Raw genomic sequence first — 49,968 nt, 5'->3', positions numbered from 1 at the left:
GGGTTTGCCTCCAGCTTCCTTCAGATTCCGCCTCGCGACGGACACCCTTGCCTTTGGCTAACAGTTCCTACTGCCAAGCCTGTAGCGGACTTTCACCGCCTAGTTATCGCCCATGCCGGGCGCACTATAACAAAACCGCCTAACATGGACTTGAATCCATGTTAGGCGGTTTTTTCATTCCAGGCGTCTGTCCCGGGACTCAATCCGCAGCAGCCGGCGCACGGAGCGCCCGCATGCTGTTAAGCACCGCAAGCACCGTCACGCCGACATCGGAGAAGACCGCTTCCCACATCGTCGCAATGCCGAACGCTCCAAGCAGCAGAAAGACCGCCTTGATACCGAGCGCGAACAGGATATTCTGCCATACGATAGCCCGGGTTCGGCGGGCGATGCCGATGGCCGACGCAATCTTGGACGGCTCGTCGGTCATAATGACGATGTCCGCCGCCTCGATGGCGGCATCCGATCCCAGCCCGCCCATGGCGATCCCGACATCCGCCCTCGCCAGAACCGGCGTGTCGTTGATGCCGTCGCCGACAAAGGCGATTTTCTCCCGGCCCGTCTTCCCCGATTCCAGCCGCTCGATTTGTTCCACCTTATCCTGGGGCAGAAGCTCGGCGTGAATTTCGCCGACACCCAGCCGCTTACCTACATCCTGGGCCACCGAAGAAGCGTCGCCGGTCAGCATCACCGTCTTGTTGACGCCGACTTTGCGGAGAGCGGCAATCGCCCGGGCCGCATCTTCCTTCACTTCGTCGGCAATGACAAGGCTGCCGGCATATTGACCGTCCACGGCCAGATGCACGATCGTGCCGGCTCCGTCCGGCTGCCTGAAGGCGATGCCTTCCCGCTCCATAAGCCGGGCGTTCCCCGCGAGCACGGTCCGGCCTTCGATGGCGGCCCGGATGCCGTGTCCCGAAATTTCATTGTAGTCGGCAACGGCGTTCCCGGCTATGCTCCGGCCGTAGGCCGCAACAATGGACTCGGCGATCGGGTGGCTGGAATGGCTCTCTGCATAAGCGGCCAGGCGCAGCAGTTCGTCCTCCGTCATCCCTTCTGCCGGATAAATAGCCGTTACCTTGAACTGCCCCTTGGTCAGCGTGCCTGTTTTGTCGAACACGACGGTCTTGACATCATTCAGCGCCTCCAGGTAATTGCTCCCTTTGATCAGGATTCCGCTCCGCGAAGCCGCCCCGATGCCCCCGAAGAAGCCGAGCGGAATCGATACGACCAGCGCGCACGGACAAGAAATGACAAGGAAAACTAACGCCCGGTAAATCCAGTCGGAGAAGGTCGCTCCGCTGATCAGCAGGGGAGGAACCACAGCCAGCAGCGCGGCCGTAATGACGACAACGGGCGTATAGCCGCGGGCAAACCGGGTAATGAAGTTTTCGGTCTTGGCCTTGTTGTTCGAAGCGTTCTGCACCAGCTCCAAAATTTTGGAGACCGCGGATTCCGCAAACGTCTGGGTTACCTTTACGGCGATGACGCCGTTCTTGTTAATGAATCCGCTCAGCACCGCGCTTCCCGGCTCCGCCGAACGCGGAACCGATTCGCCGGTCAGCGCCGAGGTGTCCATCATCGCGCTTCCCTCGATGACCGTGCCGTCGAGCGGAACCTTCTCGCCCGGCTGCACGACGATAATATCCCCGATATTTACCCGATCGGGAGAAATGATATTCATCTCGTCCCCGGTCCGCAGGCGCGCCGTTTCCGGCCGGATATCCATCAACGCCGTGATGGAGCGCCGGGAACGGTTAACCGCCAGACCCTGGAACAGCTCGCCGACCTGATAGAACAGCATGACGGCGACGCCTTCCGGGTACTGGCCGATTGCGAACGCGCCGATGGTCGCCAGCGCCATCAGAAAGTTCTCGTCGAATACTTGCCCCCGCGCGATATTTCTTACGGCCTGCAGGACGACGTTTCCGCCTGCCGCCAGGTATGCCAGCAGGAAGAGCGTCAGCTCCCAGTAACCGCCGGAAGGAATCAGATACCCGGCTGCAGCCAGCGCCGCGCCGACTGCGAGGCGCAGCACCGTCCGCCGCGTCTCTCCCTCGCCATGGCTGTTCGAATGTCCGTGCGCGCGGCCTTCTTCCCCCTCGTGAGTATGCCCGTGTGCATGCGCGGCGCCATGATCATCGGCATGCCCGGATTCGCGGGCCCCTTCGTCAAGCACATGCGGGCGGGAAACCGCCGCTACGCCCGGGGTTTTCTTTTCCAGCAGCCGCACATGCGGTTCAAGAGAAGTCACAGTCTTCTCCACCTGCGAAATACCGGTCTCCGGAAAGCTTCCGTCCGTTTCCATCGTCAGCGTCTTTGTCGCAAAATTGACCGAGCAGGAAGCGACCCCTTCCATCTTGCTCACCCGGTTCTCAATTTTCATCGCACAGTTGGCGCAGTCCAGACCTTCCAATATCCATTGGCGTTTTACTGTCGATTCCATGGTACTCAACCTCTCCAACCCCTTCCGTAATGCTTACGATTAATATATGAGCAACTGTTCATATGTTTGTTACCGCCATTATATTCCTTATTCATTCGCGGTGTCAATCGGTAATGATCGCCTTGACGGCGCTGAAACTTTCGATATAATATAAGTATCAACTAGATATATCTAAACGATATAAAGAGGTGCAATATGCTGGAATATGTTCTTTTGGGAATGCTGATGGAAGGCCAAATGAGCGGCTATGATTTGAAGAAGATTATCGACAGCTCGGTCGGCCATTTCTACGCGGCAAGCTACGGCAGTCTTTATCCCGCTTTGAAGAGGATGGCGGATAAGGGGTACGTATCCGTGTTTGAAACCGCGGACAGCAAGAACAAGAAGCTGTACTCCCTGCTGCCCGAAGGGAAAGAAGCCTTTCTGAAATGGCTGGAAGAACCGCAAGCCGGGGGCCGCGAGCAGCTCATCCGGGTTTTCTTTTTCGATTATTTGGATGAGGATATCCGTCAGCGGCGTCTGCAGGAGTATTTGTATGCGGCCGAACATGAGATCCGCGCCCTGGAAGCGGTGCAGTCGATAGTGGCGGGAGAACTGGCCGGGCTCGAGCATCCGGAGGACTATTATTACCGTGTGTCTGTGCTCGGATATGGACTCAGCCATGCGCGAATGCAGAAGCAGTGGATCGAGGATATTATTGAGAGGAAGGATTTGGGACATGTCAAACCTAGAAATTAAGAGATCATTTTCGCAAAAACACCCCGTGCTCGCCGTAGTGATTATTGAAGCGCTTCTGTTCCTTGCCGTGTTTGCTGCCGGAGCTTACGCAACGATCAGGCAGCTGAGCGGAACCGCGCCGGTGCTGATTTCCTTTATTCCGATTGCGGCGGTGCTCGCCCTTTATTTTTCATTGAAAAAGAAATGGGGATTCTACGGGTTTCGCCGTCTGCGGAGTATTCCTAAACAGGATCTGGTATATTATGCGCCGCTGCTGGCGGTGCTCGCCGTAATCGCCCTGAAAGGCTTCCGTCCGGTAACCGCCTCCGAAGTGCTGTTCTATCTCTTGTTCACCCTGCTCGTCGGGTTCGTTGAGGAGAGCATTTACCGCGGCCTGATTCTGAATATTCTGCTGCCCAAGGGTATCAAAACGGCTGTCCTGACCTCATCCATCCTGTTCGCCGTCACGCATATTCTGCAAGTCCTTTCCGGGCAAAGCGGGTTTCAGACCGTGCTGCAAATCGTGTACGCTCTGCTGATCGGCGGCGCTCTGGCGCTGCTGATGGTGCGGAACCGCAATATTTTGCCGCTAATTCTGTTTCACTTTTTACATAATTTCATCCAGTATGTCGGCAACGACAACAGCGACTTCTATCTCGGCTATGACCTTACCATTCTGGCGCTGCTTGCGCTGTACTGCATATGGCTGACGCTGAGCTTGAAAAAAACGTCCGTTCCCACACCGGCAGAACAAAGCTTCAACTAAATGGGCAGTGAGGCAAAAAAACGGCAGAAGACCGAAAAGGTCTCCTGCCGTTTGTCATCTATACGATAGATACGATCTATTCGTGCCTGATATGCTCGTGTGTCTGCAAAAAAATCTGTTCGACATGCGCGTCATTCAGCGAATAATATACGGTCTTGCCTTCTTTCCGCCGCTTCACGATCCGCAAATTCCGCAAATAGCGAAGCTGGTGGGACACCGCCGACTGGCCCATGTCCAAAATAGCCGATAAATCATGCACACAGAGCTCCTGGCAGGACAATGCGTAAATCAGCCTGACCCTTGTCGGATCGCCAAGCGCCTTGAACAGTTCAGCCATCTTGTCTGTCGTCGCCCTTTCCGGCAGGGTCAACCGGATATTCTCAGGCGAAATTTCCGAGCCGTTACAGGTGTTGTCGCATTCTTCAATAGCCGCCGGTTTCATCTGCTTCGCCTCCTTGCAGCAAGGTCCTTGTCGTATCAACCGGGCTGCCGCATTCTTAGACCATTATAAGAAAAAAAGAGGGCATAGTCCATTAGATGGAACCTGGCCGTCCGTGGCCGCGGCATATTTGAAGCCGGGAGGAACGGCAGTGACGGCAAAAGATCCGGCTTTGCCGTCCGGCGGGTGATTCTTTTCCGGCTCCACTCTCCCGGTTCACACCGCTTTGCGCCGAAAAGACAGCAGACCCGCCGCAAGAAACAGGGCAAAGCTGCCCAGCACAACGATCAGCAGGCTTTCAAGCGGCAGATTGAACGCACCGTAGTCCGCCTGCCCATGCGGAATCATGGCCAGCATCGGCTGTACCCATGGATAATAGGGGCCGTAGGTGGCCGAGTTCGCGATCAGAACATTGGGCAGCGTGAAGCTGACGTTCAGGGCAAGCGGCGCGGCGAAGCTGCTCCACGCTTGGGAAACGGCCAGCTGGAGCGCGGCCAGCGGCAGGCAGGCTGTCCAGCTGGCCGCGCAGGTTCCCAGGAACAGCCCCCATGGAACGGGAGTCCCGATTCCGCGGATTAATCCCGTTCCGATGACCGCGGCTATGAAGAGGGCCTGGGTCGCCGCCAGCAGAACAGCGGCCATCGTGAACTTGGCGAGGTATACGGCGGTCCGGGAGACCGGAAGCGCCAACAGCGCCTTCCAGCCGCCGTCCAGATGCTCGTGGCGGCACAGCATCGCGGTGTACAGCCCGGACAGAACCGGCAGGAACAGCAATGCGTGAAGCGTCGACATGACCGAAAGCAGTATGGTCCAGTCCGGCTTCCCTCCAGCCGGGGAGGAGGCGTACAGTCCGATCAGCACCGCGGCGGCAGGGCTGGCCAGCACAAGCAGCCAAATATAAGAGCCGGACAGCTTCAGCCTTTCGGCTGACAATATTCTCAGGAACATCTTCATGCCGTCAGTTCACATCCTTTCGGGCGAAATGCGCAGCTCCCGGCAGCAATACCAGCAGGGCCAGTGCGAGTCCCGCACCCGCAAAATAAAGTCGGTGCGGACCGGTCCAAGCCAGATACGGCCAGTTAATCGGCAACCATTCCGATAAGGTGGCCGTAAAAGGCGACACAATAGCACAAATCACGCCGATTGAAACCGGCATCGCCTGATTCCGGAAGGCCAGCGACAGCCAGAGCTGAAGGGCAATAAAGGGCATAACGGCGGCGCAGGACAGAAAGCCGATACGCAAAATGCCATAGACCGGAATCGCGGAAGCCCCGAAGCCGAAGAGCAGCCCAAGCGCTGTAACGAAGCCGGAGAGCAGCAGACAGGATACGGCCAGCAGCAGCAGGCACAGCATCAGCTTGGAGGCAAATACCGCTATACGGGAAACCGGCAGCGCCAGAAGCTGCTTCCACGCGCTGGTCTGATGCTCGATATTGGCCATCAGGGAACAGACCAGCGTCCCTCCGAGAAAAAGCGCCATCGGGACGAACAGCGCGGTATTGTCCAGCAGCCCGCCCCATAAGTCTCCCGCATATCTCCGCTTCATATAATCGAAGCGGAGTCCGAAATTGAGAGCCTGCATCGCCGTTAGACCGAGCGGACCCACGAGGATCAGAAGCCAGAGGCCTTTGCCCCGGATTTTCAGCCAATCGGCGGCGAGTATCCGGCCCATCATCGTCCCTCCCCTTCCACAACCTGCAGGAAGAGTTCTTCAAGAGACTGCCGCTGCTCCTCCACCCGGTAGATGGCGTGTCCACGCTCTACGAGAGCCTTGACCAGCAGGGCAACCCGCGCGTCGTCCATCCCGGAGAAGCGGAGCTCGTCTGTGCGCAGCATGCCGTCGTATCCTCTTCGGAAGGCTTCCTCCAAGGCGGCCTCCGGCTCGGACACGACGAGCCGCATCTCTCCCGCCGAGCGCTCCCGGAGCCGGGCGATCGTGTCTTGATAGATCATCCGGCCCTGCCGGATGATGCCGACCGTCCCCGCCATCTGCTCGATTTCGCTCAGCAGATGGCTGGACACGAGCACGGTGATGCCGTGCTCCCGCGGCAGCGACATGATCAGGCTGCGAATCTCCTGAATGCCGGACGGGTCCAGCCCGTTGGTCGGCTCGTCCAGAATGAGCAGCTCGGGGCTGCCGAGCAGCGCGGCGGCGATGCCCAGCCGCTGCTTCATGCCGAGCGAGAAGCCCTTGACCGGACGCTTCTCCTCTCCGGTCAGCGAGACGATATCCAGCACCTCGGCGATACGCCGCTTCGGCGCGCCGAGAATGCGGCGAATCGCCTCCAGATTGTCCACGGCCGACAGATGTCCGTAGTAGGAAGGCGATTCGACAAGCGAGCCGACTCTCCGCAGAATGTCCAGCCTCTCCTTTCGGAGATCCTTGCCGAAGATCTCCACCTGCCCCCCAGACGGCGCAATCAGGCCAAGCAGCATGCGGATCGTCGTCGTCTTGCCCGCGCCGTTCGGCCCGAGAAATCCGTAAATATCCCCCTTGCCGATGCTCAAATTCAGATGGTCGACCGCGGCCCGGCCGCGGTACCTCTTCACCAAATCCGCCGTTTGTATAATGGTTTCCATTTTCTCTCTTCACCTCGGTTAACAGCTTACCGCTCCAAGGTTAAAGAAGACTGCCCGCGAAGTTTAAGTTTTGTTTAAAATCGGATCACCGGTCAGCCGCGATCCTTCGGATATATGCAGACCGAGGTGCCTTCCGGGTCGCTGTCCGCCGTCCAGGCAAGCCCCATCCGGGAGAGCAGCATGTCGACAATGGCCAGTCCGATCCCCGCCCCTTTGGCCGGAGAAGCTTCGCCTAAGCCTTTTCCCCGGTCGCGGATGACGACAGTGCGGACGCCGCCACGGTCCTCGGCGGCAACCCCCACATAACCGCCGCCCTTCGCATGGCGCACGACATTCTGGTACAGATTGTCCAGCACGCGCCGGAACCAGATTTCATCGACCTCCCAAACGAGAGGTTCGCCCTCAAGCTCGATGTCAACCTCCATGCCCTCCTTGGTCCATACCGGATACCAGGCGGCGGCGCTTTCCCGCAGCAGCCGCAGAACATCCTGTCTCCCCGGCGAAAGCTTCACCCTGCCACTTGCCAGCAGGTTGTAATTCAGCAGGTTGTCGATCAGCACGCCAAGGTCGGCAATGCGCTCATCCATCAGATTGAGCGATTCCTTGCCCTGCGGGGACAGCGGCTCCTTGCCCACCTGAAACAGGTGGCTCCGCACGACCGTAAGCGGTGTCCGCAGGTCGTGGGACAGATCGGCGATCAGCCGCTTGCGCAGCTCTTCCTCTTCCCGCTCCCGGCGCCGGCTGTCCTTAAGCTCGGCAACCATCGTGTTGAACGCCTCTTCCAGCATGCCGATCTCATCGGGCTTGCCTTTCGGAATCGCTGCCGGAAGGCCGTCCCGCCCGTCCAGAGTCATGGCGGTCTGAAGCCGGAGCAGACGCCCGCGGATTCCGGCGAAGAACAGCCAGGATATGGCGGCAAACGCGAGCAGAACGAGCAGCATCAGTCCGTACAGCGCAAGCGGGACGCTGCCTGTATTCCTCGGCAGAACGGACTTCGGAACGCGCATCGCCATGAACCCTTCGCCCGCATCCGCCCGGTCGCCAATAAAGGCGACGACGGTCAACGGATCGCTGCCCACGCTGTCCTTCATGAAGGCGATGGCCTGTAAAGCTGTCCACCGTGCCGGCACGGCCGCACCAATATCCGTTCCATCCGTTCGGCCCGTTGCACCATTATCCGTTCCACCCGTTGCGCCATTATCCGCGCCGGCTTCGGAGCCGGATTTCTTCTCCGGAGGAAGCGCAAGCCGGGTCATCCCCTCTCCATTCACCCAGAACATGGAAGCATACTGGTAGCGGTCTCCCAGCGCCTTCAGACGAGCTCCGATTTCCCGGTCGGATTTGCCCGCAAGCAGGCGCGCTTCTTTGTGCCACATTTTTTCCAATTCGGCAATGTTGGAATACGGCTTGAAAGCTTTCTTCGTCTCGTCTGCCGTATTTCCCGATGTCCAATGGTAATGGTCCGACAAGGTATAGATGATCAGACTGAGTGGGAAAATCACGGGCAAAAACAGCACGGCAATCACGATAATCAGCAAATACCGCGACAGAAGCGACCGGCGGAAACCCGGATTGCGCCCTCGCGTCCCGTTCCTTCTTATCATGCCTTGATCCTGTATCCGATGCCCCGGACCGTCTCGATAATTTCCGGCGCGGCGGGATCCTTCTCCAGCTTCTCGCGCAAATAACGGATATGGACCATCAGCGTCTTGTCCCCTTCCATATAGGGCTCGCCCCAAACCGCTTCATAGATCTGCTCCTTGGTCATAATCTGGCCGAGGTGACGCAGCAGGTAAAAGAAAATCTGAAATTGCTTGCCGGTAAGCGGTATCTCTTCTCCACTCTCCGTCAGGGCAATCCGGTTCTCCTCTTCATAGACGGTAAGATGCTTCAGTGAGAGCGGCGCCGCCGAAACGCTGCCCGACCGCCGCAGCAGAACTCCAATCCGGGCGGCCAGCTCGTCAGGATGAAACGGCTTGGTCAAATAATCGTCGGCGAACTCCAGACCCTGGAGCTTGTCGTCGATCGACGTTCTCGCCGAGAGCATCAGAATGGGAACGCCCGGGAAACACTTCTTTAACCGCTGTCCGACGGTAAAGCCGTCCAGTCCAGGCAGCATGACGTCCAGAATAGCCAGATGGCAGCCGTCTGCTTCTTCCACGGCCCGCTCTCCCGTCTGCAGCCAGCGGACCGCATAACCGCGGTCCCGCAGGTCCCTGGCGACAGGGCCGGCGATTTGGGGATCGTCCTCGATATACAGCAAAGTGCCGCTCATAACTACAGTTCCTCCTTAAAAAGCTATACCTCAAAAAAGCTATACTGCAAAAAAAACCGGCGGCGGCTCAAGCTCGGGCTTGCCAAAAAAATAACCTTGAGCCAATTCGATGCCGTTATCCAGGCAAAATTGAAATTCCTCTCGCCGCTCTATGCCTTCGGCCAGCACCTTGCCTCCGAAACGGCCCGCTTTTTCCACAACTTCCTTAATGCCGGTTTGTTTATGGGGGTCCTGATCGCACATGCTGATAAGCCCGCGGTCAATTTTCACATAATCCGGCTGAAGGCGCAACATGAATTCAACCGTCGAATAACCCGAACCGACATCATCAAGCGCAACATTCACGCCATGCTCTCGGTATTTCGAAAAAATAGCTGCGAGATGGTCGATATCGCGGATTTTCTCCGTCTCCACCACCTCAAATACGAAGTCTTCCGGACGAAGACCCTGCTGTTGAATCGTTTGAAACGTATTCGTAAGACAATAATTGGGATTATATATGGAGGAGGGGAGAAAGTTGACGAACCGTTTGATTCCTTCAGGCAAATGCCGGGCGCTGGATCCGATGGCAGATATGCGGGCCGCCCGGTCCAGAAAGGAGTGGAGCCCGCTCCGCCTCGCCACTTCAAAAAGGGTATGCGGCTGAAACTCCGGTCCATGCGGCAGCGGGCGCAGCAGAACTCAAATCCGATAATTTGTTCGGTAGAGTCGACGATCGGCTGCATGTAGCTGCAGAACTCTTTATTGGTGATAATGTCGACGAGTGTATGATTGGAAACGCGGGCCTTTAGCTGGGCAAGGGGTACCCAACGCTCAAAAAGACCCGAGATCGCCGCCCTCGTTACGCACACCGCAATCTGCTCCGTTTCTTCCGACTCTTCCAGCAGCTTCATGATGGCCATCAGCTGCTCACGGGAATCATACGGAATTTCATAGCGTGTCTTACGGGTGTCAAGGGTATATCCGGCCGCTTGAATGGCGGAGGCAAGAGCGGGTGATGCGCGCCGAATTTTTACGGTTCCTTCATCTTCAATGGGAGCTAAGAGTAGGCAATCACTGCACTGCATGGATATCCTCCTTATGACCTATATTAATACCAACACTTGTGGTCATTATAACATCTTTCGCTCAGAAGAAGGGAACCTATGGAAAAAAGCGCCCCTTTCGGGACGCTTTCCAATCATGACTGTATATAAAAACAAGGTTTAACTTACTTGCCCGCGGACGCCGTCTGCTTTTCCCAAACCTCGGGTTTCCGGTCTTTTCCGGTATATTCGATACGCGTCGGCGAAAGCTCCAGAATGACGTAATCCGGATCATCCGGTCCCTTGAACCAGCGCTCCAAATCTTTGCTCCATATTTTTTCACGCAGGCTGCTGTCTTTGGTAACGGACGCCTTCGCTTCGATCTCAAGGATATCCTTGCTGCCTCCCGCCTCATAACCCAGCAGCAGAAACACATTCGGGTTGTTTTGCAGCTCTTCCACTTTATGCGTCTTGCGGTCTGTGGCCAAATAGAGGTTAAGCTCCTCATGAAAGACGGCCATATAACGAACCTTCGGCTTGCTGCCGGCTTCGATTGTGGCGAAAGAACCGAATTTGTTGTCATCCAGCGCCTTGATTATACGTTGTTCCAATTCTTTGTTGTCCATGAAATTCCCAATCTCCTTTCTATTCAAGCCAAGAGATACATAAGCTCAGCGGGTCGATACAATATAATGTACCCGGACTCGGCGGAATGAATCCCAAATGGAAGAGATTGACTCCGGAGGCCGCGCCTCCTTTTTCAAGGCAATGCAGACGGTGTAAATACTATTGTCGACTATTGCAAAGTCAGGAGGACTACCATGAACCCACTCTTGGATGACCCCATTCTACATACGGCACTCCTGCAGTTTATTTTTCCCTTCTCCATTAAGCAGGGGCAAGGACCGGAGCTGGAGGAGCGGCTTAAGCGGGACGGATTCACCCCGTTTTTTCTGAATCATAAAGAACTGGAGGACGATTATTACGGAGAAGGCTACTGTGTCTCGCATGAGAATATGGAGCGTTCCTATATGCCTTTCGCCGCCCATGTGCTGTTTCCGCGCGAAGAGGACAAAGATTCGTTTCGCCGCTATTCCCGGGTGAACGGCCTGAATTGCAGGATGGAAATGCCGCAGGGCTCCATTTCCTTTCAGGTGCTCTCGACGGATATGTTCATTTGTCCGTTTCAGCTCGGTTTTATTACTATCCGGACGATGATCGACGAAGAGAGGGTTCCGCTTAGTTTCGCCCTGGAATTTGCCGACCGGTTCCGCTCGCTGGAAAATGTAAAGGAAGCGGACGAGGCGTCGCGCATTTGCTGCGGGGACCGAATGTTCAAGCAGATGGAAGATTTCGTGTTTAAAAATCTGCTGAACGGCCTGGAGGGTTACCTCGATCAATCGGATTTGAACGGGGCTTACTTCGAAACGCTGCCTTTTTTCGTGGATGAGCGCATGATGGTTCAGGCCTTCTACGGGATGGAGGAAGGGGAGGACATCGACTCCAGAACATGCTACCGCGCTTCCCAGCTCGACGGAATGAAAGCGGACGGCCGTCCCTATACGAGCGCGAGCAGCGAAGACTATATCGAGGAATACTGCCGAAGGCACCGGTACGGGCGCTGGGGTCCTAATACTTACTACATGACGAACGAGCAGACCTTCTGCTGCCTGAGCCGCAGCGATTCCGAAACCGCCGTGAAGCTCGCGAATCAGATGTACGGCGAATACTATTACGGCCTGCTGCTCAGCCTTTTTCACAAGATCGTACTGCTGAAGCTGTCCAATGTACACTCGCGGCTGCGGATCGAGCATGATTACGAAGAAATCGAGGATTTGATCTACTATATCAACAAGTTCTCCGCCAAATTTTATTTCCTCGAACTGATCTCGCAGACGCAGGGCCGTGAAATCTTCTTTCAGTTGCGTAAAGTGTACGGCAACGACGAATTATTCGAGGAAGTGAAGCAGACGCTGGCGGACCTGTTCCAGTATCAGGAGACCTTCCAGGCCAAGCGCCGCGATAACCTGCTGATGATTCTGACGGTATTCACGGTCGTAAGCGGTATTTACGGGATGAACCAGGTGATCGAGGATCTGAAGGGAAACATCGACTGGGGCAAAATACTGCAGTATTCCGTGTTCGAATACATCGCTCTGTTTCTGACCTTCTGCGGCATCATCGTCAGCGCCGTTCTGACGCTGCGTGAGCTGTGGAGCGGGATAAAAGGCCGCCGCCGCAAGAAGCTCGAGTAGCCGGCGGGCTGGACAACCCCGGAACCTTGCGTCTATAATTACACCGTAAGCAGCAAGAATACCCGAAACTTCATAGAACCAGGGGTGCTGGAATTACGGCCGGCTGAGAGTGTATCCCGCAAGATACTGACCCTTATACCTGATCTGGATAATGCCAGCGTAGGAAAGGCTTAAGGTGTGGTCTTCCAGGACCGCCGCCGTCATGCATTCCTTCGCGTCCCTAATGTTCAGGGGCGCTTTTTTGGCATTGTTTCTTGGCACCAAGGGGGGTGTGCAAATTTCCGGGTCCGCCGAGCGGCCCCGCGATTTGCGGGTGAGCTTTCATGAAGACGGGAATACCCGCCGCTGCCGGCATTATCCGGGGCGGCAAGACAAAGGAGAGACTACAAAATGGGAGTCAAAAAATGGTTAACGCTGTGCCTGGCCTGCCTGTTCACCCTGGCCGCGGCGGGATGCGGCGGCAATAATTCGGGAGGAAACGCGGGCGGCGCTCAGGGGACCCCCGCTTCCGCTTCGCCGGAGGCATCCGCTTCCGCCCAAAGTTCGCCAAAAGCGGCAGTGCCGGTAAAGGTCGCGCTCGACTGGACGCCGAACACGAATCACACCGGACTGTATGTCGCCAAAGAACTTGGTTTTTACGCGGAAGAGGGCCTTAACGTGGATATTGTACAGCCGGGAGCCGCTGGCGCGGATACGATGGTTACTTCGGGAGAAGCCGCTTTTGGCGTTGGCGCGCAGGACAGCCTGACGCTGGCACGGATTCAGGGCGTTCCGCTCGTGTCCATCGCGGCGATTATCCAGCATAACACGTCCGGCTTCGCCGCTCCGGTCGACCGGGGCATCAAATCGCCGAAGAACTTCGAAGGGAAAACATACGGCGGCTGGGGATCGCCGGTGGAAGAGGCTTCCATGAAGGCCATAATGGACCCGGTGGGCGGCGACGTGAAGAAGGTCAAGCAGGTCACGATCGGCGAGGCCGATTATTTTACAGCCGTCAAACGGGATATTGACTTTGCCTGGATTTTCTACGCCTGGACCGGCATCGAAGCGAAGCTGCGCGGCGAGCCGCTGGATATGCTGTATTTGAAGGATTACGCGCCTCAGCTCGACTATTACACGCCGGTGCTGACGACAAGCGAGAAGGAAATCGCCGAGAACCCCGAGGTGGTAAAAGCCTTTTTAAAGGCGACGTCCAAGGGCTACCAGTACGCGATCGACCATCCGAAGGAGGCTGCGGATATTCTGATCAAGGCGGTTCCCGATCTGGACCCTAAGCTTGTTCAGGCCAGCCAGGAGTGGCTCAGCCCGAAATACAAGGACGACGCCGCTCAGTGGGGCGAGCAGAAGAGCGAAGTATGGAAAAACTATGCCGACTGGATGTACGGGCTGAAGCTTCTGGACAAGCCGCTTGAAGCAGACAAAGCGTTCACGAACGAATTTTTGCCGGACGGGCAGTAAGAGCTTAACAGAGTTAGCTTAACAGAGTTAAGGTCTTGATTCACCGGGTTTACAATTAATCAGATGAAAGGATGATAGTTAATGGCAAGTACGCTGCTGAGCATTCAGGTTATTCCGAAAACGCCGGGAGGCGAAGACGTAATTCCTTATGTGGACAAGGCGATTGAAGTCATTCAGCGTTCCGGTGTGAAGCATCAGGTGAACGCGCTGGAGACGACGATGGAAGGCGAGCTCTCCGACCTGCTGGAAATTGTCAGGGAGATGCAGGAGGCGCTGATCGAAGCGGGCTGCCCCAGCGTCATCTCGCAGGTCAAGATCGCCCATAACCCGGGCGGAATCAGCATGGACAAACTGACGGAGAAATACCGCCCGTGATTTCCAGGTGGAAACAAATCTGGCCGCCCCTTGTGGCGGTCCTCTTGTTTTTGGCGCTATGGCAGGTGTCGGTCACCTGGTTCCATGTGGAAAAATGGATGCTGCCCGCTCCCTCCGACATTTGGCGGGAAGGCATTGCCAGCGCTTCATCCCTTAAAGGGCATACGCTGGCGACGCTGCGGCTGACGCTGATTGGCTTTCCGCTCGGCGTGGCCGTAGGGATTGCCGCCGCCGTGCTGCTGCATATTGTGCCCTGGTCGGCGCGCGCGCTGTACCCGCTGCTGATCTTAAGCCAGAACGTGCCGATTATTGCGCTCGGTCCGCTGCTTGTTATCTGGTTCGGCTTCGGCCAGCTGCCGAAGATTATTCTCATTATGCTTGTGTGCTTCTTCCCCGTGGCGGTCGCGGGCCTGGGCGGACTCGCCCAGACCGACCGCATGATGCTTCAATTTATGAAGATGGCGGGCGCCTCAAGGCGGCAGATCTTCTCCAAGCTGGAGCTGCCTCATGCGCTGCCCTCCCTGTTCTCCGGCATCAAAATATCCGCCGCCTACGCCGTGACGGGCGCCGTGGTGGCGGAGCTGATCGGCGGGAACCAGGGACTCGGCTACTATATGCAGATACAGAAATCGGCGTTTCGCACGGACCGGATGTTCGCCGCCATAATTCTGAGCGTGCTGCTGAGCCTGCTGCTGTTCGCCGCCGTTGTCCTGCTGGAGAAATGGCTGGTCCGCTGGAAGCCGCGGCGGGACGCACAATAACGGGCGCAAGGAAAGAATATGCAGAAAGGGGCGCTAATAAGTGACAAACAAGACCGTTCCGCCATCAAGCGGAGAACCGGTAAAAGAGGAGACGCCGGACGCCGCTTCGCCGGATTCGGGCACCGAAGCCCCCGCGCTGGAGGTCTCCGGCATCTCCAAATCATTCTCCCAGCGCGGGCGGAGCATCCCGGTGCTGGAGCAGGTGTCACTTACGGTGAAGCCGGATGAGTTCGTATCCATCATCGGACCATCGGGCTGCGGCAAGAGCACGCTCTTCCACATCATCGGCGGACTGGTCAAGCCGGATGCGGGCGCCGTGCGGATGAACGGCGCTCCGGTAACCGGGCAGCGGGGCAGCGTCAGCTACATGCCGCAGCAGCCCGCGCTGTTTCCTTGGCGGAGCATCGAGGATAACGTGATTCTTGCCCGCGAGCTGAAGGGCGCGGCGCGAAGCGAAGCTCGCGAGGAAGCCCGGCGCTGGCTCGCGAAGGTTGGACTCGGCGGATTCGAGAAGGCGTATCCGCACATGCTGTCCGGCGGCATGCAGCAGCGCGCCGCCTTCCTGCGCGCGCTGCTGGCGCCCCAGGAGCTGATGCTCCTGGACGAACCGTTCAGCGCGCTCGACGCCCTCACCCGCAGCGAGATGCAGCGCTGGCTGCTGGAGCTGTGGGAGGAGAACCGCCGCTCCGTGCTGTTCATCACACACAGCATTGAAGAGGCGCTGCTGCTCTCCAGCCGCATCTATGTGTTCTCGGGACGGCCGGGGACCATACTGCACACCGTTGATGTGCCTTTTCCCCGGCCGCGCCGGGAGGGAATGACGGAGTATCCCGAATTTTTGCGGCTGAAACGCCAGCTGTCGGGGTGGATGCGTGAGGAACAGGCCAAGAGCGGCCCGCTCCGCTGATCGGCCAGGCCAATCCTTCCCGGGTCCTTCTTGCATAAATTTTCTGGAGTCCCCGCCAAGTAACCGGGTCCGCTTTGAGCCGATTCCTTACTTTTGCGGGGCTGTTTTATATCCAGCCTTTGTCCTCGGCCAGCAGCTCCGCTTTGATCCGGCTCTTGACCTCCAATGACTTTAAGATGACAACTGTCACCTTACAACGGCAAAAAGGGTACGAACCCGGCAATCCCATGCCGAAGCCCGTACCCTCTCTATGGAAATCTCATGCTGCCCGCCTGCCTACTCTGCTGATTCCGCCCTACCTGCGCATAAATCCTTTGCCCTGCAGGAAATCCTTCATATGCAGCCGGATCGGCTCCGCCAGCCGCCCCGCCATGATCGCCGACCACGGGGTATCCTTAGCCCCTCCGGTCCGCTTGCGCAAATAATCGGACATCATGCTGTCGTATTTCTCGACCTGCCGCACGGTCTCTTCGGCATCGTAGCGGTTATGATGCAGCACCGCCGGCAGCGGCAGCCGCGGACGCAGCCCCGGGGTCTGGTCGGGATAGCCGAGGCACATGCCGAACAATGGATAGACCAACTCCGGCAGCCCCAGCCGCTCCGCCGCCTCGGCGATCTTGTTCCTTATCCCGCCGATGTAGACGATGCCAAGCCCCAGCGACTCCGCCGCCACGGCGGCGTTCTGCGCGGCCAGCGCAGTGTCGACGGTGGCGATGATGAAATTCTCCGTCGAGTCCTCGTAGGAGGCCGCGCCGTTTAGATGCGGCTTCGCCGCCTCCCGCAGCCGGTACAGATCGGCGCACCAGACCAGGAAGACCGGGCACTCCGCCACATAGGCCTGGTTCCCGGCAAGCGCCGCAAGCTCCAATTTAAGCGCCGGATCGGTCACCGCAATCACGCTGTATGCCTGCACATTGCTGGATGTTGAGGCCATCTGCGCCGCCCCGATAATGGCGGCAAGCTGTTCTTCACTTACCGGGTCCTGCCGGAACTTACGTACCGAGACATGTCTTCCCAGCAAGGACAGCACCGCGTTGTCAAGGGAGGCCGCTTCGGACTCCCGGATGTTCTTGTTCATTCCCGTCGCTTCCTTTCATGCCGTTTCACTCTTGCATTACAGCTTTCTCGTATTATAACTTTACCCGCTGCAGCCGCAGCGCATTCAGCACGACCGAAACCGAGCTGAACGCCATGGCCGCGCCCGCCAGCCAGGGCGCCAGAAATCCCAGCGCGGCCACCGGAATACCGATCGTATTATAGCCGAGCGCCCAGAACAGATTCTGCTTGATATTGCCCATCGTCCGGCGGCTCATCTTAATCGCGTCCGCGATGGCCTTGAGGTCGCCGCGCATCAGGGTAATATCCGCCGCTTCCATCGCCACGTCGGTCCCGGTTCCGACCGCCATGCCGATATCGGCGGTCGCAAGCGCCGGCGCGTCGTTGATGCCGTCGCCGACCATCGCCACCTTCACGCCGTCGGCCTGAAGCTTCCGCACCGCCTCGGCCTTGCCTTCGGGCAGCACTTCGGCCATCACTCTGTCGATCCCGGCCTCGGCTGCGATGGCCCGGGCCGTCCGCTCGTTGTCGCCGGTGATCATCACGACATCGATCCCCATGTCCCGCAGAGCCGCCACCGCCTCGCGCGAGGTCGGCTTGATCGTATCCGCGACGGCCACGATGCCTTCGCAGACGCCGTCCACCGCGACCAGCATCGCCGTCTTACCCTGCTGCTCCAGTTCATTCATGGCGTCTAACCAGCGCCGTGCATTGACGCCGTTCTCTTCCATCATCCGGCGTGTGCCGACGATGATTTCCCTGCCCTGAACGGTCGCCCGGATACCCCGTCCGGGTACATTGGAGAAGCTTGCGGCTTCGCCTACCGCCAGACCCTTCTCCGCCGCTCCCGATGCCACCGCCTCGGCGAGCGGATGCTCCGACAGCTTCTCCGCCGCCGCCGCAAGCGACAGCAGGCCGTCTGCCGGAGCCAGTTCAGGCGCGCCCTTGAAGTCCGGCGATACAAGCACGTCCGTAAGCACCGGCTTGCCGCTCGTTACGGTGCCCGTCTTGTCGAGCACGACGAGTTGAATGCCCTGCGCGGCTTCCAGATGCTCGCCGCCCTTAAACAAGATGCCGAGCTCTGCAGCCCTGCCGGAGCCGGCCATAATCGAGGTCGGCGTCGCAAGGCCCAGCGCGCAGGGACAGGCGATAACGAGCACGGCGATCCCCTTCTCCAGCGCTTCGGCAAATTGCCCGGGAGCCGCCCACAAGTACCAGATCAGGAACGTCAACGCGGCGATTGCCACCACAATCGGCACGAAGATGCCAGAGATGACATCAGCCACGCGCTGGATCGGTGCCTTGGACCCCTGCGCTTCCTCGACTACGCGGATGATCTGGGCAAGCGCCGTGTCGCGACCCACCTTGCGGGCTTTGATCTTCAGCACGCCGTTCTTGTTCACCGTCGCTCCGATCACGGAGTCGCCCGGCTTCTTCTCCACCGGGATACTCTCGCCCGTCAGCATGGATTCGTCCACGGAAGACAAGCCCTCGATCACTTCGCCGTCGACGGGAATCTTGGTCCCCGGCTTTACGAGTACGATATCCCCGATAACGACTTCCTCCACGGGGACGCTTGTTTCCGCTCCTTCGCGGAACACAAGAGCCGTCTTGGCCTGAAGGCCCATCAGACTGCGGATGGCGTCCGAGGAGCGGCCCTTAGCCAGCGCCTCGAACCATTTTCCGACCAGAATGAGCGTAATCAGCACAGCTCCGGTCTCATAATACATTTCCACCGCATGATCCATGCCGTTCATCCGCAGGGAATCCAGCGTGAGATACAAGCTGTAGAAGTAAGCGGCCGACGTACCCAGCGCTACCAGCACATCCATATTGGCGCTGCCGTTCCGAAGCGCCTTGTAGGCGCCGACATAGAACTGCCAGCCGATAATGAACTGCACCGGGGTCGCCAGAACAAGCTGGAACCATGGATTCATGAGCAGTTCCGGCACGGGAATCCAGGAAGTGAACGAGAAATGTCCGACCATGGCCCAGAGAAGCGGCAGGGACAGCAGAGCCGAGATCATCCACTTACTGCGCTTGCGGCTGATTTCATGCTCCCTTCGGCCCACGGTCTCCTTCCGGTCTTCCTTGAGCGAGGCTTTAAAGCCGATCGAATCGACCTTGGCGACAATCTCCCCGGGAGTAATCATCCCGGGGGTATATTCGACATGCGCTGTTTCCAGCGCAAGGTTAACGTTGATTCCGGCAATGCCCGGCAGCTTGCCAAGCACCTTCTCGATCCGGGCCGAACAGGCCGCGCAGGTCATGCCCGAAATATCGAAGTCCGCCGCTTCCTTCACCGTATCATATCCGAGCGAGCGGATCTTCTCCTCGATCTTCGGCACGCTGACAACTTTGGGATCGAAACCCACGGACGCCTGCTCGAGCGCAAGGTTGACGTTCGCCCGGGAGACGCCCTCCATGCGGCCGATCCCTTTCTCGATTCTCGCCGCGCAGGCGGAGCAGGTCATGCCCGTAATCTGCAAGGTTGCCTGTTCCTCCGCCGGCGCCACCGCAGCTTGTTCCATATGATCACTTCCTCTCATGTACCCATAGGGGGTATACAAACGAATAAAAGAGAAGGCCTGGAACGATCTCGGGGACTTCTTTCCCTGCCGCTCCATGCCTTGGCGTTTGCCGCTTGCGGGTTATTGAACCACGTCGAAACCTTGATCTTCAATCGCTTCCTTGATGGCGTCCAGACTGAGCTTGCTGTCGTCAAAATCGACCGTAACCGTCTTGGATGCCAGATCCGCTTTGGCCGACGCCCCCAAATTGCCTACCGCCGTCTCCACAGAGCTTACGCAATGTCCGCAGGACATTCCCTCCACATTCAATACAACGTTCGTCATTTCCTGATCCTCTCCTTATTTCATTAATCTGCCGACCGTAATCAGCAGTTCGTCAATAACCTCGTGTTCGCCGGCTTCGATTCTCTCGACAATACAGCTCTTCATATGGCCCTCAAGCAGCAGCTTCCCGATGCTGCCAAGCGCCGACTGGACCGCCGCAAGCTGGGTGAGAACATCGTCGCAGTATGTGTCGCGGTCGATCATGCCTTTGATGCCGCGAATTTGCCCCTCTATGCGGTTAAGCCGGGTCGTCAGCCCGTTCTTGAATTCCTGAGTATGATGACTTTTGCGTTCTTCGGAAGAATGGCAATCGCTGCCGCAGGACCGTTCGTAAAGCCCTTCATCGTGTTTCTCATGTGCCGTCATGCATCAGCCTCCTCAACCTCACTTTAATATACCCCCATAGGGTATGTCAAGCCAAATCCATGCGTTTCTCCTTCTTCGCTATTTTTTGTCACATTTCTTCGGAGAATTTTGTTATAGGCAGGAGGATTTCCATATTTAGGGTCGAATATTCCCTCTTATATAAGACTTTTCATCTTCACAATACATAGGTATAGGAGCATACAACATGGTCTACGACGGTATTGTGCTCGGTTTGGTAGCGGGCCTGCTTCGCGGCGGATTCCGTTACGGCCTGACGCAATTCGGCTCTCTGCGCATCAAGGGCGGTCTCTGGTTCCCTCTCCTGCTGCTGCTGCAGTTTGCCGTGTTTGAACTAAATGATCGGTCGTCTGCCTTTGCTTCGTTCAGCGGTATCATTTTTATCGCCGTGTACGTAGCCGGGCTTTACATCCTGTGGTTGAACCGGAGCACTCCGGGCTTCCTGTTTATTTTCGCCGGCGTCTTTCTGAATTTTCTCGTCATGGCCGTCAATGGCGGCAAGATGCCTGTATCGCTGGATGCGGCTAAGGTTCTGGACCCCTATTACGTGCATTTGCTTGAGTCGGGAACCGTTGCTACGAAGCATTTTCTGATGGATTCAGCGACCAGGCTGTCGTTTCTGGGGGACATTATTCCGCTGTCCAAGCCTTATCCGCGCACCCAGGTCATCAGCATCGGCGATATTGTGATGAACGCGGGGATTTTCCTCTATCTTCAGTACATTCTTGTTCCGGACAGACGACGGGATCCAAAAACACAGGAGATGGAAGCCAAGCAGTCTTGACGATCCGTTACCGAAAGGGGTGAGCAATTGTGAAAAAGAAACTGGATGGCGTGTTATATTCGCGCATTATTATCAATACGGTTATCGTTGCTTCCGTAGTTATGGCTTTGACTTCCGGATTCAGACTCATCGGCGGCGGCCGTTGATCCCAAGGCACGAGAGAGGCAGGCTGATGTTCAGCCTGCTTTTTTATCATATTAACAAAGGTAACCGCATTTTCCGACAATATTATGTAGGGAACGAGTTTTCTGTTTCTTTGGAATACGTTTCCATCCCTTATGGGGCGGGAAAGACGGTGCTATTTGACGCTCTGAATTTGCCTGCCGCCATCTATGAAATTTTCGTTAAATCCCTTAAAATAAATGGAGCAATACGACACTTGCGAGAGGAGGATCACCATTGTCAAAGCGGGACACAGCCATTGCCAAGCTGAACCTGGGTCATCTATATGCAGTTGCCATTTGTCTTACTGGACTCGGCCTGTTCACTTTATTTAACCGGGGCGCTTTTATCCATTACACTACCCCTACCTGGGTTTGGGTCTACGCGCTGGCCGGAGCGGCGGTGGTGCTGACGATCTTTACCTTCCAGCTTCCTCCGCAGGGCAACGGATTATCCCTGGACTCCTCCGTTTATCTGGCCTGTATTTTCGTATTCGGCCCCTCGTTCAGCCTGACGGTCCTTCTTGTTGCATCCGCGGTGATTTTCCTGATTGAACGAAAAACCCTCTGGTGGAAGCACCTGATCAACTTTGCGATCTATTCGATCATTAATGCCTCGGCGTCCTACTCCTTTGCGGCGCTGGGCGGCGAACGGGGACCGCTGATGGACAATCATTTGGCGGCGTACGCCGGAGGCATGGCGATCTATTTTATTATGAACACGCTGCTCATCGTCCTGTACTACTATGTCTTCCATAATGAAAATCTGTACGAGACGTTAAAGGGAATGCTCAAGGATACGATTATCGCCTACCTCTGCACCCTCGTGCTGTCGCTTGTGCTGACTATTCTTTTGTATCACAATCATATTTTCGGGCTGGCGCTGTTTCTCTGCCTCAGCATCCTGCTGTCCTATTCCTTCAAGCAAATGTTCACGATGTACCGCGACATCGAAGAGCGGGCGAACCGCGACCCGCGGACGGGCCTGTTCAACCACAGCTATTTCGAGCTGGCGCTGGAAGAGGAAATGCGCAAATCCCGGAGCACAGGTGCCTCCTTGTCGCTGGCCATGATCGATATCGACAATTTCAAGAAATACAACGACCACTTCGGCCATCTCAAGGGCGACGGGCTGATCGTATTTTTGGCGGAATTACTGAAAAAAGAATGCGGCGGCGCCGACATGGTCGTCTCCCGTTACGGCGGAGAAGAGTTCACGCTGCTGATGCCCTCTTACGATACCGACCAGGCTAAAGACTTTCTCGACCGCCTTCGCAAAACGCTGAACAATTCCCGCTTTGACGGCGCGGAGATTTTCCCCCAGGGCTGTCTGTCCTTCTCGGCGGGCATCGCAGGCTACCGTTCCGATATCCACGATAAATCGGAGCTGGTGGAACAGGCCGACCAGGCGCTGTATTACGCCAAGAAGCAGGGCAAGAATATGGTTCATATTTACGGCCACCAGTCGCTGCTTGAGCAGGATATCGATTTCAGCCAGGACGTGCGGGATATCGAACAGCAGCTGAACCTGTTCATGTACAAGGACATGGAGACCTTCAAGCATTCCAAGCGGGTATTCCGCTACGCCATTGACATCAGCGAGCTGCTGCAGCTGGACAGCCTCTCCAAGCGCCAGTTCACGCTGGGTGCGCTGATTCACGATATCGGCAAGCTGGAAATTCCTTGGGGCATTCTGAATAAAAAGGAGAAGCTTACGCCCGAGGAGTGGGAAATGGTGAAATGGCATGTGACCTGGGGCAAGCAGATGGCGATGACCAACGACAAGTTCAAGGATTTGGCCGCCTATATCGAGCTGCACCACGAAAGATACGACGGCAAGGGTTACCCCCGCGGTTTCAAAGGCGAGGAAATTCCGAAGCTGTGCCGGATGCTGACCATTATCGATTCCTTTGATGCCATGACGACGGAACGGCCCTACCAGCCGACCAAATCCGTCGAAGAGGCGATTGTCGAGCTTAGAGCCTGCGCGGGCAGCCAGTTCGATCCGGAGCTTACGGAGTTTTTTATCGGCTACATTGAGTCCAGACAACTTCGCGCCAAAGAGGCAGCGGTATAGCGCTTTGGATGTGCGTTCGCCGCAGTCCCCGGCCCAACGAAATGAATCTTAATGCAAAACCCCGCGGTATGCGGGGTTTTTATTATTAAGCATTGCCCTCCTATTCTAATTTGAATATAATTAATTTCACTAACTTACAGAAAAGGAGTTTCTCACCATGCATTCGAAAGAAAGCAATCTGAAGCTGGTCGTGGTCGGCCTGCTGCTCGGCATTTTGATGACCGCCATGGACAACACGATCGTCGCCGCGGCCATGGGCACCATTGTCGCCGAACTCGGCGGCCTGGACAAAATCGTCTGGGTGACTTCCGCCTATATGGTCATGGTCATGGCCGGCACCCCCATATTCGGCAAGCTGTCCGATATGTACGGCCGCAAACGATTTTTCATGCTCGGGCTAGTGCTGTTCTTGATCGGCTCGGCTCTGTGCGGTACGGCAAGCAGCATTACCCAACTGAGCATTTACCGCGCCATTCAAGGTGTCGGCGGGGGAGCGGTGATGCCGATCGCGTTCACCATCGTCTTTGACATATTCCCTCCGGAGAAGCGCGGCAAAATGACCGGACTGTTCGGCGCCGTCTTCGGCATCTCCAGCGTGCTCGGTCCGCTTCTCGGAGCGTACATCACCGACTACGTCGGCTGGCAGTGGGTCTTCTATATCAATCTCCCCCTTGGCGTAATCGCTTTTGTTATGATCGCCATGTTCTACAAGGAGTCGGTTGCCCACTCCAAGCAGCGGATCGACTGGGGCGGCGCCCTTACGCTGGTCGGAGCGGTTATCTGCCTGATGTTCGCCTTAGAGCTGGGCGGCCAGGAATATGCCTGGAGCTCTGTTTATATCCTCGGCCTGTTTGCGGGCTTTGCGGTCCTGCTGATCGCCTTCCTGCTGATTGAGCGCCGCGTGGCCGAACCCGTCATCACCTTCAGCATGTTTCAAAAAAGACTGTTCGCGACAAGCGCTCTGGCCGGGTTATTCTACGGTTCGGCCTTCATCGTGGCGACCGTCTACATCCCGATTTTCGTGCAGGGCGTATTCGGCGGTTCCGCGACAAATTCCGGCCTTATCCTCATGCCGATGATGGTCGGATCGGTTGCCGGCGCCCAGCTTGGAGGACAGCTCACGGCCCGGACGAGCTTCCGCAATATCATGCTGCTGTCCGCCGTCTGCTTCGTCGCCGGCGTCGCCCTGCTCGGCACCCTGTCGCCGGACATTTCGCGCCTTATGGTCAATATCTTCATGGCCCTGACCGGATTCGGCGTCGGATTCTCCTTCTCGGTGCTCAACATGTCTTCGGTCCATCATTTCGATGTCCGCCAGCGCGGCTCGGCCACATCGGCCATTACCTTCATGCGTTCGCTCGGCATGACGCTCGGCATTACAATCTTCGGCATCATCCAGCGCAATCTGTTCACGGACAAGCTGAGCAGCGCATTCGGGGGCCGCGCCCAGTCATCCGCCTTCGGCGATCCGCGTTCCGCGCTGACGCCGGAAGCGAGAGCGAAAATCCCCGCGCCGGTGCTGGAGAAAATTTCGGCCGCGCTGTCCTCCTCCATCTCGCATACGTTCCTGTGGGCGCTTATTCCGGCGGTGCTTGGACTCGGGGCCGTGCTGCTGATGCCGCATGACCGCCTGTTCAACCGCCAGAAAGCCCCGCAGCCAGTCCTCGACAAGGAGTAATCCCCCATGTCGATGAAGCTGGCTATTCTCGGACTGCTGCTGGAGCGGGACATGCATCCCTATGAAATGATGCTGGTGATGAGAGACCGCGCCATGGATCAGATTACGAAGCTGCAAATGGGCTCCCTGTATTACGCCGTCGACCAGTTAGCCAAGAACGGACAGATTGAGCAGGTTGAAATTATCCGCAGCAGCGACCGGCCGGACAAAACGATATACAGGATCACTGGTCCGGGCAAATTGCTGTTCGAGCAGCTGCTCCTCCAGCAATTTCGCAAGAACGACGCGCTGTATCACCCGATGTATATCGCCCTGGCCTTCTCCCGGCATGTCGATCCGGACAAGATCGCAAGGCTGCTTGAGGAGCGCATCCGGGAGGCCGAGCACCAGGTCAATCTTGCCTATCAGGTCTATGAGGAGCATATTCCTTCCGTCTCCCGGGCGGCGCTGCATCTTATGTACGGCAAATATGAGCACAGCATGACGGAACTGAAATGGTTGAAGCGCCTGTACAGCGATGTGCGGGCGCACAGGCTCGGAGATGTCGGGGAACCGCTGGATCTGAAGGAGTGAAACCGCGTGTTAGTTTGCTGTTTAATCAGAGCCTAAAGCGGTTATTAAGGGACAACTTCCCTTTTAGAAAGCGAGGCGTTCACTAATGGCCGATGACAACACCTCCCCGCAGGGCGAAGCTGCCGCAAAAGGACTGAAAGGCAACCGGCGGGATCATCCCGAGCAGTATCCGACGGACAATCCGAGTCTGTTCGACCTCCATGAGGACGAGCTGCATTCGGACCCGATTCCCGTTGAGGATCTGAAATTGGAAAAGCAGGAGGAGCCGGATAAAGAAGCGACCAAGCACCGCTCCTCCAGTGATAAAAAGTACCACACCGGCTTTTAAAGTTGTACAATATCCTTGATGTCATCAATCACAATGACGGAGGGATCGTATTGAAAACGTTGCCACTAAACAAACGCGGAATCCCCGCAAGCCGGCTGGTCCTGGGCTGTATGGGCCTTGGCGGAGGCTGGGACCGCGAGCCGATTACCGAAGAGCACATCAAGGAAGGACATGAAGCTGTCGAAGCGGCGCTCTCTATCGGCATCAATATGTTTGACCACGCCGATATTTATACTCGCGGCAAAGCGGAAAAGGTATTCGGCGCCGTTCTTAAAGAACGTCCGGAGCTGCGTGAGAGTATCATTCTTCAATCGAAGTGCGGCATCAAGCTGGCGGAACCGGGCGAAAGTTCCAATGTGTTCGATTTTTCCAAGAGCCATATCCTGAGCAGTGTGGATGGTATTCTGTCGCGTCTCGGAGCCGAATATCTCGATATTTTGCTGCTGCACCGGCCCGATCCGCTGATGGACCCCGAAGAGGTGGGTGAAGCCCTCCGCCTTCTGAAGGAATCCGGCAAGGTGCGGCATTTCGGCGTGTCCAATATGAGCGAAGGGCAAATCAAGCTGCTACAGGCATACAGTGACGAGCCATTTGTCGTCAATCAGCTGGAAATGAGCCTGGAGAAAATCTTTTGGCTCGATTCGGTCGTGAGCGTGAACCAGGAGGCCTGGAAAGCCCACGGCATGCCCGAAGGGACGATTGAGCACTGCAGGCTGGAGAATATCCAGCTTCAGGCCTGGGGACCGCTTGCCCAAGGCAAATACAGCGGACGTCCGCTCGGGGATGGAGAACCGGAAACGGTCCGCAGCACCGCCCGCCTTGTCCAAACGCTGGCCGAGGAAAAAGGGACAACTCCCGAGGCTGTCGTCCTTTCCTGGCTGATGACGCATCCTGCCGCGATTCAGCCTGTCATCGGAACGGTAACTCCGAAGCGCATCGCTGCCTGCGAAGGCGCGGACAAGCTGGAGCTTACCCGCAAGGAATGGTATGACCTGTATGTCAGTTCCCGGGGTGTGCGTTTGCCTTGACCCTTCGCGGGCGCAGCGGCGCGGGAATCATCATTTTATAAATTAACGGTTAGTCGGCCGGCAGCTTTCGGATTTCTCGTACAAATCTGGGAAATGCCGGTTTTGCCATGTCTGCGGACGTTTGCTATACTAGTACAAAAAAGCAAGGAGGGGGGCGTAACTCGTCGTGCCAGATAACATAGGACAGCACATTCAGCAGCTCCGCCTCGAGAAGGGATTATCCTTATCCGAACTCGCAGGCAAGGCGGATGTGGCCAAATCGTACTTAAGCAATGTTGAACGCAACATCCAATCCAACCCCTCTATCCAATTCATCGAAAAAATTGCCGAAGCTCTGGACGTTCCCGTTCACATTCTTCTCTATGGAGAGCTTTCCGATACGCAGGAGGAACCGCTGGATTCGGAATGGTTCAAGCTGGTTCAGGAGGCTATGTCCTCGGGTGTCAGCAAACGCGAGTTCAAGGAGTTTCTGGATTACCAGAAGTGGCGGCTTGATCAAAAGGAACAATAAAACCACAATTTATTCACAAGAAGAAACGCCTGACGGCGTCCCTGCAGGACGCAACTACGTTTCTTGTAGAAATATAAGAATTGCAGGCTCGTAGCTTGAAAATTCTTATATTTACATAAAGAGGCCATGACGCCGCGCCGCCATGGCCTCTCTCACTATGATTTAATAATGTCTTCAGACCCTTACCCTACATAGCCTTCAGTGTCCTGTCATTGAAGAACCGACGAATTTCATCCGCATGAATCCCTTGCTTCTTTGCTTTCAGAAGCAAATATACCCATTCCATATCAAGATCTACCGTCTGCAGTTCTCCGATTTCCCCCTGGTTGGACTTATCCAAAAAATCTCCTCCTAAGATTTTTGTCCCCAGGCAGTCCGGCCGTCGTAGTTTCAAAAAACACCTTAGACCCGAGACTTTGTGCCCCTGCCTTTCAGCAAGTTTACCTTTTACTGGACCCTTGTTTTAAGGATCTGGTTCCGATCTTCATTGTATTGAGGTTGCAAGGATATTATACAAAAGACTTGGCCAAAAGTGTGTCGAATATTGGAAATCTTATAAATTGCGCGGAAGGGAAAATCAAACCGGGATGAAATAATGATCCAAATATAGCAACCGCTTTCATTTATGTATGACCTTGGAAGCTTGTAGTATATAAGGACTATAGATTACACATACCCGTTTTTCAAGTCCCCTAATCATATTTTTTGAATGCCAAAAAATATTTATATAGTTATTTAGGCCCGATAATCAGAATTTATCGCCTCCTGTTCGGTCTGAGCGGCAAAGAGAAGACAAGCATTATTAATCATGCCTTTTTTCGAACGGATTGGACGAAAGGTTGACTTGATTACATATATTGAAAGTAGCACAATAGGATGAAGCAATAACTTTATAATCGGCTAGCATTGTTATAGAATGAAAACGTAATCATTGCAGCTCCTTAAGCCGGCTGTCTTTCGGCGCCCTTTGGAGTTTACCCGTTAGGAGGATGTTTTTATGTCAGCCAATGAGTCCTACAACGAATCCGTTTGGAGCAGGTATTACGGTCCCAATCTGGGTTACATCCAGGAAAAATACGAACAGTTCGCCGGAGATCCTTCTTCCGTCGAAGCCCACTACCGCGAACTCTTCGCCATCTATGGCCCCCCTCCGCTGACATCCGAGGCCGCCAGAACCCCCGGACCTTCGCTGTCCGGAGATACCGACTGGCTCCGAAAAGCGGTCAGAGCCTCCAAGCTGATCGCGAACATCCGCATTTTTGGCCACCTGGCAGCCGATATCGACCCGCTGGAGCCCGACCATGATTCCATGGCCAAATGGCTAAACCCCGAGACTTATGAACTTACGCGCGAGGATTTGCTGGCCCTGCCGGCCTCGCTCCTCTGGGAGAACGCTCCGCAGGATGTGCAGACAGGCTGGGACGCTTATCACCGGATGCGCCAAGCTTATACCAAGACGATCGCCTACGAGTTCGGCCATGTCCACGACGAGCGCGAGCTCCGCTGGCTGAACAACCAGGCCGAATCGGCTACCTCCCCCGCCCCGCTGACGGCGGCGGAGCGCAAAGCTCTGCTGAACCGGCTGATCGAGGTGGAATATTTCGAGACCTTCCTGCACAAGACGTTCGTCGGCCAGAAACGGTTCAGCCTGGAAGGCACCGACGTGCTGGTTCCGATGCTGGACGAGATCGTCCGGGCGGCCGCGCATGACGGCGCGGAACATATCCTGATGGGCATGGCTCACCGGGGCCGTTTGAATGTGCTCGCACATATTTTGGGGAAACCTTACGATATTATTTTCTCCGAATTCCATCACTCTCCGAACAAGGAGCTGTTCCCGTCCGAAGGCTCCATGGGCATCAACTACGGCTGGACCGGAGACGTGAAATACCATCTGGGCGCCGACCGTGCGGTGCACGAAGGCGAGACCGTACGCGCCCGTCTGACGCTCGCTAACAATCCGAGCCATCTGGAGTTCGTCAACCCGGTCGTGGAAGGCTTTACGCGCGCGGCCCAGGAAGACCGCAGTGCTCCGGGGCTGCCTGGGCTGGACACGAACAAGGCCATGGCCGTACTGATGCACGGAGACGCCGCCTTCCCCGGCGAAGGAATTGTGGCCGAGACGCTGAACATCGGCAAGCTTAACGGGTACCAGAATGGCGGAACGATCCACATCATCGTCAATAACCGCATCGGCTTTACAACGGAGAGCGAGGATTCCCGTTCCACGCACTACGCGAGCGATCTTGCCAAAGGCTATGAAATTCCGATCGTTCACGTCAATGCCGACGACCCGGAAGCTTGCATCGCCGCCGTCCGTCTGGCCAGCGCTTACCGCAGTCTGTTCAAAAAAGATTTCCTCATCGATCTTGTCGGCTACCGCAGACACGGACATAATGAAATGGACGACCCGGAAATGACCCAGCCGATTGTTTACGGCAAGGTGAAGAATCACCCTACCGTTTACCGGATTTATGCGCAGCGGCTGGAACACGAGAAGCTCGTCACTCTTGAAGAGGTGGCGAAGATGAGCGGTGAAGCGGAGAACGTGCTTCAGCAGGCTTACGAGCGGATGAAGGAGGGCAAGCAGAAGAACGGCGAAGTCAAAGCTGCGGTCGCCGTGCAGACCGGGGAAAGCCGGACGCCCGCAACCGCCGTGCCGCTGGGCCGACTGCAAAGCATTAACCGCCAGCTTTTGTCCGTTCCGGACGGTTTCAAGGTATATCCGAAGCTGCAGCGCATTTTGCAGCGGCGCAAGGACCTGCTGAATGACGGGGAAAAGGTGGACTGGGCGCTGGCCGAAACGCTCGCCTTCGCCACGATTCTGCAGGACGGGACGCCGATCCGGCTGAGCGGCCAGGACGCGCAGCGCGGCACCTTCTCCCAGCGGCATCTCGTGCTTCATGACAGCGACAGCGGAGCGCTCTTCGCCCCGCTTCACCAGCTTGAGGACGCCCGCGCTTCCTTCGGGGTGTATAACAGCCCGCTGTCGGAAGCTTCGGTGCTCGGCTACGAGTACGGCTACAATGTGTTCGCGCCGGAGACCTTCGTGCTGTGGGAAGCGCAGTACGGCGATTTCGCCAATGCCGCGCAGGTCATTTTCGACCAGTTCATCTCCGCCGGACGGGCCAAATGGACCCAGCGCAGCAATTTAACCATCCTGCTGCCCCATGGCTACGAAGGCCAGGGACCGGAGCATTCCAGCGGCAGAATGGAACGTTATTTGCAGCTGTCGGCCGAGGAGAACTGGACGGTCGCTAACCTGACCAGCGCGGCGCAATACTTCCATCTGCTCCGCCGTCAGGCTTCGCTGTGCGGGCAGGCGGACGCCAGACCGCTCGTCATTATGACGCCGAAGAGCCTGATCCGCAACCCGCGCAGCGCTTCCTCCGGTATGGAGCTGGCATCCAGTCAGTTCGAAGCCGTATTCCCTGAACCGCTGCTTGGACAAAAGCCGGGCGAAGTCAAGCGGCTGGTCGTATGCAGCGGCAAAATCGCCATTGATTTGGAGACCGAGCTGGAAGCGGCCCAGGGCAGAGACTGGTCATGGCTGCACATTTTGCGTCTGGAACAGCTGTATCCGTTCCCCGAGCGCGAGCTGGCCGCCCATCTCAGCTCTTTCGGCTCCCTTCAGGAAATCGTCTGGGTACAGGAAGAGCCGAAGAACATGGGCGCCTGGAGCTACGCCGAGCCGCGGCTGCGCGCCATTGCGCCGGCCCATACCGGCGTCCGGTATATCGGCCGTCCGGAACGCTCAAGCCCGGCGAGCGGATACGCGGACGTCCACAGCTTCGAGCAGCGGAGAATCGTCACTGAGGCCCTGAATTTGAACTCGCAAGCAAAAGCGGCTGTGCCGTCTCCTTCCGAGACGGTGTCACGATAGCAGAAATCCACACTTTGGGGAGGTAGCGGCCTGTGTCTGAAATTAAAGTGCCCGATTTGGGCGAATCCATTACTGAAGGTACAATCTATAAGTGGCATGTAAAAGAAGGCGATACCGTCGGCCAGGGGGACGTGCTGGCCGAGCTGGAAACGGATAAGGTCAACCTGGAAATCAGCGCCGAGGAGGGCGGCGTCATTTCCGCGATTTTGCGGGGAGCCGGGGAGAATGTCGCGGTCGGCGAAGTGATCGGAAGGCTCGGCGGCGGCGCTCCCGCAGGCGGCAAGCCACCGGCTGCGGAGGCTCAGCCGACAGCGCAGCCGCCCGCAGAAACCGCGGCAGCGCAGCCCGCGGCTGCCGCTCCGGCAGCGGCCCCCGAGGGTCAGGCCGCCGAGAACGGCGCCGCGTACCTGGCTTCGCCGGGTGCGCGCAAGCTCGCGCGCGAGCGCGGCATCGACCTCGCCGAGGTCGGCGCGCGCGATCCCATCGGCCGGATTGGCCAGGCCGATGTGAAGGGCCATGGCGCAGCAGCGGTGCCCGCTGCGCCGATCCCGGCCCCGGCCGCGCCGCAGAGCGCGCCGGCCGGCAGCACGCCGCCGCCGGGTAAGGCGGCGGACGGCAAAGAGACAGAGCGCAAGCGCATGTCACGCAGACGGCTGACGATTGCCAGCCGCCTGGTGGAGGCGCAGCATACGGCGGCCATGCTGACCACCTTCAATGAGGTGGACATGACCGCGATTCTGGATATCCGCAAACGCCGCAAGGATACCTTCAAGGAGAAGCATGACATCGGCCTCGGCTTCATGTCCTTCTTCACCAAGGCGGTGGTCGGCGCGCTCAAGGCGTATCCGCTGCTCAATGCGGAAATCGAGGGCGAGGACCTCCTGATCAAGAAATATTACGACATCGGCATTGCCGTATCCGCCAAGGAGGGCCTTGTCGTGCCTGTGGTCCGGGACGCCGACCGGCTCAGCTTCCCGCAAATCGAGCGGCAGATCGCTGAACTTGCGTCCAAAGCCCGCGCCAATACGCTCGCCCTCTCCGACCTTCAGGGCGGCACCTTTACGATTACCAACGGCGGCGTATTCGGGTCCCTCATGTCAACGCCGATCCTGAATGCTCCGCAGGTCGGCATTCTGGGCATGCACAAGATCCAGCTCCGCCCGATCGCCATCGACGAAGAAACGACGGTCAACCGGCCGATGATGTACATCGCCTTGTCCTACGACCACCGGATCGTTGACGGCTCGGAAGCGGTAAGCTTTCTCGTCAAGGTCAAGGAACTGCTGGAGGACCCGGAAGCGCTGCTGCTGGAGGGCTGAACGCGCCAAGCCTTCCGGCTTGGAACTCTTCGTGTCCGAGCCTTTTTTCTGATTAGATGGAAAACCTCCGCCTAATCGCGTGGATTATCGCGCAAATCGTTAAATATACGGCAAAGCTCCAGCTATTTCTCCCGAATTGCTCCTAATAGGCGAATTGGGGACAGGTTAGCTGGAGCTTTTCCCGTTAACTGCACAGTTTCATTAATTTCAAAAGATTTACCTGGAGCTTTTCCCGTTAAAAATCAGGTTACTGTGCCTTCATTTCAAGAACCGCTTGATCTGCTTAAGCCCGTTCTTCCGATTCGGGTACCGGAAAGGCAGATCGAAACGTGTCGTCTGCTTCAGAACGCTCTTGCGGTGCGAGAAGGTGTCAAACCCCGCTTGTCCGTGATACGCTCCCATCCCGCTGTTCCCTACTCCCCCAAACGGCAGATACGGAGACACGATATGATACACGGTGTCATTGATGCATCCGCCGCCGAAGGAAACGCTCTTCAGCACCTCCTCCTGCACACTCTTGCTTTCCGTGAACAAATACAGCGCAAGCGGACCCGGCTGGTTGCGAATTCCGTAAGCCGCCTCGGACAGATGCTGGTATCGCAACACTGGAAGGATGGGCCCGAAGATTTCCTCCTTCATCACGGGATGTTCCCAGCCGATATCCTCCAGGACGGTCGGTTCAATCGTTAGATTTTCCTTGTCCGTTCCTCCGCCAAACAGCGTTGTCCCATTGCCCAGAAACGCCTCAAGCCGGTCAAAATGCCTCCTGCTGACCACTCTCGTATAACCCGGATTCAGCAGAGGCCGTTCCCCGTACAGCTCTTTTACCGCGTCTCTCAATTCACTCAGGAATCGGTCCTTGACGCTTTGATGGACATAGATATAATCGGGCGCAACGCAGGTTTGTCCGGCGTTCATGAATTTCCCCCAGGCAATGCGTTTGGCGGCCAGCTTGAGATTGGCGTCTTCATGGACGATGCAGGGGCTTTTTCCTCCAAGCTCCAAGGTGACCGGTGTCAGATGCCGTGCGGCGGCTTCCATAACGATCTTCCCGACAGGAACGCTCCCGGTAAAAAAGATATAGTCAAACTTCTCCTTCAGCAGCGCCTCGCTTGTTTCGATTCCGCCCTGGATGACGGAAACATACTCTTCCTGAAAGCTTGCACGGATAATCTCTGAGATCGTCTCCGAAGTCCTCGGGGTTAATTCGGACGGCTTCAGGACCGCGCAGTTTCCCGCGGCAATCGCTCCGACCAAAGGAGCCACCGCCAATTGGAACGGATAATTCCAGGGAGCGAGAATCAGGCTGACGCCGTACGGTTCGGAATAAATGAACCCTTTGGTGCCAAAATGAGTGATCGGCGTCTTTACTTTACGCGGCTTGGCCCATGCCCGCAAATGCTTCAGCGTAAATCCGATTTCCTCAAGAACGATTCCGATTTCCGTAGAGTAAGCTTCGAATTCCGATTTGTTCAGATCACTTTTTAAAGCGTTGAGCAGCTGCCTTTCATGCCCTTTTATACCCGCTTTTAGGCGGTGAAGCGCGTCGATCCGATAACTTAGTTCTTTGGTTGCCCCGCTGGTAAAATAAGACTGTTGTTTTTCGATTATCCTTCCATGGCTCTCCATTCTTCAACTATCCTCCGTTTAATGCATATCCGCTGCAAGAAAGGGCCAAGAAGGCGGCTGCGGCTGCATGTTTCGTTCCCTTAAAGCTCTTTGCCGTTTACTTTATCCCGTTCTCTTCCACCCTGTCGAGCCACTCATGCATTAAGGCGTTGAACAGCCCCGGCTGCTCGATTTGCAGATTATGTCCTGCACGGTCCAGGACCGCAAAGGATGTCCTCGTATACTTATCAAATAGGTTTGAGGCATCCTGACCGGGTTTTGATCCTCCCCAGAAACGCTTCGTCCGCCAAGCGGCAGCCGGATAAAATCTCTTCATTATAGCGGTTCCAAGTATATTCATTGAGAACGACTCCAACCGAGCTGAAGTCGTCAAGTTCCTCCATGGATCATTACAAATAGGCTTTCCTTCCCCTAAATCTTCATAATAAAGTTCTGCTTTTCCTGTTGGACAATAAGGCATATGCGCCCCCCTTCCAATTTGATTATTTTACCACTTAACGGATAGTCGCGATGTTATAATGCTCTCTTACGAAAGGCCCGAGCTTGGATTCGGACATGCTAAATCATAACAACAATATATTTAATATCAGTAATTATTTATTGTAAAACGATAAGTTTTGTGTTAAAGTCAAACTAAATTTAATAATAAGTGAGGGGCTTTTTATGGAACGAGGAACAACACTCTTTTTAAATGTAGCTGTTATTCTTATTGGAATCCCAGTTCTTGCTTTGTGCATATTTTTGGTGCCTGAGATAGCGAATTTTGCAGCAGAATTGTATCCTGATTATACGTATATCAAATATCTCGTTTTCATTGATTTGTATGCAGCGGCGTTACCTTTTTACTTTGCTCTGTATCAAGCTTTTAAACTTTTAAGCTACGTTGACAAGAACAAAGCTTTCTCGGAATTATCTGTACGGGCTTTAAAAAATATAAAATATTGCGCAATCACAATCAGTGGCTTGTTTGTGGCAGGCATGCCGCTCTTCTATCTCATGGCGGAGAGAGACGATGCCCCAGGTATCATAGTCATCGGAATGGTCTTGATTTTTGCCTCCATGGTGATTGCCGTTTTTGCTGCTGTTCTCCAAAAGCTTTTAAAAGAGGCTATAGATATAAAATCAGAAAATGATTTGACGGTCTGAGGTGAAAACAATGGCGATTATAATCAATATTGATGTGATGTTGGCTAAAAGAAAAATGAGCGTAACAGAACTTTCGGAGAGGGTTGGAATAACAATGGCTAACCTTTCTATATTGAAAAATGGAAAGGCAAAAGCGGTTCGATTATCCACTTTAGAGGCGATTTGTAAGGCTTTAGAATGTCAGCCTGGAGATATATTAGAATACAAAAGTGACGAAGACAGCACCATTATCGGTTAATGTGAGTTAAATTTTAGAAAAGAGCATACGAAAAGACTGCTCCCTCAGGTCTATGATGACCCGCGGAACAGTCTCTTTACGCTTTTGCCGCCCTTTTCTATTCTTTTCGGAGGTAAAACCATTTTGTTTGGGCAGTCTTGTTGTTTCCGACATCACTCGAAACCTTGCTTAAAGCCTTACTCAAAACTATATGAAGTCACGCCTTTCAGCCGAAGCCGCATGGCAATTGCTTCCTTAAGAAATCTGTTCGTACGCTGTGCGGCCCGGTATCTCCGGATTCCGCTTCCGTTCCTTGCGGGCATTAACCGGCGGCTTCAGCATAACGGCGATCAGGCAGGAAATCAGGCACAGCACGCCAATCGTGACGAAGGTTGGTTTGAATCCGCCCAGGAAAGCGGCGATGAACGAACCGGACAATGCCCCGATGCCGAACCCTTGATAGATGATGCCATAGTTCTTGTTATGGTTCTTCAGGCCGAAGAAGTCGCTGGCAATTGCCGGAAAGACGGTAATATTGCCGCCGAAGCAGAAGGCGATAGCGGCCACGCAGGCGAAGAACAGTCCGAAGTTCAGCTGCGCGAAGCTGAGAGTCAGAGTGGCGACGGCGGTAACAGCCATCGTTACGCCAACCAGCTTCAGGCGGCTCATTTTGTCGGACAGCGCACCGAGGATCAGGCGTCCGGCCGTATTGAAGATGGCGATCATCGCCACCGCATTGGCCGCAGTCTGCACATCCAGACCGGCCAGCTTCACGCCGATGTCTTTTACAATGCCGATCAGATAAAGGCCGCTCATGCAGGCGGTGAAGAAGATGGTAAACAGCAGGTAGGCTTGCTTCGTGCGCAGCATTTCGCCGACCGTGTAATCTTTTTTCTCCAGGGGGGTGAGAAGCGTTGCCGTTTTGGCTGTTCCGGCCGGTGCCGATGAGGCTTCTCTTACAAGCAGCGAACCGATGACGACCATGGCCATAACGATCATGCCCCAGTACAGAAACGCACGGGAGACGCCGACCGATTCGATCAGATGGGCGTTCACATATTTAAAGATTAAGCTGCCCGTTCCGTAAGCGCCGACTGATACTCCCGAGATGAGTCCTTTGCGGTTCGGGAACCATTTGATCAGATTCGACAGCGAAGTGATGTACGCCGTTCCGTCCGCATACCCGGCAACGACTCCCGCCAGCAGGTACAGCATAGGCAGCGAGCTTGCATGCGAGCTGTACATCAGACCGAGGCCAAGCATAACACCCGCCACGGCTGTCAGGCGGCGAAGCCCGATTTTATCCTGAAGCTTGCCCGCGAAGAGTGTCGCGAATGCCAGCGCAAAGCTCGTTATGGAAAAGGTAATGGATACGGAGCTGAGCTGCCAGCCAAACTTGGTTACGAGCGGCTGGTTGAACAAACTCCAGGTATAAATGGTTCCCAGACCCATCTGCATAATAATGGTTCCAAGTACGATTAGAAAACGGTTATTTGCTTTAGTTCCTACCGACATGGTTATTTCCTTCTTTCCTCCGTTATGGCCGCGTTCATGAGCGCCTTTTGCATCTTTATTGTAACTCGCTTGCAAAAATGCGGATTAAATGCGGAACGAAATGACGGAAAGAAGGAATGAACGGCCTCTACAGCCGCATAATCTGCCTGAATTCTTTGACCTTGCTCCGGCTGACCGGCACTTCAAAGTCGAGATCACGCAGGCGGAGCAAATACGTATTGTTAAACCAGGGGATAATTTCCTTGATTTTGGAGAGGTTGACGATAAAAGAACGGTGGCAGCGGAAAAAGCGGTCCTGCGGCAGCCGTCCGTGAAACTCGCTGATGCTGATTCCCATGGAGAACTCTTCGCTTCGCGTAAACACGCTCGTCGTCTTCTCCTGGGCCGAGGCATAGTAAATGTCGTCGGCGTCGACCACGATGATTTTTTCATTCCTCCACAGATTGATCTTGTTGCTGACCGGATTACGCTCCTCTTCGCCGCCGGACTGGCGCGCAAAGGCCGCCTCCAGCTTGCCCAGCATCCCCTTGATCCGTGTTTCGTTATAAGGCTTCAGAATATAGTCGAAAGCCTCGATCTCGAACGCTTCGGCGGCATGCTCCTTATACGCGGTGATGAACACAATATAGGGCTTTACGGAAAATTTGCTGATATTCTGGGCCAGCAGCACACCGTCCACGGAAGGAATATTGATGTCGAGAAACAGCACATCCACTTGCTTGGCCTGCAAATATTTCAGCGCATCCAGCCCGTCGTCGAACTCGGCGGCAATCTCTATGCTGCTGTTCGCTTGAATCAAGTAAGCCAGCTCCTGCCTGGCCAGCTCTTCATCCTCTACGATTATCGCTCTCATCGGTTCTCCTTTTTCACATCAAAAGTAATATCCGTCCCTTTATCCAGCCTTGTAATCGTCAGTCCCTCGCCATAAATCAGCTTCACCCGCTGATGGACATTAAACAGCCCGATCTTATTCTCCGGCATGCTGCCTCCGTAGACCTTCTGGATCGTTTCTTCGCTGATGCCGACACCGGTGTCACGGATGCCGATCCGCACGCTGTCTCCCCGGTCCTTGACCGAAATCGTCACCGTCCCTACGCCCCGACCTTTCAGTATGCCATGTACAATCGCATTTTCCACCAAAGGCTGGATAATCAGGCTCGGGATGCGAACCTCCGTCTCGTCGTCGATATCGTAAAGAACCGTAAGACGTCTTCCGAAGCGCGCTTTCTCGATCTCCACATAATGCCGGACCTGCTGAAGCTCCTTGCGGATATCGATAAAATCGTCCGTGAGCTCCAGATTGTACCGCATATAGCCGGACAGATTGATGATAAGCTCCCGGGCCTTATCAGGGTCGATGCGGATGGAGGAGACGATGGCGTTCAGCGCGTTGAACAGAAAATGGGGATTGATTCGGGTCTGCAGCGCCTTCAGCTCCGCCTTGTTCGCCATCTCCTTGATGTCTTCCACCCTCGAGACCTCCATCAGCGTGGAAATGATCTGGGATAAACCGACGGCCATCGCTTGAAGGGAGTACGTGATTTTGTGGGCTTTCGTATAATATATTTTGAGTGCGCCGGTAACTTCGCCTTTTTCCTTGAGCGGAATGATGATCAGTGACTTGATATTCTGATGATTGTATTCGGTATCGTTATTGCGGATCGTGATTTCCCCGCTGGACAGCGTAATCTTCGTGGCATCGCTGATAATCTCGTTCTTCTCGGCGTAATACTCTTCCCCGATGCCGACGTAAGCGCGAATCCACCGGGTATCTGTAATCGCGACCGCATCTGCTCCGATGTCCTCTTTGATGATCGTGCATATTTTGCGCAGAGACTGCGGATTGATACTGCGAAAATAGGGAAGCGTCTTGTTCGCGATATCAAGGGCCAGCTTGGATTGCCTTGCGGCGATCCGCTCCTTCTCCCCTTCCACACTCTGGACAAGCATGACGATGAGTCCGACGCTGACCTGGCTCATAATCATCGGAAAGGCAATCTTCGACACGATTTCGATGCCGAGCGACGACGGATGGGCCATGACGAGAATCAGTAGCATCGTCAGCGCTTCGCAGCCCATCCCCGCCAGAATCCCGGCCTGCCAGCGGCGCTCAGCGGACGTGTGACGGTAGATGATTCCCGAAACGACACCGGTCGCGATGCTGGTAATCAGACAGGGCACCGAGGTGACGCCGCCGATATCGATCAGAAACCGGTGAACGCCGGAAATAATACCGGTAATCAGCCCCACCCAAGGACCGAACAGAATGCCGCCCGCCATGATGGCTACAATTCGCACATTGACGAGAGAGCCTTCCACCTTAATTCCGCTGTACGTGCTGAATATGGCGAACAGGCTGAAAATGACGGTTGGAATGAACAGCTCCTGCGGAGCGTAGGCCCCTTTTTGAAAAATCTCCTTAAACCGCGGCACCCGGGTCAATACAAATAAAGTCATAAGCAGCAGCGCCGCGCGTTCCAACAGCTGCAGCAGAATGACGAACGTATACTGCATCGCTTTCTTGCCCCCATAATTAAAATAAATCGGTAATATATCGGTCATTATAGGCTGATGTCCCGTCATTTGTCCAACTAAGAACCTTCTCGGATTTGAAAATAGGCGCCCGGAAATGGAACCCGCAGCGCCCGCCGTACTCCTATAATTCATCCTCCGGCCTCAGCCCTCAGGCCCGTTTACACAGCCAGATCGATGCCGATGACGCCAACCTTCTCTCCCTGTCTCCCCGAATGGAAACAATCGGCTTTCCTTCAAACTTGCTGCCGCATCAAACCGCTCAGGCCCGATCCAGCATGCCCCGCGCGATCCAGACGCCCGCCGCGCCCGCCTGGGCCAGTCCGCGCGTGATGCCTGCTCCGTCCCCGCCGCAGTAGAGGCCGGAAATTTCCGTCTCGAACGTCTCAGACAGCTTCGGACGGGCTGAATAAAATTTGGCTTCCACTCCGTAAAAGAGCGTATGCTCGGAGGCGATGCCCGGCGTTACCTTTTCCAGCGCCTCCACCATTTCAATGAGACTCTTCATTGTATTGTACGGGAGCACAAGTCCAAGATCGCCCGGCACCGCCTCTTTAAGCGTGGGCTCGACGAAGCCTTCGGCGATTCTCGTCCCGGTGGAGCGGCGTCCCCGCAAAATATCGCCGTACTTCTGCACGATGACTCCGCCGCTCGACAGATCGTTCGCCCGCTCGCATATCTCGCGCGCATATTCATTAGGCTTGTCGAACGGCTCGGTAAATTTATGGGAGACGAGCAGGGCAAAGTTCGTGTTGGAGGAACCGAGCGCAGGGTCCTTATACGAGTGTCCGTTCGCCGCCATGACCCCGCTGTGGTTCTCCACGACGACATGTCCGGAAGGATTGCTGCAGAACGTGCGGACACGGGTACCGACCGAAGTATTAAAAATGAATTTGCCTTCATAAAGATGCTCATTGATCTCCTGCATAACGACATCCGAGGTCTCCACCCGGACGCCGACGTCCACCTGATTGTTGTACATTTTGAGCCGGTGTCTTTTCAGCACATCCGTGAGCCAGGCGGAACCGTCGCGTCCCGGAGCGACCATGGCAAGTTCCGTCTCGTAAGTCTCCCCGTTCTTCAGCGTAACGCCCGTCACCCGGTGAGCGCCGTTCTCGCTGACCGTCTCGATGTCCTGCACCTCCGTCTTGAACATCATGTCAATGCGGGTGCTCAAATATTCGTAAATCGACTTCAGGATCTCCAGGTTCTGCTCTGTCCCCAGATGGCGCACCTGCGCCCGCAGCAGCTTGAGTCCGGCCGCGTAGCCGCGCTGCTCGATGCGCCGGATCGGGTCGGTCGTAGGATCGGTGATCATCTCCGTCGCTCCGTGCTCCAGGTTGATGGAATCAACATAGCGGATCAGATCCAGCACCCTGGAGGGCGGCAAATAATCCGTCATCCAGCCGCCGAATTCGGTCGTAATGTTGAATTTTCCGTCGCTGTACGCCCCCGCCCCTCCGAAGCCTGCGGTAACCGAACAGGCCGGCAGACATCCGGCAAACTCCTTGCGGCCGGCAGCCGGCGGACAGAACTGAATTTTTCCCTCCAGAATCGGACATCTCCGCTTATAAATATCATGTCCTTTGTCTATCAGCAACACTTTCCAGTGCGGGGCTTTCCGGGTCAGCTCATAACAGGCAAAAATACCGGCAGGACCGGCACCGACGACGATTACATCATATTTAATCATCTGTTCCTCCAATAAACGAATTTATTATGCGAAGTAAGGGCGGCACAACAAAAAACCCGGCCGGTATCAGGGTAAGCCAAAGGCACCCATCCGTAGCCAGGAATTTACGGTTCCCTGTAGAGACCCCCAAACCTTATCTTTGAGGATATACGAACAGCAAGTACGCGTTCACGCGAAAGTATGATTTTACATCTGCAATAAAAAATATTTTTGAACCACTAGAATCTTAACGAAAATAGACGAATATGTCAATGAAGATATACATGATTATTCGTGTTTTTTGAATGAAACCGAATGTTTATTTGGATGATTACGTGAGATTTTGTACAAAATCCGAACATTCCAACCCTTCCATCATAGGGGAGGAAAAAAGGGGGTTCTTGTCGAATATATACACATCGCTACTGGAAATGAGGAACACCTTATGCTCAATCCTTCGCATACTCCTCGCCAATTGAACTGGAACCGTGTGCTGCTGAATGCCTTCTGGATTGGGCTGCTTGTCCATACATCCAGCCGAATGTTCAATTCCCTCATCCTTCTTCCTGATTTGATTATTTTGGGAGTCGTTATTCTGCTTGAGGGCATTCACAAATGGAGGCCGAAATTATGCGAAGTCTCCATCATGGTTGGAAGCTATGTAATTTCTTTATTTATCACCATACTCATTCCATCCAATATTCAGGCATCGCTCCTTATTATGCTGTTTCCGCTTCTCGTTTCCATGATATATCTGAAGAACTCCTATCTGATCGCCTCGACGGCATTCAGTTTATTTTATATGATAGTGCAGCTGAGTCTGCCGTCCGTTCATAACCATATCGTGTGGTCTGAAAGTATTCTGATTTCCATTATTTTTGCGGCAACCGCACTGACGGGATTTGCGGTTATCCGCCGGGGACAGGATTTGATCCGCTCGCTGGAAAACTCGGAGAAATCAGAGCAGGATTTGCGCATCCAAAATATCATCATGGACCGCCTGTCCAAAATCGATGCTCTGACGGATCTGTACAACCATAAAACCTTTCACGAATATTTCAGTTGGCTGATCGATCATCAGCAGTCGAATCGGTTCCTGATGCAGCTGGCCATACTTGATATCGACAATTTCAAAAAGGTAAACGATACCTATGGGCACGGGGTGGGAGATATTGCGCTCAGGCAGGTCGCGGCGACGGTGCTGGAGCATATCGGCGCCGATGATTTCGCCGCCCGCTACGGAGGCGAGGAATTTGTCATTATACTGACCGCCAAACCGCTTGAGGCCTCCTATGAAATCATAGAGCGGGTCCGGAAGGGCATCGCCAATCTGCCGATTCCCGAAATGGAGGGGAAATCGGTAACGGTGAGCATCGGCATGCATGATTTCCAGGGCGCCGAATCCAAAAACCATGTGTTCCAGAAGGCGGACGATGCTCTGTACGAAGCTAAGAAGACGGGCAAGAATAAAACAGTCATTTTATAGATTGAGACATTAAACCGCGAAAAGGAATGTCCCATTCAACTTCCGGCTGAATCGGCATCCCTTTTTTAAAATATCAGAAAGTATAAGCTTCGCGCTTATCCTTAACCTGATATTTTTACGAGAAACGGATGCCTTCCTCTTCCAGAGGACGGCGAAGCCGTTTCTTCTTATGTACAGCATTTATTGACGGCCTATGGCGCTTGCGGCATCCCGGAAAATTGCCGGTCTCTTAAACCATGTCATGCCCATAGCGCTTAAGCAGATCCTGCGTATTCCGCTGTGACAGCGGTTTGCTGATCAGATAACCCTGTACCTTGTCGCATCCGGTCTTCTTAAGAAAGGCAAGCTGGCTGCGGTCCTCTACGCCTTCCGCCACTACTTCCAGCCCCATCTCATGGCCCAGCGACACCATCGTCTTGATAAACGACTGACTGTACGAATTTTCCGACAGCGGGTCGATAAAGGCCTTGTCTATTTTGAGAGTGGAGATTGGCAGCTGCTGTAGGTAGCTAAGCGATGAATAGCCGGTTCCAAAATCGTCCAGCGCGATTCGAATCCCCTTTGATTGCAAGTACTCCAGCTTGTCGACAATCCGTTCGAACGACTCCATGAAGACCGACTCCGTAATCTCCAGCTCCAGGCATTTCGGAGAGATTCCGGTTTCGGTCAGGATGCCCAGCACGGAAGGAATAAAATTATCCTGCAGCAGCTGAATAACCGAAATATTGACCGCAATTCTGTAATCATTATATCGCTGCCGGCATAGCCCGGCCATGAAATGACAGGCCTGCCGGAGTACCCATTCGCCGATGGGGATGATCAGCCGGGAATCCTCGGCGATCTTGATGAACGACAGGGGCGAGACGAAGCCAAGGTCGGGGCTGTTCCAGCGAATCAGTGCCTCAAAGCCGGAAATGTCTCCTGTCAGAAGGTTGACCTGCGGCTGGTAGAACAGTTCAAACTCCTCATTGTCCAGCGCGCTGCGCAAATGCTTCTCGATCATCATTCGTTCTTTGAACTCGGTATGCATCGATTTGTCGTATACGACAAAAATGCCCTTGCCCGCTTCCTTGGCTCGATACATTGCCACATCGGCATTTTTGAGAATCTCCTCCGTCGTAGTTCCGTCTGCCGGGTAGAAGGAGATTCCAATGCTGACCGAAATATAAACGCTGCTCTCGCCGATCTGGAACGGTATCTTGAACTCCTGGAACAGCCTCTCCGCCAGCGCCAGCACTTCCTCGCGGTCTTTGATATCTTTAATAAAGACGACAAATTCATCTCCGCCCAGCCTGGAAAGCATGCTGCCTTCACGGACAATGGACGACTGCAATTTTTCGCTTACCTGGCGAATAAGAATATCGCCAAATTTATGGCCCATCGTATCATTGATGTATTTGAAATTGTCCGTATCCACGAACAACAGCGCAGCGCTGCCGCCGGGAAGCTGGAAGTATTCCTCCATCGTCTCCAGCAGACAAAGACGGTTGGGCAAATGGCTCAAAGAATCATAATAGGCGAGATGGTGCATTTTTTTCTGATTCTCCAGCAGGGTGCCGTACTGATCCACAAGCTCCTGCTGCGTCGCCGCAAGCTGCTCATAGGTTGCTTCAAGTTCCTGGTAGCTGCCGCTAAGCTTCAGCTCCATTTGTTTCCGGTTGGTTACGTCGATCAGGGAGCCAAGAAACATCGGCACTTCTTGGTTACGGTCAACGAGAGCCTTGCCTCTGACTTCAAACCAGAAGTATCGCCCATCCTTGGTTCGCATCCGGTATTCACTTTCATACACCGGCGTCAGGCCCGCCAAATGCTCGTCGCGCGCCTTTCTTGAGCGCTCCCGGTCATCGGGATGAACCAAACTTAACACCGTTTCAACGGACATATCAAGTTCCCCCGGTTCATAACCCATAACTTCATACCAGCGCTCCGATACCCAGTTGCTCTGATTCCCGTAATTGTATTCCCACAAAAAGGCGCCGGAGGCTTCCACCGCCAGGCGGAATCTTTGCTCGCTGAAACTCAGCTTCTCGTTCTGGTCCTGCAATTCCTCTTTAGCGGCTGCCAGTTCCAAGTGAGTGGCTTCCAGCTTCCCATAGCTCGACTCAAGCTTCCTCTCATTCCGTTTAAACTCGTTGATATCAATGCCAATCAATACAAAAGCGTCAGAGGCCCCGCTGCCGAGGCCTTTGATCAGCATCGTCCGAAACGTAAAGTATCTTCCCTCCGAGACTCCGTTCGGAATCTGAAATTCCACATTGCCGTCAAAATCATATCCGATCGCCCGGTACAGCAGTTCTTTCAGCCTGGCTACGCCGGCTACCTTCGCCTCCACATCATCCAGACTCTTGCCGACAATCTCCTGTTCACTCAGGCCGGTAACGCGCTCGCCGTACTTGTTCAAGCGCAGCACCGTTTTGTCCTCCTGCACCGCCCAGACCAGAATGCCCGTATGCTCGATTACATCCTCGAAAAACTGCTGCTCGGCGCGAATAATCCGGCGCAAATGTCTAATATACATTCTAAGAAGGAAGGCGGCGACGGCCAGCAAGCAGCAGCCGATGGCAATGCCCGAAATCGTCCTCAAGCGCATACTTTTAGCGTAATCTTCCGAATGATTGAAAAAATACTGCTCAATATCAAAGCCGGTCAAATATCCATTCAGTATGTATTTATAGGGGGGATAATCCAGTTCCGCTTTATATGCGACTTCTTTTCTTGCAGCGTGAGCGGCACCCGGCAAAAGCAGGAGCAGAATAAAGAAAAACAGGACGATGACTTTGCACCGCTTCATCGCTAACTTCTCCTTTGGGTTATTTTCCAAAAACAGCATTATGCTAAGCATACAATAGCTTGGTTCGACAATTATCAGGGGAATTCCTGCTTCCCCCGGTAAATAATGCAATTTAAATGTGTAATTATGTCTTTCAAAGCCTTTCTTTCATTTCAATACATCCCTTTCTTTGTCACCTTGCTTAAAATTGTAACATTTAAAAGTGATATAATTCACTTTTTATATTGATTTTTAGACGTAGAATGTGGATAATAACAATATCGGTTTCAGTGATAATGATTATCATTATTGAAACATATCTATAATATTGATTTAAAGGAGACTGAACGCTTATGAACACGGCCACTACCCGGACGTCGCTGAAGGTTGATGATTACCTGGATTTGCTTAGTCTTGCCGTCAAAGTAGGAGATTTGAAATGGCAAAAAGAGATTAAATGCCGCCTGCAGTTCATAGCCTGCAGAAATTGCAAGAGCTGCTGATCTTCCTTACTATTGGATAATAGCCGCATTCCGGTTTGCCGGAATGGCGGCTTTTTGGCTTTTCAGGGCCCCGTCTCGTGACTGTGCGTATCTCTGGCGGCCAAAAAGTTTAATATATAGTAGTAACGTCGACTCAGGTAAATCCAGCCTTAACGATTGGAGCGTGCCAGCTTGAAAAAATACGTATGGATTTTGTTGATCGGCCTGTTGTGGCTGCCCGGCATCTGCGCGGCCGCCGAAATACCCGCGCGGACGGGAAACGTAACCGACCAGGCCGGACTGCTGACGGCTGACCAAGCCGCGCAAATCTCCCGGGAAGCGGACGCAAGCGATTATAAGCTGTATGTGCTTACGGTCGATTCACTGGACCGCGAGCCGTCTTCCGACTACGCTTCCGAGGCTTATGATTATTGGCGGCTGTCCTCCCGCGATCTTCTGCTGCTCATTTCGTCCGGCGATCAGCAGGTGGAGCTAAGCTTCGTCAACCCCGGACTTCAGGCCTCCTTCGATTCCTGGTCGCGCGGCGAAGGAGGAGGCGCGGGCAGCGCCGCAATCCAGCATGCGTTGGATGTTTATTTTATCCCTTATGCCAGAAACGGCGATTTTGCCGGAGGTATCCAATCCTTGATCGGCGCCGTAAATTCGATTGGGACCGGACAAGGAGCGGGCGGTTCCTCGGCAGCCCGTGCGATTCCACTCGGAACGACGGTTGCGGCCCTGCTTGCCGCTGCCCTGCTGACCGTTCTGGCATACGTGACGGTCGCCGGCACGCGGCTGCGGAAGCAGCTGTCCGGGCAGAGGGAACAGATTTCCGGTCTCTTGGTACGCGCCAACCGGGCGCTCGAATCTTTAAAGCCGTTCCAGGGCATTGTGCAGGGCAAGACCGGCGAGATGGCGGAGGGTATATCCTCGCGGTTGTCGGATGCCCTTGTACAGCTGTCGGCTTTGAATACGGACAATCAAGGCGCTATGCCCGCCTTCTGGCGGCTATCGTCATTAAAGTCGGCAATCGGCTCGCTGCGGGAGAAGGAAGCCGCCTTTTGCTCCGCCCTGGAAAACGAAGAGAAGCAGATCAGCGTGATCAGCGAGGCCGACCGCAACGTCAAACAGAAGATTAACGAACTGAAGAAGGATGTTCCGGAACTGGGCGGAATGCTTCAGGAGGCGGTCAAGGAAACGGGCTTTGCTCTTCAGGAGATCGGCGAGGATCTGAAAGAGCTGTCGGAGGAGACGGATAAAGCCGATCAGTTGGAGCTGTTCGATCCGGTAGCGGCCGAGCAGATTACCGGGGCCGCTCAGGAAAAGCAGGAACAAATTGAAAAGGACCTGCAGGATCTGGACATTTACAGGGACAAGCTAAGCCGGTTCCCTGAGCGGCTGTCCGCCGCCCGGTCCCAAATCGCGGAGCTTATCAAGCGGAATTCGCTGCAAAATATGAAGGTCAGGCCCTATGACAATCTCGAACAGGCCGCCGCGCAGGCCCAGGCCATGGAAGCTCCGCTGCGCGGCGGAGATATGGACGAAGTGCGCAAAATCTCTTCCGCGCTGGACGCGCTTATGGAGGATGCCGTGGCCATGACGGAACGCCAAGCCCGGCTGCGGGAAAGCAATGGCAAGGATCTTGAGACGATCCGCGGCGGCTGGGATATGCTCCGCCGGCGCCAAAGCGAGCTGCAAAGCCGGATCTCGGAGGCCGGCCGGCGCTTTGACGCGCGGCATACCGCTTCCGCCGAGGCCGCGCTGGATGAGTGGAGCAGACGCCTTGGCGAAGCGGAAGGCGAGGTGCCGCAAATCGAAGCCTGGACCGGCGACGAGCGCGGAGAATACGAGCAGGCCCGCGAAGCCCTGGACCGGCTGCTCGCTCTTCAGGAGGAAGCCGGCCGCAGGCTGGGCGGCGCGGCGAATGGACTTGCTGCGCTGGATGACCGGCTGAACAAGGTGAATGCCGTGTTCCGGGAGGGGCAAAGCCAAATCGAATCGGCGCAGATGCTTCTCCGGAGCCGGGGGTTGTCCTACCGCGGCGGACTCCAGCTCTCCGCGCTGCCGGAATACCAGGAGCTGCAAAGCGGACTCGCCGCAGCCCCCTATAATCTCGATGATCTGGAAGCATCGGCCCGGAGTTACAGCGCGCAAATCTCCTCCTTCGTGGAGGAGGCGAACCGGCTTATCCGCCAGCGCGAAGAAGAGGAGCGCCTCGCCCAGCTGGCTATGCTGCGGGAGCAGCAGCGCAGACAGGGCCGCCCGCCGGGATCGCCGCCATTTGGCGGCGGATTGGGAGGCGGCGGCTTCGGCGGTGGCGGCGGGCGCGGCGGTGGTGGACGCTCCTCGGGAGGCTCCTCCTGGGGAGGCGGCGGAAAGTCGGGGGGCGGCTCGAAATGGTAGACCGCCCTCCAAAGCTCAAGGCGCCAACAGACCTTTCGCGTCTGGTGGCGCCTTTTTTTCCATTCCGGCAAATGGCTTGATCGGTCTCATCGCAATTCCATACCGCGCAGAGCCCTTTACTTTTACGTCATCCGTCTCCCTGCATCGTTTCGATAAATCTCTTAAATGAAGCGGCTAACCAGCGGTCTTTGCGGTAGATCAGCTGAATGCAGAAGCCTTTGCCGCCGTCTTCAGACACTGGAGTCGCCTTAAGCTCTCCCCGGCCCAATTCATCCAAGACCGTATAGCCCGGCAGAAAAGCGATCCCCCATTCATGCTTAACAGCCTGCTTGATACCCTCCAGATTCCCGAATTCCAACTCCACTCTCGGCGCAATCCCCAAACCTCTCATTTCCTGCAGCAGATGATTCCGGTATGTGCATGTATCCTCGGTCAGAACGAGCGGCTCGGTGGCAAGCATGGATATCTCTATCGATTCGCGATACGCCAGCGGGTGCCCGGGATAGACGATTACGAACAATTCTTCCTGCTGCAAGGACAGGACCTGAAGGTCATCCGATGCGTAGGGCTTATCAAAAATCAGGCCGAAATCGGCGGATTTGTTCCGCACACCAGCGATAATGTCACTTTCAGAGCCAGGCAGGACGCGCAGCCGGATATCCGGGTGCTGCTTACGGTAACGATGCAGCCGGTGCGGCAAAAAATAGGCAGCAAGCGTCTCGATGGAACCGATCGTCAGCTCCCCCGCCTGTCCTTCGGAGATAATCTCCTTCGCCTCTTCGCTCAGCGCCAGCATTTGGCGGGCGTAACGGAGCAGCGTTTTGCCGGCAAAAGTCGGCGTCATCCCCTTGCCCGAACGCTCCAGCAGCTTCGCCCCGTACATCTCCTCCAGCTTGGTGATCTGGGCCGTTACGCTGGATTGCGCATACCCAAGTTGTTCCGCCGCTCTGGTATAACTGCCGCTTAGGACGACCTCGCAAAACGTACGCAGATAAGTAAGTTCCATCCCGTTATCCTCCGGTTGTACTATCATTCATTTCGATAGTTGTTATCTAATACTATAGATAACAGCAATGATTCATTCAAGCTAAAATGGAGGAAAGAGCCATCAGTAGACTTTAAGGAGGATGTAAGCATGAAGATCCAACCGAAATCACAGGTGTTGTCCGTTCCGCCCGCTTCCCCGGCCGAAGCCGCAGCCTATTTCGCCGCAAAGGGAAGGTTCGAAACCGATGTGGCCGACGTCGCCTATGATCTGCGTGAAGGGTTGCTGAATTTTGTTCTGGTTGATGTCCGCGATGCCCGTTCCTATGAAGAGGCGCATCTGCCCGGCGCCGTCTCTCTGCCCTCCGGATATCTTGGCCGCAGCGGTGCTCCGGAGCTGCCGCGGGACCGGGCGCTGGTTGTGTACTGCTGGGGTCCGGCCTGCAACGGAGCGACCAAAGCCGCCGCCCGGCTGGCCGCGCAGGGCTACC

The 49,968-nt window shown here is 55.3% G+C and carries 44 protein-coding genes and 3 riboswitches (1 of these 47 running past the window's edge); of the genes, 22 read left to right on the top strand and 22 right to left on the bottom strand.

Annotated features, from left to right (window positions below; translation table 11 throughout):
• Positions 1-199: 199 nt before the first annotated feature.
• Positions 200-2,446, bottom strand: coding sequence for a heavy metal translocating P-type ATPase (locus EH198_RS14565; RefSeq protein WP_124696246.1), 2,247 nt, complete (start codon positions 2,444-2,446; stop codon positions 200-202).
• A 195-nt stretch (positions 2,447-2,641) separates the two neighbouring features.
• On the opposite strand from EH198_RS14565, the gene EH198_RS14560 reads away from it, so the two are divergent.
• Both EH198_RS14560 and EH198_RS14555 read left to right on the top strand, forming a co-directional pair.
• Positions 2,642-3,184 (top strand): PadR family transcriptional regulator, encoded by a 543-nt coding sequence (locus EH198_RS14560; RefSeq protein ID WP_124696245.1) that lies wholly within the window; start codon positions 2,642-2,644, stop codon positions 3,182-3,184.
• Entirely contained in the window at positions 3,165-3,929 is a 765-nt protein-coding gene (locus EH198_RS14555; RefSeq protein WP_124696244.1) for a CPBP family intramembrane glutamic endopeptidase, read from the top strand. Before EH198_RS14560 ends, EH198_RS14555 begins: the two co-directional genes overlap by 20 nt.
• Positions 3,930-4,005: 76 nt before the next feature.
• Here the strand turns inward: EH198_RS14555 and EH198_RS14550 are convergent, their stop codons facing one another.
• From EH198_RS14550 to EH198_RS14515, 8 genes are all read right to left on the bottom strand, one after another.
• A complete protein-coding gene (locus tag EH198_RS14550) occupies positions 4,006-4,371 on the bottom strand; it encodes an ArsR/SmtB family transcription factor (RefSeq protein WP_124696243.1) in 366 nt (121 codons plus the stop codon).
• Positions 4,372-4,584: 213 nt separating this feature from the next.
• Positions 4,585-5,322, bottom strand: coding sequence for an ABC transporter permease (locus tag EH198_RS14545; RefSeq protein WP_124696242.1), 738 nt, complete (start codon positions 5,320-5,322; stop codon positions 4,585-4,587).
• 4 nt (positions 5,323-5,326) lie between these two features.
• A complete protein-coding gene (locus tag EH198_RS14540) occupies positions 5,327-6,043 on the bottom strand; it encodes an ABC transporter permease (RefSeq protein WP_124696241.1) in 717 nt (238 codons plus the stop codon).
• Positions 6,040-6,948 (bottom strand): ABC transporter ATP-binding protein, encoded by a 909-nt coding sequence (locus EH198_RS14535; protein WP_124696240.1) that lies wholly within the window; start codon positions 6,946-6,948, stop codon positions 6,040-6,042. Before EH198_RS14535 ends, EH198_RS14540 begins: the two co-directional genes overlap by 4 nt.
• Before the next feature lie 92 nt (positions 6,949-7,040).
• Complete coding sequence (locus EH198_RS14530) at positions 7,041-8,552, bottom strand: HAMP domain-containing sensor histidine kinase (protein WP_124696239.1); 1,512 nt, start codon at positions 8,550-8,552, stop codon at positions 7,041-7,043.
• Positions 8,549-9,223 (bottom strand): response regulator transcription factor, encoded by a 675-nt coding sequence (locus EH198_RS14525; protein WP_124696238.1) that lies wholly within the window; start codon positions 9,221-9,223, stop codon positions 8,549-8,551. The genes EH198_RS14530 and EH198_RS14525 overlap by 4 nt, the downstream gene beginning before the upstream one ends.
• Before the next feature lie 39 nt (positions 9,224-9,262).
• Complete coding sequence (locus EH198_RS25185; RefSeq protein ID WP_246014314.1) at positions 9,263-9,847, bottom strand: EAL domain-containing protein; 585 nt, start codon at positions 9,845-9,847, stop codon at positions 9,263-9,265.
• Positions 9,848-10,433: 586 nt separating this feature from the next.
• A complete protein-coding gene (locus EH198_RS14515) occupies positions 10,434-10,874 on the bottom strand; it encodes a pyridoxamine 5'-phosphate oxidase family protein (protein WP_124696237.1) in 441 nt (146 codons plus the stop codon).
• Positions 10,875-11,069: 195 nt separating this feature from the next.
• Between EH198_RS14515 and EH198_RS14510 the strand changes: the two genes are divergently transcribed.
• From EH198_RS14510 to EH198_RS14490, 5 genes are all read left to right on the top strand, one after another.
• Positions 11,070-12,503: a hypothetical protein gene (locus EH198_RS14510; protein WP_124696236.1), complete on the top strand. Its 1,434-nt coding sequence runs from the start codon at positions 11,070-11,072 to the stop codon at positions 12,501-12,503.
• Positions 12,504-12,573: 70 nt separating this feature from the next.
• Positions 12,574-12,687, top strand: a riboswitch (TPP riboswitch).
• Positions 12,688-12,893: 206 nt separating this feature from the next.
• Complete coding sequence (locus EH198_RS14505; RefSeq protein ID WP_124696235.1) at positions 12,894-13,961, top strand: ABC transporter substrate-binding protein; 1,068 nt, start codon at positions 12,894-12,896, stop codon at positions 13,959-13,961.
• An 81-nt stretch (positions 13,962-14,042) separates the two neighbouring features.
• The gene (locus tag EH198_RS14500) at positions 14,043-14,336 is read left to right on the top strand and encodes an MTH1187 family thiamine-binding protein (protein ID WP_124696234.1); all 294 of its coding nucleotides are present in this window, start codon (positions 14,043-14,045) and stop codon (positions 14,334-14,336) included.
• A complete protein-coding gene (locus tag EH198_RS14495) occupies positions 14,333-15,097 on the top strand; it encodes an ABC transporter permease (protein WP_124696233.1) in 765 nt (254 codons plus the stop codon). Before EH198_RS14500 ends, EH198_RS14495 begins: the two co-directional genes overlap by 4 nt.
• Positions 15,098-15,137: 40 nt before the next feature.
• Positions 15,138-16,004: an ABC transporter ATP-binding protein gene (locus EH198_RS14490; protein ID WP_124696232.1), complete on the top strand. Its 867-nt coding sequence runs from the start codon at positions 15,138-15,140 to the stop codon at positions 16,002-16,004.
• 295 nt (positions 16,005-16,299) lie between these two features.
• Here EH198_RS14490 and nfsA read toward each other — a convergent pair whose 3' ends face one another.
• The 4 genes from nfsA to EH198_RS14470 all read right to left on the bottom strand — a co-directional run bounded on the left by nfsA (position 16,300) and on the right by EH198_RS14470 (position 20,281).
• Positions 16,300-17,082 (bottom strand): oxygen-insensitive NADPH nitroreductase, encoded by a 783-nt coding sequence (nfsA, locus tag EH198_RS14485; RefSeq protein ID WP_124696231.1) that lies wholly within the window; start codon positions 17,080-17,082, stop codon positions 16,300-16,302.
• Positions 17,083-17,134: 52 nt separating this feature from the next.
• Positions 17,135-19,591: a heavy metal translocating P-type ATPase gene (locus tag EH198_RS14480; protein ID WP_124696230.1), complete on the bottom strand. Its 2,457-nt coding sequence runs from the start codon at positions 19,589-19,591 to the stop codon at positions 17,135-17,137.
• Positions 19,592-19,711: 120 nt separating this feature from the next.
• Positions 19,712-19,915 carry a copper ion binding protein gene (locus tag EH198_RS14475; protein ID WP_124696229.1) on the bottom strand — a complete coding sequence of 68 codons (204 nt, stop codon included), beginning with the start codon at positions 19,913-19,915 and terminating at the stop codon, positions 19,712-19,714.
• Between the two features lie 15 nt (positions 19,916-19,930).
• A complete protein-coding gene (locus tag EH198_RS14470) occupies positions 19,931-20,281 on the bottom strand; it encodes a metal-sensitive transcriptional regulator (protein ID WP_124696228.1) in 351 nt (116 codons plus the stop codon).
• A gap of 205 nt (positions 20,282-20,486) precedes the next feature.
• On the opposite strand from EH198_RS14470, the gene EH198_RS14465 reads away from it, so the two are divergent.
• The 7 genes from EH198_RS14465 (at position 20,487) to EH198_RS14435 (ending at position 27,439) form a co-directional block, all read left to right on the top strand.
• A complete protein-coding gene (locus EH198_RS14465) occupies positions 20,487-21,083 on the top strand; it encodes a DUF5317 domain-containing protein (protein ID WP_124696227.1) in 597 nt (198 codons plus the stop codon).
• 399 nt (positions 21,084-21,482) lie between these two features.
• Positions 21,483-23,321 (top strand): diguanylate cyclase, encoded by a 1,839-nt coding sequence (locus tag EH198_RS14460; protein ID WP_124696226.1) that lies wholly within the window; start codon positions 21,483-21,485, stop codon positions 23,319-23,321.
• Positions 23,322-23,478: 157 nt separating this feature from the next.
• Positions 23,479-24,999, top strand: coding sequence for an MDR family MFS transporter (locus EH198_RS14455; RefSeq protein ID WP_124696225.1), 1,521 nt, complete (start codon positions 23,479-23,481; stop codon positions 24,997-24,999).
• A gap of 6 nt (positions 25,000-25,005) precedes the next feature.
• Entirely contained in the window at positions 25,006-25,572 is a 567-nt protein-coding gene (locus EH198_RS14450; RefSeq protein WP_124696224.1) for a PadR family transcriptional regulator, read from the top strand.
• A gap of 85 nt (positions 25,573-25,657) precedes the next feature.
• The gene (locus EH198_RS14445) at positions 25,658-25,900 is read left to right on the top strand and encodes a hypothetical protein (RefSeq protein ID WP_246014312.1); all 243 of its coding nucleotides are present in this window, start codon (positions 25,658-25,660) and stop codon (positions 25,898-25,900) included.
• 50 nt (positions 25,901-25,950) lie between these two features.
• Positions 25,951-26,928, top strand: coding sequence for an aldo/keto reductase (locus EH198_RS14440; RefSeq protein ID WP_221621521.1), 978 nt, complete (start codon positions 25,951-25,953; stop codon positions 26,926-26,928).
• A gap of 166 nt (positions 26,929-27,094) precedes the next feature.
• The gene (locus tag EH198_RS14435) at positions 27,095-27,439 is read left to right on the top strand and encodes a helix-turn-helix domain-containing protein (RefSeq protein WP_124696223.1); all 345 of its coding nucleotides are present in this window, start codon (positions 27,095-27,097) and stop codon (positions 27,437-27,439) included.
• A 187-nt stretch (positions 27,440-27,626) separates the two neighbouring features.
• On the opposite strand, the gene EH198_RS14430 is transcribed toward EH198_RS14435, so the two are convergent.
• Complete coding sequence (locus tag EH198_RS14430; protein WP_124696222.1) at positions 27,627-27,779, bottom strand: anti-repressor SinI family protein; 153 nt, start codon at positions 27,777-27,779, stop codon at positions 27,627-27,629.
• A 26-nt stretch (positions 27,780-27,805) separates the two neighbouring features.
• Positions 27,806-27,894, bottom strand: a riboswitch (cyclic di-GMP riboswitch).
• Between the two features lie 542 nt (positions 27,895-28,436).
• Here EH198_RS14430 and EH198_RS14425 point away from each other — a divergent pair.
• Together EH198_RS14425 and odhB are read left to right on the top strand one after the other, a co-directional pair.
• Positions 28,437-31,322, top strand: coding sequence for a 2-oxoglutarate dehydrogenase E1 component (locus EH198_RS14425; protein ID WP_124696221.1), 2,886 nt, complete (start codon positions 28,437-28,439; stop codon positions 31,320-31,322).
• A 32-nt stretch (positions 31,323-31,354) separates the two neighbouring features.
• Positions 31,355-32,641: a 2-oxoglutarate dehydrogenase complex dihydrolipoyllysine-residue succinyltransferase gene (gene odhB, locus EH198_RS14420; protein ID WP_124696220.1), complete on the top strand. Its 1,287-nt coding sequence runs from the start codon at positions 31,355-31,357 to the stop codon at positions 32,639-32,641.
• A 258-nt stretch (positions 32,642-32,899) separates the two neighbouring features.
• On the opposite strand, the gene EH198_RS14415 is transcribed toward odhB, so the two are convergent.
• Complete coding sequence (locus EH198_RS14415) at positions 32,900-34,270, bottom strand: aldehyde dehydrogenase (RefSeq protein ID WP_124696219.1); 1,371 nt, start codon at positions 34,268-34,270, stop codon at positions 32,900-32,902.
• A gap of 97 nt (positions 34,271-34,367) precedes the next feature.
• Entirely contained in the window at positions 34,368-34,610 is a 243-nt protein-coding gene (locus tag EH198_RS24705; RefSeq protein ID WP_185702899.1) for an alpha/beta fold hydrolase, read from the bottom strand.
• Between the two features lie 323 nt (positions 34,611-34,933).
• Between EH198_RS24705 and EH198_RS14405 the strand changes: the two genes are divergently transcribed.
• Positions 34,934-35,416: a DUF2975 domain-containing protein gene (locus EH198_RS14405; RefSeq protein WP_124696218.1), complete on the top strand. Its 483-nt coding sequence runs from the start codon at positions 34,934-34,936 to the stop codon at positions 35,414-35,416.
• Between the two features lie 10 nt (positions 35,417-35,426).
• Positions 35,427-35,654, top strand: coding sequence for a helix-turn-helix domain-containing protein (locus EH198_RS14400; protein WP_124693519.1), 228 nt, complete (start codon positions 35,427-35,429; stop codon positions 35,652-35,654).
• Positions 35,655-35,888: 234 nt separating this feature from the next.
• Here the strand turns inward: EH198_RS14400 and EH198_RS14395 are convergent, their stop codons facing one another.
• The 4 genes from EH198_RS14395 to EH198_RS14380 all read right to left on the bottom strand — a co-directional run bounded on the left by EH198_RS14395 (position 35,889) and on the right by EH198_RS14380 (position 41,373).
• Positions 35,889-37,148 (bottom strand): L-lactate MFS transporter, encoded by a 1,260-nt coding sequence (locus EH198_RS14395; RefSeq protein WP_124696217.1) that lies wholly within the window; start codon positions 37,146-37,148, stop codon positions 35,889-35,891.
• 127 nt (positions 37,149-37,275) lie between these two features.
• Positions 37,276-38,001, bottom strand: a complete 726-nt coding sequence (locus EH198_RS14390; protein WP_124696216.1) for a LytR/AlgR family response regulator transcription factor — start codon at positions 37,999-38,001, stop codon at positions 37,276-37,278.
• Positions 37,998-39,662, bottom strand: coding sequence for a sensor histidine kinase (locus EH198_RS14385; RefSeq protein ID WP_185702900.1), 1,665 nt, complete (start codon positions 39,660-39,662; stop codon positions 37,998-38,000). Before EH198_RS14385 ends, EH198_RS14390 begins: the two co-directional genes overlap by 4 nt.
• Before the next feature lie 280 nt (positions 39,663-39,942).
• Complete coding sequence (locus EH198_RS14380) at positions 39,943-41,373, bottom strand: NAD(P)/FAD-dependent oxidoreductase (protein WP_124696215.1); 1,431 nt, start codon at positions 41,371-41,373, stop codon at positions 39,943-39,945.
• A gap of 73 nt (positions 41,374-41,446) precedes the next feature.
• Positions 41,447-41,546: riboswitch (purine riboswitch) on the bottom strand.
• Between the two features lie 251 nt (positions 41,547-41,797).
• Between EH198_RS14380 and EH198_RS14375 the strand changes: the two genes are divergently transcribed.
• Positions 41,798-42,838: a GGDEF domain-containing protein gene (locus EH198_RS14375; protein WP_124696214.1), complete on the top strand. Its 1,041-nt coding sequence runs from the start codon at positions 41,798-41,800 to the stop codon at positions 42,836-42,838.
• A 229-nt stretch (positions 42,839-43,067) separates the two neighbouring features.
• Here the strand turns inward: EH198_RS14375 and EH198_RS14370 are convergent, their stop codons facing one another.
• Entirely contained in the window at positions 43,068-45,629 is a 2,562-nt protein-coding gene (locus EH198_RS14370; RefSeq protein ID WP_185702898.1) for a sensor domain-containing protein, read from the bottom strand.
• Positions 45,630-45,961: 332 nt separating this feature from the next.
• Between EH198_RS14370 and EH198_RS24700 the strand changes: the two genes are divergently transcribed.
• Together EH198_RS24700 and EH198_RS14365 are read left to right on the top strand one after the other, a co-directional pair.
• The gene (locus EH198_RS24700; RefSeq protein WP_185702897.1) at positions 45,962-46,111 is read left to right on the top strand and encodes a hypothetical protein; all 150 of its coding nucleotides are present in this window, start codon (positions 45,962-45,964) and stop codon (positions 46,109-46,111) included.
• A gap of 171 nt (positions 46,112-46,282) precedes the next feature.
• Positions 46,283-48,493 (top strand): TPM domain-containing protein, encoded by a 2,211-nt coding sequence (locus tag EH198_RS14365; protein ID WP_185702896.1) that lies wholly within the window; start codon positions 46,283-46,285, stop codon positions 48,491-48,493.
• Between the two features lie 127 nt (positions 48,494-48,620).
• Here the strand turns inward: EH198_RS14365 and EH198_RS14360 are convergent, their stop codons facing one another.
• The gene (locus tag EH198_RS14360; protein ID WP_185702895.1) at positions 48,621-49,499 is read right to left on the bottom strand and encodes a LysR family transcriptional regulator; all 879 of its coding nucleotides are present in this window, start codon (positions 49,497-49,499) and stop codon (positions 48,621-48,623) included.
• Positions 49,500-49,628: 129 nt separating this feature from the next.
• Here EH198_RS14360 and EH198_RS14355 point away from each other — a divergent pair, with 129 nt between their 5' ends.
• Positions 49,629-49,968, top strand: partial view of a rhodanese-like domain-containing protein gene (locus EH198_RS14355; protein WP_124696210.1) — the 5' portion only. The gene runs 128 nt beyond the window's last position; only the first 340 of its 468 coding nucleotides appear in the window; it begins with the start codon at positions 49,629-49,631; the stop codon falls past the right edge of the window.

Source organism: Paenibacillus rhizophilus (assembly GCF_003854965.1).
Taxonomy (GTDB): domain Bacteria; phylum Bacillota; class Bacilli; order Paenibacillales; family Paenibacillaceae; genus Paenibacillus_AQ; species Paenibacillus_AQ rhizophilus.
This window is presented reverse-complemented; position numbering and strand designations above follow the sequence as displayed.

What these genes read in the sequence shown, in the direction of transcription:
- EH198_RS24700 (WP_185702897.1), top strand. Translation starts at nt 45,962, where the DNA reads ATGAACACGGCCACTACCCGGACGTCGCTGAAGGTTGATGATTACCTG.
- EH198_RS14530 (WP_124696239.1), bottom strand. Translation starts at nt 8,552, where the DNA reads ATGATAAGAAGGAACGGGACGCGAGGGCGCAATCCGGGTTTCCGCCGG.
- EH198_RS14555 (WP_124696244.1), top strand. Translation starts at nt 3,165, where the DNA reads ATGTCAAACCTAGAAATTAAGAGATCATTTTCGCAAAAACACCCCGTG.
- EH198_RS14385 (WP_185702900.1), bottom strand. Translation starts at nt 39,662, where the DNA reads ATGCAGTATACGTTCGTCATTCTGCTGCAGCTGTTGGAACGCGCGGCG.
- EH198_RS14380 (WP_124696215.1), bottom strand. Translation starts at nt 41,373, where the DNA reads ATGATTAAATATGATGTAATCGTCGTCGGTGCCGGTCCTGCCGGTATT.
- EH198_RS14390 (WP_124696216.1), bottom strand. Translation starts at nt 38,001, where the DNA reads ATGAGAGCGATAATCGTAGAGGATGAAGAGCTGGCCAGGCAGGAGCTG.
- EH198_RS14500 (WP_124696234.1), top strand. Translation starts at nt 14,043, where the DNA reads ATGGCAAGTACGCTGCTGAGCATTCAGGTTATTCCGAAAACGCCGGGA.
- EH198_RS14375 (WP_124696214.1), top strand. Translation starts at nt 41,798, where the DNA reads ATGCTCAATCCTTCGCATACTCCTCGCCAATTGAACTGGAACCGTGTG.
- EH198_RS14515 (WP_124696237.1), bottom strand. Translation starts at nt 10,874, where the DNA reads ATGGACAACAAAGAATTGGAACAACGTATAATCAAGGCGCTGGATGAC.
- EH198_RS14560 (WP_124696245.1), top strand. Translation starts at nt 2,642, where the DNA reads ATGCTGGAATATGTTCTTTTGGGAATGCTGATGGAAGGCCAAATGAGC.
- EH198_RS14395 (WP_124696217.1), bottom strand. Translation starts at nt 37,148, where the DNA reads ATGTCGGTAGGAACTAAAGCAAATAACCGTTTTCTAATCGTACTTGGA.
- nfsA (WP_124696231.1), bottom strand. Translation starts at nt 17,082, where the DNA reads ATGAACAAGAACATCCGGGAGTCCGAAGCGGCCTCCCTTGACAACGCG.
- EH198_RS14540 (WP_124696241.1), bottom strand. Translation starts at nt 6,043, where the DNA reads ATGATGGGCCGGATACTCGCCGCCGATTGGCTGAAAATCCGGGGCAAA.
- EH198_RS14510 (WP_124696236.1), top strand. Translation starts at nt 11,070, where the DNA reads ATGAACCCACTCTTGGATGACCCCATTCTACATACGGCACTCCTGCAG.
- EH198_RS14480 (WP_124696230.1), bottom strand. Translation starts at nt 19,591, where the DNA reads ATGGAACAAGCTGCGGTGGCGCCGGCGGAGGAACAGGCAACCTTGCAG.
- EH198_RS14565 (WP_124696246.1), bottom strand. Translation starts at nt 2,446, where the DNA reads ATGGAATCGACAGTAAAACGCCAATGGATATTGGAAGGTCTGGACTGC.
- EH198_RS14470 (WP_124696228.1), bottom strand. Translation starts at nt 20,281, where the DNA reads ATGACGGCACATGAGAAACACGATGAAGGGCTTTACGAACGGTCCTGC.
- EH198_RS14505 (WP_124696235.1), top strand. Translation starts at nt 12,894, where the DNA reads ATGGGAGTCAAAAAATGGTTAACGCTGTGCCTGGCCTGCCTGTTCACC.
- EH198_RS14405 (WP_124696218.1), top strand. Translation starts at nt 34,934, where the DNA reads ATGGAACGAGGAACAACACTCTTTTTAAATGTAGCTGTTATTCTTATT.
- EH198_RS14550 (WP_124696243.1), bottom strand. Translation starts at nt 4,371, where the DNA reads ATGAAACCGGCGGCTATTGAAGAATGCGACAACACCTGTAACGGCTCG.
- EH198_RS14425 (WP_124696221.1), top strand. Translation starts at nt 28,437, where the DNA reads ATGTCAGCCAATGAGTCCTACAACGAATCCGTTTGGAGCAGGTATTAC.
- EH198_RS14360 (WP_185702895.1), bottom strand. Translation starts at nt 49,499, where the DNA reads ATGGAACTTACTTATCTGCGTACGTTTTGCGAGGTCGTCCTAAGCGGC.
- EH198_RS14400 (WP_124693519.1), top strand. Translation starts at nt 35,427, where the DNA reads ATGGCGATTATAATCAATATTGATGTGATGTTGGCTAAAAGAAAAATG.
- EH198_RS14475 (WP_124696229.1), bottom strand. Translation starts at nt 19,915, where the DNA reads ATGACGAACGTTGTATTGAATGTGGAGGGAATGTCCTGCGGACATTGC.
- EH198_RS14535 (WP_124696240.1), bottom strand. Translation starts at nt 6,948, where the DNA reads ATGGAAACCATTATACAAACGGCGGATTTGGTGAAGAGGTACCGCGGC.
- EH198_RS14450 (WP_124696224.1), top strand. Translation starts at nt 25,006, where the DNA reads ATGTCGATGAAGCTGGCTATTCTCGGACTGCTGCTGGAGCGGGACATG.
- EH198_RS14415 (WP_124696219.1), bottom strand. Translation starts at nt 34,270, where the DNA reads ATGGAGAGCCATGGAAGGATAATCGAAAAACAACAGTCTTATTTTACC.
- EH198_RS24705 (WP_185702899.1), bottom strand. Translation starts at nt 34,610, where the DNA reads ATGAATATACTTGGAACCGCTATAATGAAGAGATTTTATCCGGCTGCC.
- EH198_RS14445 (WP_246014312.1), top strand. Translation starts at nt 25,658, where the DNA reads ATGGCCGATGACAACACCTCCCCGCAGGGCGAAGCTGCCGCAAAAGGA.
- EH198_RS14545 (WP_124696242.1), bottom strand. Translation starts at nt 5,322, where the DNA reads ATGAAGATGTTCCTGAGAATATTGTCAGCCGAAAGGCTGAAGCTGTCC.
- EH198_RS14465 (WP_124696227.1), top strand. Translation starts at nt 20,487, where the DNA reads ATGGTCTACGACGGTATTGTGCTCGGTTTGGTAGCGGGCCTGCTTCGC.
- EH198_RS14525 (WP_124696238.1), bottom strand. Translation starts at nt 9,223, where the DNA reads ATGAGCGGCACTTTGCTGTATATCGAGGACGATCCCCAAATCGCCGGC.
- EH198_RS14455 (WP_124696225.1), top strand. Translation starts at nt 23,479, where the DNA reads ATGCATTCGAAAGAAAGCAATCTGAAGCTGGTCGTGGTCGGCCTGCTG.
- EH198_RS14370 (WP_185702898.1), bottom strand. Translation starts at nt 45,629, where the DNA reads ATGAAGCGGTGCAAAGTCATCGTCCTGTTTTTCTTTATTCTGCTCCTG.